50 protein-coding genes (2 of these 50 cut by a window edge) are annotated in these 55,707 nt (G+C 61.9%); 24 read left to right on the top strand and 26 right to left on the bottom strand.

Going from position 1 to position 55,707, the window contains the following annotated elements:
* The 4 genes from ILFOPFJJ_RS13295 to ILFOPFJJ_RS13280 form a co-directional block, all read right to left on the bottom strand.
* Positions 1 to 367 carry the 5' portion of a tellurite resistance TerB family protein gene (locus tag ILFOPFJJ_RS13295; protein WP_173511003.1) on the bottom strand. The gene continues 44 nt to the left of window position 1, outside the view, so the window shows 367 of its 411 coding nt (coding positions 1–367); its start codon is at positions 365 to 367; its stop codon lies off the left edge, out of view.
* Positions 368 to 519: 152 nt separating this feature from the next.
* Entirely contained in the window at positions 520 to 1,326 is an 807-nt protein-coding gene (locus tag ILFOPFJJ_RS13290; RefSeq protein ID WP_173511002.1) for a thermonuclease family protein, read from the bottom strand.
* Between the two features lie 13 nt (positions 1,327 to 1,339).
* Positions 1,340 to 2,002 carry a S24 family peptidase gene (locus tag ILFOPFJJ_RS13285; protein ID WP_173511001.1) on the bottom strand — a complete coding sequence of 221 codons (663 nt, stop codon included), beginning with the start codon at positions 2,000 to 2,002 and terminating at the stop codon, positions 1,340 to 1,342.
* Positions 2,003 to 2,119: 117 nt separating this feature from the next.
* Positions 2,120 to 2,635 carry a winged helix-turn-helix transcriptional regulator gene (locus ILFOPFJJ_RS13280; RefSeq protein WP_173511000.1) on the bottom strand — a complete coding sequence of 172 codons (516 nt, stop codon included), beginning with the start codon at positions 2,633 to 2,635 and terminating at the stop codon, positions 2,120 to 2,122.
* Between the two features lie 288 nt (positions 2,636 to 2,923).
* Here ILFOPFJJ_RS13280 and ILFOPFJJ_RS13275 point away from each other — a divergent pair, with 288 nt between their 5' ends.
* A complete protein-coding gene (locus tag ILFOPFJJ_RS13275) occupies positions 2,924 to 3,397 on the top strand; it encodes an SRPBCC family protein (RefSeq protein WP_173510999.1) in 474 nt (157 codons plus the stop codon).
* 24 nt (positions 3,398 to 3,421) lie between these two features.
* On the opposite strand, the gene ILFOPFJJ_RS13270 is transcribed toward ILFOPFJJ_RS13275, so the two are convergent.
* From ILFOPFJJ_RS13270 to ILFOPFJJ_RS13250, 5 genes are all read right to left on the bottom strand, one after another.
* On the bottom strand, positions 3,422 to 4,003 hold the full coding sequence (locus ILFOPFJJ_RS13270; protein ID WP_173510998.1) for a LysE family translocator: 582 nt from the start codon (positions 4,001 to 4,003) through the stop codon (positions 3,422 to 3,424).
* 135 nt (positions 4,004 to 4,138) lie between these two features.
* Positions 4,139 to 4,435: a DUF6958 family protein gene (locus ILFOPFJJ_RS13265; protein ID WP_173510997.1), complete on the bottom strand. Its 297-nt coding sequence runs from the start codon at positions 4,433 to 4,435 to the stop codon at positions 4,139 to 4,141.
* A 190-nt stretch (positions 4,436 to 4,625) separates the two neighbouring features.
* Entirely contained in the window at positions 4,626 to 6,839 is a 2,214-nt protein-coding gene (locus ILFOPFJJ_RS13260; protein WP_173510996.1) for an FAD-dependent oxidoreductase, read from the bottom strand.
* Positions 6,840 to 6,860: 21 nt separating this feature from the next.
* Positions 6,861 to 8,069: an acetyl-CoA C-acetyltransferase gene (locus ILFOPFJJ_RS13255; protein WP_173510995.1), complete on the bottom strand. Its 1,209-nt coding sequence runs from the start codon at positions 8,067 to 8,069 to the stop codon at positions 6,861 to 6,863.
* Between the two features lie 154 nt (positions 8,070 to 8,223).
* The gene (locus ILFOPFJJ_RS13250; RefSeq protein WP_173510994.1) at positions 8,224 to 10,020 is read right to left on the bottom strand and encodes an acyl-CoA dehydrogenase C-terminal domain-containing protein; all 1,797 of its coding nucleotides are present in this window, start codon (positions 10,018 to 10,020) and stop codon (positions 8,224 to 8,226) included.
* Between the two features lie 432 nt (positions 10,021 to 10,452).
* On the opposite strand from ILFOPFJJ_RS13250, the gene ILFOPFJJ_RS13245 reads away from it, so the two are divergent.
* The 5 genes from ILFOPFJJ_RS13245 to ILFOPFJJ_RS13225 all read left to right on the top strand — a co-directional run bounded on the left by ILFOPFJJ_RS13245 (position 10,453) and on the right by ILFOPFJJ_RS13225 (position 17,555).
* Positions 10,453 to 14,127: a peptidoglycan-binding protein gene (locus ILFOPFJJ_RS13245; protein ID WP_173510993.1), complete on the top strand. Its 3,675-nt coding sequence runs from the start codon at positions 10,453 to 10,455 to the stop codon at positions 14,125 to 14,127.
* 521 nt (positions 14,128 to 14,648) lie between these two features.
* Positions 14,649 to 15,575, top strand: a complete 927-nt coding sequence (locus tag ILFOPFJJ_RS13240) for a sulfite exporter TauE/SafE family protein (RefSeq protein ID WP_173510992.1) — start codon at positions 14,649 to 14,651, stop codon at positions 15,573 to 15,575.
* Positions 15,575 to 16,378, top strand: coding sequence for a TIGR02186 family protein (locus ILFOPFJJ_RS13235; protein ID WP_173510991.1), 804 nt, complete (start codon positions 15,575 to 15,577; stop codon positions 16,376 to 16,378). Before ILFOPFJJ_RS13240 ends, ILFOPFJJ_RS13235 begins: the two co-directional genes overlap by 1 nt.
* Before the next feature lie 223 nt (positions 16,379 to 16,601).
* On the top strand, positions 16,602 to 16,838 hold the full coding sequence (locus ILFOPFJJ_RS13230) for an Lrp/AsnC ligand binding domain-containing protein (protein ID WP_173510990.1): 237 nt from the start codon (positions 16,602 to 16,604) through the stop codon (positions 16,836 to 16,838).
* A 159-nt stretch (positions 16,839 to 16,997) separates the two neighbouring features.
* Entirely contained in the window at positions 16,998 to 17,555 is a 558-nt protein-coding gene (locus ILFOPFJJ_RS13225) for a dihydrofolate reductase family protein (RefSeq protein ID WP_173510989.1), read from the top strand.
* A gap of 139 nt (positions 17,556 to 17,694) precedes the next feature.
* On the opposite strand, the gene pdeM is transcribed toward ILFOPFJJ_RS13225, so the two are convergent.
* Both pdeM and ILFOPFJJ_RS13215 read right to left on the bottom strand, forming a co-directional pair.
* Entirely contained in the window at positions 17,695 to 18,420 is a 726-nt protein-coding gene (gene pdeM, locus ILFOPFJJ_RS13220) for a ligase-associated DNA damage response endonuclease PdeM (protein WP_173510988.1), read from the bottom strand.
* 15 nt (positions 18,421 to 18,435) lie between these two features.
* Positions 18,436 to 20,991 carry a ligase-associated DNA damage response DEXH box helicase gene (locus ILFOPFJJ_RS13215; RefSeq protein ID WP_173510987.1) on the bottom strand — a complete coding sequence of 852 codons (2,556 nt, stop codon included), beginning with the start codon at positions 20,989 to 20,991 and terminating at the stop codon, positions 18,436 to 18,438.
* A gap of 105 nt (positions 20,992 to 21,096) precedes the next feature.
* Between ILFOPFJJ_RS13215 and ILFOPFJJ_RS13210 the strand changes: the two genes are divergently transcribed.
* Together ILFOPFJJ_RS13210 and ILFOPFJJ_RS13205 are read left to right on the top strand one after the other, a co-directional pair.
* Positions 21,097 to 21,603, top strand: coding sequence for an Rrf2 family transcriptional regulator (locus ILFOPFJJ_RS13210; RefSeq protein WP_173510986.1), 507 nt, complete (start codon positions 21,097 to 21,099; stop codon positions 21,601 to 21,603).
* A 31-nt stretch (positions 21,604 to 21,634) separates the two neighbouring features.
* A complete protein-coding gene (locus tag ILFOPFJJ_RS13205; protein ID WP_173510985.1) occupies positions 21,635 to 22,096 on the top strand; it encodes a carboxymuconolactone decarboxylase family protein in 462 nt (153 codons plus the stop codon).
* A 6-nt stretch (positions 22,097 to 22,102) separates the two neighbouring features.
* Here the strand turns inward: ILFOPFJJ_RS13205 and ILFOPFJJ_RS13200 are convergent, their stop codons facing one another.
* Together ILFOPFJJ_RS13200 and ILFOPFJJ_RS13195 are read right to left on the bottom strand one after the other, a co-directional pair.
* Positions 22,103 to 22,738 carry a YitT family protein gene (locus ILFOPFJJ_RS13200; protein WP_173510984.1) on the bottom strand — a complete coding sequence of 212 codons (636 nt, stop codon included), beginning with the start codon at positions 22,736 to 22,738 and terminating at the stop codon, positions 22,103 to 22,105.
* Positions 22,739 to 22,918: 180 nt separating this feature from the next.
* A complete protein-coding gene (locus ILFOPFJJ_RS13195) occupies positions 22,919 to 23,857 on the bottom strand; it encodes a class I SAM-dependent methyltransferase (RefSeq protein WP_173511507.1) in 939 nt (312 codons plus the stop codon).
* A gap of 152 nt (positions 23,858 to 24,009) precedes the next feature.
* Here ILFOPFJJ_RS13195 and ILFOPFJJ_RS13190 point away from each other — a divergent pair, with 152 nt between their 5' ends.
* Genes ILFOPFJJ_RS13190 through ILFOPFJJ_RS13180 form a run of 3 tightly spaced genes read left to right on the top strand, consistent with a single transcriptional unit; the run spans position 24,010 to position 26,199 of the window.
* Entirely contained in the window at positions 24,010 to 24,276 is a 267-nt protein-coding gene (locus tag ILFOPFJJ_RS13190; RefSeq protein ID WP_173510983.1) for a DUF6460 domain-containing protein, read from the top strand.
* A gap of 2 nt (positions 24,277 to 24,278) precedes the next feature.
* Complete coding sequence (locus tag ILFOPFJJ_RS13185) at positions 24,279 to 24,782, top strand: CAP domain-containing protein (RefSeq protein ID WP_173510982.1); 504 nt, start codon at positions 24,279 to 24,281, stop codon at positions 24,780 to 24,782.
* Between the two features lie 49 nt (positions 24,783 to 24,831).
* Positions 24,832 to 26,199 (top strand): MATE family efflux transporter, encoded by a 1,368-nt coding sequence (locus tag ILFOPFJJ_RS13180; protein WP_173510981.1) that lies wholly within the window; start codon positions 24,832 to 24,834, stop codon positions 26,197 to 26,199.
* Here ILFOPFJJ_RS13180 and ILFOPFJJ_RS13175 read toward each other — a convergent pair.
* Together ILFOPFJJ_RS13175 and ILFOPFJJ_RS13170 are read right to left on the bottom strand one after the other, a co-directional pair.
* Positions 26,175 to 27,263, bottom strand: a complete 1,089-nt coding sequence (locus tag ILFOPFJJ_RS13175; RefSeq protein ID WP_173510980.1) for a quinone-dependent dihydroorotate dehydrogenase — start codon at positions 27,261 to 27,263, stop codon at positions 26,175 to 26,177. The two genes, ILFOPFJJ_RS13180 and ILFOPFJJ_RS13175, sit on opposite strands and share 25 nt — an antisense overlap.
* A complete protein-coding gene (locus ILFOPFJJ_RS13170) occupies positions 27,260 to 27,607 on the bottom strand; it encodes a DUF952 domain-containing protein (protein ID WP_173510979.1) in 348 nt (115 codons plus the stop codon). Before ILFOPFJJ_RS13170 ends, ILFOPFJJ_RS13175 begins: the two co-directional genes overlap by 4 nt.
* A gap of 105 nt (positions 27,608 to 27,712) precedes the next feature.
* Here ILFOPFJJ_RS13170 and ILFOPFJJ_RS13165 point away from each other — a divergent pair, with 105 nt between their 5' ends.
* Complete coding sequence (locus tag ILFOPFJJ_RS13165) at positions 27,713 to 28,147, top strand: hypothetical protein (protein ID WP_173510978.1); 435 nt, start codon at positions 27,713 to 27,715, stop codon at positions 28,145 to 28,147.
* A gap of 89 nt (positions 28,148 to 28,236) precedes the next feature.
* Positions 28,237 to 28,884 carry a response regulator gene (locus tag ILFOPFJJ_RS13160; RefSeq protein ID WP_173510977.1) on the top strand — a complete coding sequence of 216 codons (648 nt, stop codon included), beginning with the start codon at positions 28,237 to 28,239 and terminating at the stop codon, positions 28,882 to 28,884.
* A 21-nt stretch (positions 28,885 to 28,905) separates the two neighbouring features.
* Here the strand turns inward: ILFOPFJJ_RS13160 and ILFOPFJJ_RS13155 are convergent, their stop codons facing one another.
* Complete coding sequence (locus ILFOPFJJ_RS13155; RefSeq protein ID WP_173510976.1) at positions 28,906 to 32,412, bottom strand: PAS domain-containing hybrid sensor histidine kinase/response regulator; 3,507 nt, start codon at positions 32,410 to 32,412, stop codon at positions 28,906 to 28,908.
* Between the two features lie 286 nt (positions 32,413 to 32,698).
* Here ILFOPFJJ_RS13155 and mscL point away from each other — a divergent pair, with 286 nt between their 5' ends.
* Complete coding sequence (mscL, locus tag ILFOPFJJ_RS13150) at positions 32,699 to 33,127, top strand: large conductance mechanosensitive channel protein MscL (RefSeq protein WP_173510975.1); 429 nt, start codon at positions 32,699 to 32,701, stop codon at positions 33,125 to 33,127.
* 352 nt (positions 33,128 to 33,479) lie between these two features.
* Complete coding sequence (locus ILFOPFJJ_RS13145; protein WP_173510974.1) at positions 33,480 to 34,646, top strand: pyridoxal phosphate-dependent aminotransferase; 1,167 nt, start codon at positions 33,480 to 33,482, stop codon at positions 34,644 to 34,646.
* A 45-nt stretch (positions 34,647 to 34,691) separates the two neighbouring features.
* Here the strand turns inward: ILFOPFJJ_RS13145 and ILFOPFJJ_RS13140 are convergent, their stop codons facing one another.
* Positions 34,692 to 36,032: a TadE/TadG family type IV pilus assembly protein gene (locus tag ILFOPFJJ_RS13140; RefSeq protein ID WP_173510973.1), complete on the bottom strand. Its 1,341-nt coding sequence runs from the start codon at positions 36,030 to 36,032 to the stop codon at positions 34,692 to 34,694.
* 337 nt (positions 36,033 to 36,369) lie between these two features.
* Between ILFOPFJJ_RS13140 and galE the strand changes: the two genes are divergently transcribed.
* Positions 36,370 to 37,374, top strand: coding sequence for a UDP-glucose 4-epimerase GalE (gene galE, locus ILFOPFJJ_RS13135; RefSeq protein ID WP_173510972.1), 1,005 nt, complete (start codon positions 36,370 to 36,372; stop codon positions 37,372 to 37,374).
* A gap of 26 nt (positions 37,375 to 37,400) precedes the next feature.
* Here galE and ILFOPFJJ_RS13130 read toward each other — a convergent pair whose 3' ends face one another.
* From ILFOPFJJ_RS13130 to ILFOPFJJ_RS13095, 8 genes are all read right to left on the bottom strand, one after another.
* Entirely contained in the window at positions 37,401 to 37,703 is a 303-nt protein-coding gene (locus ILFOPFJJ_RS13130) for a chorismate mutase family protein (protein ID WP_173510971.1), read from the bottom strand.
* A gap of 477 nt (positions 37,704 to 38,180) precedes the next feature.
* Positions 38,181 to 39,185, bottom strand: a complete 1,005-nt coding sequence (gene cydB, locus ILFOPFJJ_RS13125) for a cytochrome d ubiquinol oxidase subunit II (protein ID WP_173510970.1) — start codon at positions 39,183 to 39,185, stop codon at positions 38,181 to 38,183.
* Entirely contained in the window at positions 39,175 to 40,590 is a 1,416-nt protein-coding gene (locus tag ILFOPFJJ_RS13120) for a cytochrome ubiquinol oxidase subunit I (RefSeq protein WP_173510969.1), read from the bottom strand. Before ILFOPFJJ_RS13120 ends, cydB begins: the two co-directional genes overlap by 11 nt.
* A 277-nt stretch (positions 40,591 to 40,867) precedes the next feature.
* A complete protein-coding gene (locus tag ILFOPFJJ_RS13115; protein ID WP_173510968.1) occupies positions 40,868 to 42,037 on the bottom strand; it encodes a M20 aminoacylase family protein in 1,170 nt (389 codons plus the stop codon).
* Between the two features lies 1 nt (position 42,038).
* Positions 42,039 to 42,863 (bottom strand): ABC transporter permease, encoded by an 825-nt coding sequence (locus tag ILFOPFJJ_RS13110; protein ID WP_173510967.1) that lies wholly within the window; start codon positions 42,861 to 42,863, stop codon positions 42,039 to 42,041.
* On the bottom strand, positions 42,860 to 43,585 hold the full coding sequence (locus tag ILFOPFJJ_RS13105) for an ABC transporter permease (RefSeq protein ID WP_173510966.1): 726 nt from the start codon (positions 43,583 to 43,585) through the stop codon (positions 42,860 to 42,862). The genes ILFOPFJJ_RS13110 and ILFOPFJJ_RS13105 overlap by 4 nt, the downstream gene beginning before the upstream one ends.
* 135 nt (positions 43,586 to 43,720) lie before the next feature.
* A complete protein-coding gene (locus ILFOPFJJ_RS13100; RefSeq protein ID WP_173510965.1) occupies positions 43,721 to 44,503 on the bottom strand; it encodes a transporter substrate-binding domain-containing protein in 783 nt (260 codons plus the stop codon).
* 36 nt (positions 44,504 to 44,539) lie between these two features.
* Positions 44,540 to 45,313 (bottom strand): ABC transporter ATP-binding protein, encoded by a 774-nt coding sequence (locus ILFOPFJJ_RS13095; RefSeq protein ID WP_173510964.1) that lies wholly within the window; start codon positions 45,311 to 45,313, stop codon positions 44,540 to 44,542.
* 273 nt (positions 45,314 to 45,586) lie between these two features.
* On the opposite strand from ILFOPFJJ_RS13095, the gene ILFOPFJJ_RS13090 reads away from it, so the two are divergent.
* From ILFOPFJJ_RS13090 to ILFOPFJJ_RS13055, 8 genes are all read left to right on the top strand, one after another.
* Complete coding sequence (locus tag ILFOPFJJ_RS13090) at positions 45,587 to 46,201, top strand: TetR family transcriptional regulator C-terminal domain-containing protein (RefSeq protein ID WP_173510963.1); 615 nt, start codon at positions 45,587 to 45,589, stop codon at positions 46,199 to 46,201.
* A 76-nt stretch (positions 46,202 to 46,277) separates the two neighbouring features.
* Positions 46,278 to 47,468: a pyridoxal phosphate-dependent aminotransferase gene (locus ILFOPFJJ_RS13085; RefSeq protein WP_173510962.1), complete on the top strand. Its 1,191-nt coding sequence runs from the start codon at positions 46,278 to 46,280 to the stop codon at positions 47,466 to 47,468.
* Positions 47,465 to 49,075, top strand: a complete 1,611-nt coding sequence (locus tag ILFOPFJJ_RS13080; RefSeq protein WP_173510961.1) for a 5-guanidino-2-oxopentanoate decarboxylase — start codon at positions 47,465 to 47,467, stop codon at positions 49,073 to 49,075. The genes ILFOPFJJ_RS13085 and ILFOPFJJ_RS13080 overlap by 4 nt, the downstream gene beginning before the upstream one ends.
* A gap of 154 nt (positions 49,076 to 49,229) precedes the next feature.
* Entirely contained in the window at positions 49,230 to 49,643 is a 414-nt protein-coding gene (locus ILFOPFJJ_RS13075) for a hypothetical protein (RefSeq protein ID WP_173510960.1), read from the top strand.
* 111 nt (positions 49,644 to 49,754) lie between these two features.
* Positions 49,755 to 52,289 carry a protein translocase subunit SecD gene (gene secD / locus ILFOPFJJ_RS13070; protein WP_173510959.1) on the top strand — a complete coding sequence of 845 codons (2,535 nt, stop codon included), beginning with the start codon at positions 49,755 to 49,757 and terminating at the stop codon, positions 52,287 to 52,289.
* Between the two features lie 508 nt (positions 52,290 to 52,797).
* Positions 52,798 to 53,007 (top strand): hypothetical protein, encoded by a 210-nt coding sequence (locus ILFOPFJJ_RS13065; RefSeq protein WP_173510958.1) that lies wholly within the window; start codon positions 52,798 to 52,800, stop codon positions 53,005 to 53,007.
* A 171-nt stretch (positions 53,008 to 53,178) separates the two neighbouring features.
* Entirely contained in the window at positions 53,179 to 53,634 is a 456-nt protein-coding gene (locus tag ILFOPFJJ_RS13060) for an RrF2 family transcriptional regulator (RefSeq protein ID WP_173510957.1), read from the top strand.
* A gap of 146 nt (positions 53,635 to 53,780) precedes the next feature.
* The gene (locus ILFOPFJJ_RS13055) at positions 53,781 to 54,791 is read left to right on the top strand and encodes a KpsF/GutQ family sugar-phosphate isomerase (RefSeq protein ID WP_173510956.1); all 1,011 of its coding nucleotides are present in this window, start codon (positions 53,781 to 53,783) and stop codon (positions 54,789 to 54,791) included.
* A 156-nt stretch (positions 54,792 to 54,947) separates the two neighbouring features.
* Here ILFOPFJJ_RS13055 and ILFOPFJJ_RS13050 read toward each other — a convergent pair whose 3' ends face one another.
* On the bottom strand, positions 54,948 to 55,707 hold the 3' portion of the coding sequence (locus ILFOPFJJ_RS13050) for a capsule polysaccharide biogenesis protein (protein ID WP_173510955.1). The gene runs 554 nt beyond the window's last position; 760 of the gene's 1,314 nt are visible here — the last part of the coding sequence; its start codon lies off the right edge, out of view; its stop codon occupies positions 54,948 to 54,950.

Genomic DNA, 55,707 nt, shown 5'->3' with positions numbered 1-55,707 from the left:
AGGTCAGCTTGTCGAGGCCCAGCCGGTCGCGCAGCAATTGCAACAGCCGGATTTCCTCGTTGCGTATGCGCTGATCGGCGGCCGCAAGCTCGACGGCGAGCGCATAGGCCGTGTCATAAAAACGCTGCGGTAAGGCTTCGCGGATCATTTCGAGAATGACGTCGAGGCCCTCCGGCGCGGAGAGCTGGTTCGCGCATTCGCGGCCGATCTCGATCAGTCGATGCTCGTCGAAACCGTCGAAGGCGGGCAGGAACTGGACGAGCCTGCCGATGCCGGCGAACTCATCGTCGGCCATGTTCCTGTCGACGGCCGACATCATCACCATGACATAAATGAAGGCTTCGTGCTGACTGAGGTTTGGCGGCATTGTCTTCCGGACTCCTGTGACCGAGTGCAGCTAGAGCAATTCCAGGAGAAGTGTGCGACGGTTTTCCGTCCGGAATTGCGTAGTTTCAAAGAGTTAGATCGTTTCACCGTTTCAATGAAACAGTGAAGTGATCTAGGAGTTTCGGGCCGGGCTTACAAGTCCGGTACCGCGTCGTCGGGGACCATGCCCGCCGTCGGGTCATCGATGACGAGCGGCGCACGGCCCAGGTCGCGCGGGTCATCTCCATAGAAGCCGCGCTTGGCGCTTCGGGCGGCTTCTGCCTTGGCTTCGAGGGGGGTGCCAGGCAGCGGCGTCGCCCAGCCATTGCTGACCAGCCATTCCGCCGGATTTTCGGTTCCGACCTTGCAGGCCGCGGTAACGGTTCCCTCGGAACGGTCCTCGGGCTGATCGCAGACGAGGGCGCGCGCTCTCAGGTAATTGCGAAAGGCCGTGCGTGCGACTATGCCGCAGGGCCAGCTTCGGCCGTTGCCTTCGCAGGTCTTTTCGGCGCTTTCCGGCTCGATATCCTTGAGCTGCACGGTCGTGTCGCCCGACCGGATCAATCCGGCCGCAAGCGCGACCGGGCGTTGGAAGACAACTGTGGCCGCCGCCGGCTTCTCTTTCGGTTCGGAGAGCGGCGGTCTCGGTGCAATGCGCTCGAGCGGCTGCGCGATACCGTCCTCCGGCAAGGCGAAAAGCTGCGGCTCGATTTTCCGTACCGGGAGCCGGCCGACCTTTCCGCTTTTGGCCTTCTGCTCGGGCAATGTCGGACTTACTTCGGCGGGCACATCTTCCGGCGGATCCGGGGCTTCGACTGCTGCCACATCCGGCGCTTCCAGGGGGAAATCCGCTATAGCGCGTTCCTGGCTGCGGATCGCGGCGGCACCGCCCCAGAGAATGCCGGCGTACAGCATGAGGGCGGCAAGCCCGCCGGCGAAGGTGAACAACTGCTGCCGCATCAGGAAGAATATCCTATTGGCTGGCCCAGATGATCCGGGCGATCCACTCCACGTCTGACATTTCGAAATTGCGGTTCGGGTGGTCCGGGTTGAGCGACAGGAGTTCGATGCCGCGCGGCGTCTGCCGAGACAGTACCTTCGCCATCACCTCGCCCTCGCAGGTCTTGACGACGACGCGATCGCCGCGCCGCACTTGCGCGGTCGGGTCGACAATCAGGACATCGCCGTCGCGATAGAGCGGCAGCATGCTGTCGCCCTGGATCTCCAGTGCGTAGATACCGGAGCGGCGGCCAAACGCGGTCGGAAATTCGACAACATCCCATCCGTGGCCGACCGGAAAGCCGCCGTCGTCGAAGAAACCTCCGGCGCCAGCCTGGGCGAAACCGATAAGCGGGATGTCCGCCGCCGATTGCCCCCGTTCGTCCGCCGGCACCCTGCTTTCCGTTGCAGGGCGCATGAGGGCCATGAACTGGTCGAGGGATGAGCCGGTCGCTTCCAGGATTTTCGAGATCGATTCCGTCGAGGGCCACCGGTCCCGACCATCGGCAGATTGGCGCTTCGACTTGTTGAAGGAAGTGGGATCGAGGCCGGCACGGCGCGCCAAGCCGGACGGCGACAGCCGATGACGTTCGGCCAGCGCGTCGATGGCGCGCCAGATGCTGTCGTGTGAAAGCATTCGATCCACTCCGGAAGGGCGAGGGACCGCCATTCCTTCTGCCGCCCCTACATTAGCGAAGCAGGTAATGGCCGTAAAGAATGCGAAGGAAAATAGTCCTTTTCGGGTCGGCCGCGGTCACACGAGCTCACGCTCCCGTGCCTTCCTGGCCACGACCTGCTCGTAGGCCGCCTGCAGCGTCTGTCGCACCGTAGGTCCCTCCGGAGCCGAAGGTGAGGCGCCGAGATGTTCGACCCGCAGTTCATCCATGAACCGCTCCCAGAGTTCCGGGCCGCCTTCCTCCATCAGTTGGGCGCGGATGCTCAATTCCTCGCTGACCGGCAGATAGCGCCGGCCCCAGGCTCCGAGATGCGCCATGATCGGCACCAGTGCGATCGTCATCTCGGTCAGGCTGTAGATCGCCTTCTGCTTGTGGCTGGGATCGTCGCTCTTCGTCAGCATGCCCATTTCCACCAGCGTCTTCAGCCGATCGGCGAGAATGTTGGAAGAGATGCCCTCCTGCGAGCGCAAGAGTTCGCGGAAATGCCGCTTACCGCCGAAAATCATGTCGCGGATGATCAGCAGGCTCCATTTGTCACCGAAGACTTCGAGCGAGAGATTGATCGGGCAAGCCGAGCGATGGTCGTCTGTCATGCTGGTCCCTATGGTTCACGATGATTTTGCGACTGACCCAAGATCATGAACGCGAACGATTCTGGCAAGTTGAGATGCGGGATGCTGGCAAAAACCGCTTGCAGCTTTCCACATCGGGCTAAACCGCTTGCATTATCGCACCAGTGAAGTTAAAGTGCAACTGCTTTCAAATTGAGAGCAGTTGCACGCCGGATGGCATAGTCACCAGGCGGCGAACAAAGACGTTAGTCCTGATAGAGTTTCCCGGTGGAGGAGCGCCGGGTATGACCACCGAAGAGGAGAAAAATCATGACCAGCCCATCCGCAGAGCATGCAAGCTTCACCATCGAACGCGTCTTCAAGGCACCGCCCGAGCGGGTCTTTCGCGCCTTTGCCGATCCTGCGGCGCACGACCGATGGTTCGTCAAGGCGGACAATTGGCCCGTGGCGGAATACCGGCACGACTTCCGGGTCGGCGGCCGTGAAAGCGGCCGTTTCAGTCAGGACGGCAAGACCTTCTATGTCAACGAGACAGTCTATCTCGACATCGTCGAAAACAGACGGATCATCTCGGCCTACACCATGGCGAAGGACGATCGCCGGATTTCCGCCTCCATCGCCACCGTCGACCTGCTGCCCGAGGGCAAGGGCACGCGCGTCGTGTTCACCGAACAGGCAGCCTTTCTCGACGGGCTGGACAAGGTCGAATATCGCCGGGAAGGCTGGGAGCAGTTGATCGGCTTTCTCGCCGCTGAACTCGGTGAGACGGCTGAAGCAGCCTGAGCCTGAGAAACGCAGCTTGCGCCATCAGGCCATGGACGCAAGCGCACTGCTCGCCATTCCGAACGAGAAGATCATCAGGCAGACAGCCGCCACTCGGCGCGGCAGTCCTGCCGCCGCCGGCGTCTTCGACAGCCGCCCGAGCGTGGCGCCGGCGAGCATCCAAGCCGAACCGGCGAAAACGACCAGCAGCGAGAATCCGGCTACCCGAGGCATCATCGCGCCAAGCTCCACCTGCGGCATCATCACCAGAGCGACGATCAGCGCTTTCGGGTTCAGCAGCGTGGTCACGAACACCTGCCTGAACGAGATCGCCTGGTCGTCCGTTTGAAGCCCGCGGGCTGCCCAGAGCGTGTGAGCCATGAACAGGATCCAACCGGCAGCGCTCAGTTTCAGGGCGAGGCTTATTTGCGGATGCGCAGCGAGCAGCGGCGCGGCGAAGCCGGCAACCGGCATGATGACGCAGAGATAACCGCTGAGCTCGGCAAGGAGCAGCGGTGCGGAGCGGCGCAACCCCGCCGCCGCGCCGGAAAGGCAAAGCAGCGTGTTTGTCGGCCCCGGCGTTGCGAGCAGGAGCAGGATGCCGAGTGTGAATTGAAGCGGCTGCATGAAGTTCCGTTCTGGCTTGCCTGGATATTGCTGCCTTTTAGCCGGAAGACAAGCCGCGCGGCTTGATCATGGTCAACAGCCGGCCAAATCGATCTCTGCCCGCGCACGGTTCTGATCGGGGCCCGGAAACTCTCGTCAGACCTTGTGCAGCCGGATCGGACTCGTCTTTTCGCGCGCGATCACACCCTTCGCCTCCATGTCAAGTTGCACGGTCTTCGACCACCAGCTTACCCCTTTGCCACCTGGAAATTTCTCCTCCGATAGATGCGCGAAAATTCGCTCACGGATTTCCGCAAGCGTGAGGCCGGGCACTTCGGCCGGGATGACCGTCAGCAGGGCGGCCTTCATTGCTGCGTATCTTTCCGCGTCAACCGAATTAGTCTTGCCGGGGCGGATGATGTTCTCGACGGTGATCCTGTTTGGTTTGGCCATGGGAGCTCCTCCTGTCATGGCAGAGGACGATTGGGCCAGGCACGAGCCGACAGAACATTGCCGGGTCGGCCGTTTGCCAAGATGATTTCCTCCATTCCGGGGTCAACCGACGAAGGGGCCTGCGCGCATCTCGCAAAAAAAGGGCCGCACCCTTCGGCACGGCCCCCGGATTCTTGCCTGGAAAGGCGGCCTACGCTGCCTTCTTTGACTCTCCATAAGGATCGAAGCGTCCGTAGAAGGTCTCGCCCTTATCCGCCATCTCCTTGAGCAGCGGCGTCGGCTTGAAGTGGTCGCCGTAATCCTTGGCAAGCTTCTCGCACAGCTTGACGAAAGCCTTCGCACCCATACCGTCGATATAGGAGAGCGTGCCGCCGGTATAAGGGGCGAAACCGAAGCCGAGGATGGAACCGACATCGGCCTCGCGCGGGTCCGTGACGATGCCTTCCTCGATGGTGCGGGCGGCTTCCAGCGCGATGGTCGCGAGGAAGCGCTGCTTCAGCACCTCGACGTTGATCCTGTCGGCGTCCTGCTGCGGATAGAGCGTCTTCAGTTCCGGCCACAGGTACTTCTTGGCGGGCTTCGCCGGATACTCGTAGAAACCCCTGCCGTTCTTGCGGCCGCGGCGATCGAGCTCATCGACCATCTTGTTGATCAGCGCCATGTGGCGCGGATCGACGGCCTTCTCGCCGAGATCGGCGACGGTCGCCTTCAGGATCTTCTGGCTGAGGTCGATCGCCACTTCGTCGTTGAGCGACAGCGGACCGACCGGCATGCCCGCCATCTTGGCCGCATTTTCGATCATCGCCGGCGGCACGCCTTCGATCAGCATGTCGTAGGCTTCGTGGATATAGCGGAAGACGCAGCGGTTGACGTAGAAGCCGCGCGTGTCGTTGACGACGATCGGCGTCTTCTTGATCGCGGCGACATAATCGAGTGCCGTGGCGAGTGCCCTGTCACCGGTTTCCTTGCCGAGGATCACCTCCGTCAGCATCATCTTCTCAACGGGCGAGAAGAAGTGGATGCCGATGAACTGGTCCGGTCGCTTCGAATTCTTGGCAAGGCCGGTGATCGGCAGCGTCGAGGTGTTGGAGGCGAAGATGGCATCCGGCGCGATCACCGCTTCCACCTTTTCGATCACGTCCTTCTTGACCTGCCGGTCCTCGAAGACCGCCTCGACGACGAGGCCGGCGTCCTTCAAATCGCCGTAGTCGGCCGAAGGCGTGATGCGGGCAAGCAGCGCTTCGCCCTCTTCCTTTGTCAGCCGGCCCTTGCCGATCGCATCCTTCACCAGCCCCTCGGAATGCGTTTTGCCCTTTTCGGCCGCTTCCATGTCGCGGTCGATGAGCGTCACCGGAATACCGGCGGCGGCGGTGACATAAGCAATCGAAGCACCCATGAAGCCGGCGCCGACGACGCCGACCTTTTTGAATTCCGATTTCGGGACGCCCGCGGGGCGACGCGCACCCTTGCCGAGCTCCTGCATCGAAATGAACAGCGACCGGATCATCGAGAAGGCTTCCGTCGTCTGCAGGATTTCGGTGAAGTAGCGCTGTTCGATCTTCAAGGCCGTGTCGAAGGGCACCTGCAGGCCTTCATAGACACATTTCAGGATGGCGATCGCACCGGGATAGTTGCCATAGGTCTCGCGGCGAAGAATCCCTGATGCGGCCGGCCAGAGCTGGGCCGAAGCCGGCGTCCAGATGCCGCCCCCTGGAACCTTGAAGCCCTTTTCGTCCCAGGGCTGAACCGGCTTCAGTCCGTTCCTGATCATCGCCTTGGCGGCGTCGATCAGCTTGTCCGGATCGACCACTTCGTGCACAAGCCCCATCGCCTTGGCACGTGCAGCCGTCAGCGACGAGCCGGTGGTCATCATCTGCAGCGCGTCCTGCGCATTGGTGAGGCGTGGCACGCGCTGGGTGCCGCCGGCGCCGGGGAAGATGCCGACCTTGACCTCGGGCAGCGCGATCTTGACCGCTTTCGAATTGGAGGCGACACGGCCGTGGCAGGCGAGCGACAGCTCGAAAGCGCCGCCCATGCAGGTGCCGTTGATCGCCGAGACCCATGGCTTGCCCGAAGTCTCGAGCTTGCGGAAGAGGCCCGTCATGCGGCCGACGAGGTCGAAGAGCTTCTGGGCGGCGTTGGCCGGGTCCTTTTTCTTTTCCTCCGCCTGAAAGGTGAACATCGACTTGATCATCGAGAGATCGGCGCCACCCGAGAAGGACGACTTTCCGGAGGTGAAGACGACGCCCTTGACGGCCGCATCCGCCGTCGTCTGGTCGACGATCGCGTTCAGTTCCTCCATCACCTCCTGGGTGAAGACGTTCATCGATTTCTCGGGCATGTCCCAGGTGACGAGGGCGATGCCGTCGGCGTCGGTTTCGATCTTGAAATTCGTGTAAGACATTTTCTCTCTCCCAGGATCGGATCAGACGCGTTCGATGATGGTGGCGGTGCCCATGCCGGCGCCGATGCAGAGCGTGACGAGCGCGGTGTTGAGATCGCGGCGCTCCAGTTCATCGAGCACCGTGCCGAGGATCATCGCGCCGGTGGCGCCTAGCGGATGGCCCATGGCAATCGCGCCGCCATTGACGTTGATCTGGTCGTGCGGAATGTCGAAGGCCTGCATATAGCGGAGCACGACGGCGGCAAAGGCCTCGTTGAGCTCGAAGAGGTCGATGTCCGAGAGCTTCATCTCGGCGCGCTTCAGGAGCTTTTCGGTCACATCGACCGGACCGGTCAGCATCAGCGCCGGGTCGGAGCCGATATTGGCGAAGGCGCGGATGCGCGCGCGAGGCTTCAGACCCATGGATTCGCCGCCGGCCTTGGAGCCGAGGAGAACGGCGGCCGCGCCGTCGACGATGCCGGAGGAGTTGCCGGCGTGGTGCACATAGTTGATCTTCTCGATCTCCGGATGCGCCTGGATGGCGACGGCTTCGAAGCCGCCCATCTCGCCGGGCATCTGGAAGGACGGGTTGAGCGAGGCGAGCGCCTGCATGTCGGTAGTGGGCCGCATGTGCTCGTCACGGCCGAGAATGGTGAGCCCGTTCTGATCCTTGACCGGTATGACCGAGTTCTTGAAGTAGCCCTTTTCCCAGGCATTGGCCGCGCGCTTCTGGCTTTCAACCGCATAGGCATCGACGTCGTCGCGCGAAAAACCGTATTTGGTAGCGATGAGATCGGCGGAAACGCCCTGGGGCATGAAATAGGCCGGCAGATTGACGGAAGGGTCCATGAACCAGGAGCCGCCCGACATGCCGAGACCGACGCGCGACATGGATTCGACGCCGCCGGCGATCACGATATCGTCCGCGCCCTGGGCAATTTTGGCCGCGCCGAAATTGACGGCATCAAGGCCGGAGGCGCAGAAGCGGGAGATCTGCATGCCCGGCGCGCGCGTGGAGTACCCTGCCTCGAAGGCGGCTGCCTTGGGGATGACCGAGCCCGCATCCATCACCGGATCGACGCAGCCCATGATGATGTCGTCGACGGTCGATGTATCAAGTCCGTTGCGGTCTCGCACCGCCTCCAGCGTCTTGGCCGCGAGGCGAACCGAGGGCACCTCGTGCAGCGATCCGTCCTTCTTGCCACGGCCGCGCGGCGTGCGCACGTGGTCGTAAACGAAGACTTTCGTCATCTCTTGATCTCCCATTTAGGCATCGTGGTGCCTTCTAACGTCATCAGAAGCGCAAGGCGCTTCGCAATCACTCGCAGCGGCCCGTCTGGAACATTGCGGCAGTCTCGGCGCAACCCTCCCCACAAGGGGGAGGAGGCCGCTTGCACAAGCTGCCTCAGAACGCAGCCGCGTCCAACGCCATCAGCGTATCGGCGCCGGTTTCTATGCGGGCTTTCCGGAGCGCCGTTTCTGGCATGATCCGCTCCATGAAGAACTTTGCTGTGATCAGCTTGTTGTTCAGATAGTCCGCGCGCGCGGTTTCGCCAGCGGCACGCTTCTCCTCAGCCGTTTTGGCCATCCTCGCCCACATGTAGCCGAGCACGACGAGCCCGAAGAGGTGCATGTAATCGGTCGAGCCGGCACCCGCATTGTCGGGTTTCGCCATGGCGTTCTGCATGAACCACATGGTCGCCGCCTGCAGGTCGTTCAGCCCTTTCTTCAGCGCTTTGGTATAGCCCGACAGCTTCTCGTCGTTGCGGTTCTCCTCGCAGAAGTCGCCGATCTCCTGGAAGAGCGCCATGACCGCGCGGCCGCCGTTCATCGCCAACTTCCGGCCGACGAGGTCGAGCGCCTGGATGCCGTTGGCCCCCTCGTAGATCATCGCGATGCGGGCGTCGCGGACATACTGGCTCATGCCGTGCTCTTCGATATAGCCATGGCCGCCAAAGACCTGCTGCGCCATGACCGCATGGTCGAAGCCCTTGTCGGTCATGACGCCCTTGAGGATCGGCGTCATCAGGCCAAGAATATCGTCTGCCGCCTGGCGTTCCTCTTCGCTGTCGGAGCGGTGCGCGATGTCGGATTTCAGCGCGGTCCAGAGCGTAAAGGCGCGGCCGGCCTCGTTGAAGGCCTTGATTGTCATCAGCGTGCGGCGCACATCCGGATGGACGATGATCGGATCGGCCTTCTTGTCCGGTGCCTTCGGGCCGGAAAGCGAACGGCCCTGGATGCGCTCGCGAGCGTAGTTGGCGGCATTCTGGTAGGCAATTTCGGCGATCGCGAGCCCCTGCATGCCGACGGCAAGGCGGGCCTCGTTCATCATCACGAACATGGCGCTGAGGCCCTTGTTCTCCGCGCCGATCAGGTAGCCGGTCGCCTCGTCATAGTTCATCACACAAGTCGAATTGCCGTGAATCCCCATCTTGTGTTCGATCGCGCCGCAGGAAACGCCGTTGCGCTCGCCGGGTTCGCCGCGTTCGTCGAGCTTGTACTTCGGCACGATGAAGAGCGAGATGCCCTTGACGCCTTCCGGGGCTCCCTCGATGCGGGCCAGCACCAGATGGATGATGTTCTCAGCCATGTCGTGTTCGCCGGCGGAAATGAAGATCTTCTGGCCGGAGATCCTGTAGGAGCCGTCGCCGTTCGGCACGGCCTTGGTGCGCAAGAGCCCGAGGTCGGTGCCGCAATGCGGCTCCGTCAGGTTCATCGTCCCGGTCCAGGTGCCGTCGACCATCTTCGGCAAATAGGTCCGCTTCTGTTCCTCGGAGCCATGCACGAGGATGGCGGCGATCGCCCCCTGCGTCAGGCCCGGATACATCATCAGCGACATGTTTGCGGCGGACATGAATTCGCCGACGGCCGTGTGCAGCGTATAGGGCAGGCCCTGGCCGCCGAATTCTTCCGGCGCCGCAAGGCCGAGCCAGCCACCTTCGCGATAGAGGCCGAAGGCCTGCTTGAAACCCTTCGGCACCGTGACCGAGCCGTCGTCATGGCGCTTGCAGCCTTCCTGGTCGCCGGAAAGATTGATCGGGAAGAGAACCTCTTCCGCGAGCTTCGCGGCCTCGCCGACGATCGCCGCCACGGTGTCCGGGCTCGCATCCGCAAAGCCCGGCAGGTTGTGGTAGCGCTCGATCCCGAGCACGTCGTTGAGGATAAACAGGGTGTCGTCGACCGGAGCCTTGTAGATGGGCATTCTTTCCTCGCCTTTATTCCCTTCGGGCCCGCGCCGGGTTGCCGCCGCCCGATTCCCATTGCTTTAGAGCGTACACCGCTGGCTGCGGCCACGCATCTTCGGCAGGATGCTACAAAACTTTGACGTTTGCGTAAACGTCAAAAATGGACGCGTATAAAAGTTTCGCGGCTCGGCTCCAGCGAGTGGAGAATCCGTGGAGCAACCCCCGGCGCAGCGGCCGCGATCCCGACAAATCGTTAAAAAACACAGGTCGATTAACGGCTTATTTACCACGTTTAATGAATTGTGGGCGGTGAGATGGTCAAAGCTGCAACGGGTCCGGTCCTCGCGTTGTTGTTGCTTTGATCGCATCGATCATGCCGCAGGCCCGGAAAGCCTGGCTCTTTTCGCTCGCGGCTTTCGATGGTGGTCAACGACAGGGGCGAAGAGACAATGAACGGATCGCGATCCAATCCTCAGCGCACGGGCAGCCCGTCCTATGGCGACAGGCCGTCGCTTGATGCCCTGAACCGTACGATCGAGGGGCTGGAGGCGCGCATCGAAGGCTTGATGAGCGGGGCGGGACGCGAGCCGCCGCATCGCCAAACCGAGCGCGCGGCGACCACCAGCGACGCCGTCTCCGAAATTCTGCAGCGCCAGCGCGCGTTGAGCGCAGGCCGCGAGCGGCCTTCGCTGCGCGAACGCATCGCCGCGCGGGAGGCTGACCGGTTTGCTCCCGGCCGCGTCCAGGAAGACACCCGGCCGCACGCCGCGCCGCCCAGGCCCGCGTCGGCTGCGGCCGACATAGCCGAAGCTCTGGTAGGACTGAGGCAGGAGTTGAAGCGCGACATAAGCGATGGACTAGGTCGTGAGCTGAACGCCCTCCGATCGGAAATCCGAGGCATCAAGACCGAGGCACAGGATCATCGCTTCGCCGAGGACATCCGGGCAGATCTGCAGCGGCTGGCAGACAGCATTCATCAGCTCGGCCTGCAGGCATCTCCCGCTCAGGCGGACGCACTGCGCGTCGAGTTCGACGACCTCAGGGCGATGATCGACGGCCTGGCACGGGACGACGGCATGCGCCGTCTGGAAAGCCGCTGGAACAGTGTCGAGGACCGCCTGAACGCATTCGACCAGAACCGCGATGACGAACTGGTGGCGCTCGCCTACAGGCTCGATGAAATCAAGTCGCAGATCGGCGCCCTGAACAAAGGGTCGGCTATCGAGGTATTGGAAGACAAGCTCGTCGCGGTCGCCCAGGCAATCGAGATGCTCGGGCGCCAGATACAGCCGGATGACAGGCGCCTCGTCTCGCAGTTTGCCGATCTTGATGCACGGCTCGACGAAATCAGCCGGGCGATTGCGGTCAACAGCCGCAGTGCCGCAGGGCTCGACAGCGCCTTCGTCGACCGTCTCGAAAGCCGGTTCGGCGAGCTCTCGCGTCAGATCGACGACATCGTCCATCCGGCCGATGTCGGCCTTGGCGCGCGGCTCGAAGCATTGACGGCGCGTGTCGAAGAAATGGCGGGCGAGAAGGCCGCTGCGCGGCTTGAGGAGCGCCTCGATGAACTCTCGATGCTGCTCGAACGCAGCCAGAAAAACGCACAGCCGGAACTGACCGGCTATCTCACCGACATTTCGCGGAAGATCGAGGCCCTCGACCAAGGCAGCGTCAACGACGCCTTGGCGGAGCGTCTCGACTATCTCGCCCGTCGGATCGACGATTTGGGCATGCAGGCTGATCGGCCAGCGGCGGACTCGCGCTTCGAGCGTCTGGAAGACCGCCTCGCGGGCATTGCGCAGCGCCTGGAAGAGACGCATGCCGCCCCCTTCGACGACCGCGATGCGCTGCGAAACCTCGAGGCTCAGATCGCAAACCTTTCGACCCTGGTCAGCCAGCCGCGCATCGAAGCCGGTGCGATTCCAGCGGATTTCGAAGGCCGCATGAACGCGCTTGAAGACTATCTGGCAACCAGCGACGAGTACATCATCGAAGCAGCGCGGCAAGCGGCAGAGGCCGTCATGGAGGCCTATGCCAAGAATGGCTCGGCCCAAATGCATGCCAGCGGCGACATGGCCGCAATCTCGGCACTTGCCGAGGATCTGAGGACGCTTGAGGACCTCAGCCGTTCGAGCGACGAACGCACGGCGCGGACTTTCGAAGCCCTGCATGAAACGCTCGTTCACATTGCCGAGAAGTTGGAGCGGCTCGAAGAACGCGCGCCCGTCGCTGCCGCCATGCGGTTGGAAGCAGCAATGCCGAAGGCTGCGCAACCGGAATTCGGTGATCCCTTCGGAAATGCCGATCTCGATGACCGCGACGGCGATCTTCAGCGGAAAGTTCGCGTGCTGCAGGCGGAAGACGAGGCGGCCGCGCCTGCGTCTGCCGCAGCCGGTGATCTGGTGGTCGCCGAGGCGGTTTCGACAGTCGAAAGCGGCGAAACGCGAGACCCGGCGCCAGCCGCCAGGACGGGATTGCTTGCCGGATTGACGCGTCGCTTCAGTGCGAAACGAACCGCGCCGTTGCCTGAACGGGTGCGGCAGGTCGTCGAACCCGCTCCGTCGATCGACCCGTCTGAAATGCTCGCCCCGGAAGACGCCAATCAATTGCTCGAACCCGGTTCCGGCGTGCCTGACGTCAAGAAGATCCTCGAGCGCGTTCGCGCAGGTCAGATGAGCCGCGGCGGTCAGCAAGCCTTCGAAGGCGACAAGGCCGATTTCATCGCTGCGGCGCGTCGCGCAGCGCAATTGGCAGTCGAGGAAGCCGATACGCTGAACGGCGCGAAGAATGGCAACGGCCCCTCCGGCGTTGGCGCCTTCGCCCGTCATCGCCGCCCGATCCTGATGGCGGTCGGCGCGGTGCTCCTCGCGATCATGTCCTATCCGCTCGTCAGCACTGTGCTCAAGGGCAAGGACATGCCCGATATCCAGCCGGCAGCGGTGATCGAGCAGAAGGCGGTTTCCGAGGCGGTTCAACTGAAAGCCGCCGACGACCGCCTCGAGGAAACGGCTCCCGCCGTTGTTGCCAAGGCGTCGCAGGCAGAACCGAAGGCGCCCGAAGCGTCGCCCGAGACGGTTGAGGCGCCTGCCATGGCAGAGACCGCTCCGGCGGAAGAGCCCAAGGCTGAGCCTGAGGCTGTAATCGTCGCCAGCGGCCAGGCGCCTTTGCTGCAGCCGGCACCGGCACAGGTGGGCGCTGCCTCGACGTTTCAGGTTCCTGCCGAGACTGCCAAAGCTGGAACGTTCGAGCCGGTCATCAAGCCGGGCGATATAATTCTTCCGGAGGGCTTTGGCCCCGCCGCTCTTGTTACGGCCGCCAAAGGCGGCGACCCCTTTGCCTTCTACGAGATCGGCGCACGCTTCACCGAAGGGCGCGGCGTCAAGGAAGATCTCGCGGAAGCCGTCAAATGGTATCAGCGCGCGGCTGACGCCGGTGTGATTCCCGCCGAATACCGACTTGCCAGTTCTTACGAGAAGGGGTCGGGCGTCGTGCGTGATGCGGTCAAGGCGAAGACGCTTTATCTCAAGGCGGCCGCCGCCGGCAATGCCAGCGCGATCCACAACCTTGCGGTGATGCTCGCCAGCGGCCGCGATGGGGCTCCGGATTTCGTCGAGGCCGCCAAATGGTTCGAGAAGGCGGCGAGCCTCGGCGTTCGCGACAGCCAATTCAATCTCGCGGTGCTTTATGCTCGCGGCAACGGCGTCAAGCAGGATCTGGAAGAATCCTACAAGTGGTTCGCGATCGCGGCTCGCGATGGCGACAAGGACGCCGGCGAAAAGCGCGACGAGATCGCCAAGGCGATGAAGCCCGAGCAACTGACCAGCGCCAAGGCCAAGGTCGACGCATGGAAGGCGCAGCCGGTCGACGCCAAGGCGAACAGCGTGGATATCCCCGACGCATGGGTCGGTCCGCCGACCAAGACGGCGACGGTCGATATGACCAAGGCCGTGCGCAATATCCAGGCCATTCTCAACAACAACGGCTTCGATGCCGGCAAACCGGATGGGCACTTGGGCAAGAAAACGATTGCCGCCATCAAGGCCTTTCAGAAATCCGTTGGCCAGGAACCGACCGGAGAGATCACCGACGAACTCGTCAAGGAACTGTTGAAGCGGAATTCCTAGAACAACTTCAGGAAAAGAGCTGGGTCAAATTTACTGGCCCAACGAAACAATGAAATGATCTCGGGCGTCACTTGAAGGACGCTCTGCTTTCAGCCATCCATACCGCCGCAATAAAGCCGCAGATCGGCGCGACAGGGTTCGGAGGCTGTGGGCCATGTGCCTGAAAAGGTTGACAGCTCCGGCCTGGGGGCGCATGAGGAAAATTCCGCTGTTCCTCGTTGTCGAGGGGCGGTCCGCCATACATCCCCTGCTCGTGGTGAATCACTTGCCACCTTGAAGCGTCGCGCCGCGCGTCTCTCCGGATATGCGCAGGGAAGCGAATAATTCTACAGCGCCGCGCGTCCAATCGGACGCGCTAAAGTCGCTGTAGCACTTTGAAATGCTGGATGATTCCTTAGATCGATTCCGATTTAAGGAATCATGCAGCAGGCATTGCACAATTCCTAAATCGATTCCGGTTAGGACTTGTGGAGTTGCAATTCCGCCCGCATCGCGGGCCTTTGTCGTATCGAGGTTCGGCCGTGACGGTCTATCTGCCCATTGCAGAGTTGTCGGTGAACATACTCATCATTCTCGGCATGGGCGCGGCCGTCGGTTTTCTGTCCGGCATGTTCGGCGTTGGCGGCGGTTTTCTGATCACGCCGCTCCTGATCTTCTACAATATTCCGCCTGTCGTGGCGGTGGCGACGGGCGCAAACCAGGTGGTCGCCTCCTCGATCTCCGGCGCCATCACGCATTTTCGCCGTGGCACGATCGATATCAAGCTCGGCACGGTGTTGCTCTGCGGCGGTCTCGTCGGCGCGACACTGGGTGTCTGGCTGTTCTCGCTGCTGCGCCGAGTGGGGCAGCTCGATCTCGTCATTTCGCTGCTTTACGTCGTTCTGCTCGGTTCGGTCGGCGGGCTGATGCTCTGGGAGAGCATCGGCGCCATGCGCAAGGCGGCGAAAAACCAGTCGACGCCGCTCCGCCGGCCCGGGCAGCACAACTGGATCCATGGCCTGCCGCTCAAGATGCGGTTCAAGAAATCGAAGATCTATCTGAGCGTCATCCCGGTTGCCACGCTCGGCTTCTGTATCGGCATCCTGACCTCGGTCATGGGCGTCGGCGGTGGTTTCATCATGGTGCCGGCCATGATCTATCTCTTGCGCATTCCGACGAGCGTCGTCGTCGGCACCTCGCTCTTCCAGATCGTCTTTGTCTCCGCCTATACCGTGATCGTCCAGGCGTCGACCAACTATACCGTGGATATCGTGCTCGCCTTCGTGCTGATGATCGCTGGCGTCATCGGGGCGCAATATGGCGTTCGCGTCGGCCAGCGGCTGCGCGGCGAGCAGTTGCGGGCGCTGCTCGCTCTTCTCGTTCTGGCCGTCGGTATCCGACTGGCGATCGAACTCATCATTCCGCCGAAGGACATCTATTCGGTTGTTTCAGCGGGGTTCGGCTTCTGATGTTCGATCTCGCTCGCATATGCCTGTTTTCCCTGGTCCTTGCCCTGGCTGCACCGGCCGCTGCGCAACTCCAGGATGAGGACGCCTCGGATTTCACCGAAAAACTCGAGATCGGCATCTCGACGGACGAGATCTCCATCACTTCCGACTTCCGCGGGGCGGACCTGACGATCTTCGGCGCCATCGACGGATTCGACGGGAACCTCCTTGCCCAGGGCAAGTACAACATCATCGTCACCCTCGAAGGACCGAAGGAAAATGCAACGGTGCGCAAGAAGCAGCGCGTCTTCGGCATCTGGGTGAACACCAGTTCGATGACCTTCGAGCTGGTGCCGGAATCCTATTCGCTGTCGAGCACGCGTGACATCGAAACGATCGCGCCGCCCGGCGAGATGGGCAACATGGGCATTGGCGTCGACCACATGCGCCTCGTACCTTTGGGTTTCGTCGGCGATGGCAGCAATCTCGGCGAGTTCCGCAACGCTTTCCGCCAGATCAGGGAGACGAGCGGTGTCTACCAGCGCGACCCGGGCGGCGTGCAGTTCATCAGTTCGAGTCTTTTCAAGGCATCCGTGCGCCTTCCGGCCAACGTACCGAATGGCGTCCATATCGTGCGGGCTTATCTTTTCCGGGACGGCGTCTTCGTCGCCGCGAAGGCGCTGCCGCTGAGAGTTGTCAAAACCGGCCTCGAGCAAGCGATCACCCGCGCGGCGCATGACCAGCCCGTGATCTACGGTCTCGTTGCCGTGCTTCTGGCCGTTATCACGGGTTGGGGAGCGAGCCTGCTCTTCCGCAAGGAATAGCTTTTCTTGTCGACTGCAGCGCCGCGAGTGCCATCGGGCGTGCAAGGACGCTGTAGCACTTTGAATTGCCGCATGTTTTTATCCGTAAATCGGCTACGATTGAAGGAAACATGCAGCAGGCCTTCTCACATTCCCTTTTGCGCGGTGGCGGTCTAAGGAGGGAAAGGTATTTTACGTCGGAGCGCTCCTTGACGACGGTGCTCCGGGAAGTAGAGGAAGTTCCATGAAACCGATTTTTGTCCAGCTGCAATGCGCTCCCGGCAAGACCTATGAGGTGGCCGACGAGATCTACCGAAAGGAGATCGTCTCGGAGATGTATTCGACGAGCGGCGACTACGATCTGCTTCTGAAGATCTACATTCAGGAGGGCGAGGATATCGGCAAGTTCATCAACGACAATATCGCTTCGGTGTCGGGTATTTCGCGCTCGTTGACGACCCTGACCTTCAACGCTTTCTGAGGTCGCTTCAGGCGCCGCTTGTTTCGTCCTGGCGGACGCCTCCCTTCTTCGGGGAGGCGGTCTCTGCGCACTTCTCGAATGTACTGGTTGCAATTTGAAAGTGGTTCGCTATGATGAAACTGCTTCACTTATGCAAGCAGTTTTATGGAGGATGGAGTCATGGGCAAGGTCATCGTCTGGAATTTGGTCACGCTCGACGGGTACTTCGAAGGCACCAAGAAATGGGACCTCGACTTTCATAACCGCGCCTGGGGGCCGGAACTTGAAGCGCTCAGCCTGGAATTCGGAGCCAAGGCGCAGGCGCTTGTCTTCGGTAGGGTCACCTACGAGGGCATGGCGGCCTACTGGCCGACGGCGGAAGGGGAGGGCCGGGTGAAGACCTATATGAATGCTCTTCCGAAAATCGTTGCCTCGCGCACGATGGAAAAGGCGGATTGGAACAACAGCCGCGTCGTTCGCGACGCCGCCGCCGAATTGCGGCGACTGAAGGGCGAGAGCGAGAAGAACCTCTACATCTTCGGGAGCGCCGACCTCGTCGCGTCGCTGCTACCGGAGAACGTCGTCGACGAGATCATGCTTTGCCTCGTTCCCGTGCAACTCGGTGACGGCACGCCGTTCTTCAAGAAGGCGGAGGACGCGAGGCCGTTCAGTCTGCTGGAAGCACGTTCGCTATCCAACGGCAGCGTCATTCTGCGGTACGCCCCGGAAGCGGCCTGAACCGCCTGCCGACGACTGCATGTTTCCCTAAATCGCAGCCGATTTAAGGATAAATATATGCAGCAGTTCAAAGTGCTGCAGCGTGCTTTGCGCGTCTGGCAAGACGCGCGACGCTGTAGGTGCGGGCCGTTGAGCCGCCTCAGCGGATGAGATTGTCGTAACGAACCGAGTAGATGCGATCGCGGCCAAGCATATGAGCAACCAGCTTGCCGCGATCGAAGAGGCCGCTCATCGCCCGGTGGCGCAGATCGAGCCCGCCGGTGGTAACGCCGAAGGCCGGCATCACGAGGCGCTTTCCATCCGTCGCGAAGCACGCGCGCCGGACCGATTTTTCCCGACGCCTGACCGTGGCCGCCGGATGCAGGTGTCCGGCGATTTCGCCGATGCCGTCGCCTTTCGACGGTTCGTGGCGGAAGGTGAGACCGGCGTGGCGAAGCTCGTCCATGGAGGCTCCCGGCAACCCCGAGGTGCCGTCAGGGTCGTGATTGCCGTTGATCCAGATCCACTCGCGTCCGCGTGCCATGGTCGCGACCATGCGGCGGAACGTCTCGGGCATTGCTCCCGATCCGACACGGTCGTGGAAATTGTCTCCCAGACTGATCACGGTATTTGGATTGTGGCGAGCGATGACCGCTTCGAGCACGCGCAGCGTCGCAAGCGTGTCGTAGGGCGGCAGCATCATGCCGCGTCGCGCGAAGGCGGAACCTTTCTCCAGATGAAGATCGGAAACGACGAGCGTTCCGGTTTCCGGCAAATAGAGCCCGCCCAAGGGATCGCAGATCCCGGCGACGCCATTGATCGCCGTGCGGGCCTGCAGGAGCGCCGTCCCGGATGAGGGAGATATCGCATGAACGAGGCGATGCATTCTTTCCGTGTCTCTTCACCGGATCATAATATCGGGCTCGCCGCCCATCGCTTCGTTGATCAAATCGTCGGCGGCTTCCGAAAGCAGGAAGTCGTGCGCCTCTCCCTGGACCGCTTCGCGTCCGATCTCCAGCATGACCGGGACCGCAAGCGGCGAGATATGATCGAGTCGGCGGTGGGTGATGTGCCCCTTGATTCGCTTCAGCATAGACCCGAGCCGACCGATGTCCAAAAGTCCAGTCGCGGCGTCGCTGCGTGTTGCCTCCAGCAGAATGTGGTCCGGCTCGTGCGCTCGCAATACGTCGTAAATGAGATCGGCGGAAACGGTAATCTGCCGCCCGGTCTTCTCCTTGCCCGGGTGGCGCTGATCGATAAGCCCGGCGATGACAGCGCAGTTGCGGAAGGTACGTTTCAGGAGGAAGGACTCGTTCAGCCAGGCTTCGAGGTCGTCGCCGAGCATGTCTTCATCGAAGAGTTGCGCCAGTGATGGCCGGCGGGCACGAAAAGCGTTGCCCAGGTCATCGAGCCCCCAGACCGCGAGAGAATAGTCGGTGGCGACGAAGCCGAGCGGTTTCAGTCCGGAGCGGTCGAGACGGCGGGTCAAAAGCATGCCGAGCGTCTGGTGCGCAAGCCGTCCCTCGAAAGCGTAGATCACCATATAATGGCGGCTGCCGCGCGGGAAGGTCTCGATCAGCAGCTCGTCCTCGCGCGGCAGCATGGAGATGTCTTTCTGCAGCGCCAGCCAGTCGCGCACCTGGTCCGGCAATGAAGCGCGGCGCGCCGGATCGGCAAGCATCTTGCGCACCTGCGCGGCAAGATAGGTGGAAAGCGGAAACTTGCCGCCGGCATAGGTCGGCACCTTGGGGTCGAAAGAGAAGGCCTGGGAGACGAGGCATTCATTCTCGCGGATGCCTTCGAAGCGCACGACCTTGCCGGAAAAGACAAAGGTGTCGCCCGGCGACAGCATTTCCAGGAAATATTCCTCCACCTTGCCGAGCGTCATGCCGCCGCGGCCGAGCGAGCCGCGCGCGTTACGCTTGACCATGCGCACGTTCAGCATCGGCAATTCGACGATGGTGCCGACGTTGAGGCGGTATTGCTGAGCCACCATCGGGTTCGACACCCGCCAGAGCCCCTCCTTCGTCTTGCGGATGCGGGCATAGCGCTCGTAGGTGCGAAGCGCATAGCCGCCGGTGGCGACGAAATCGACGATTCGCTCGAAAGTCTCCCAGGAAAGATGCGCATAGGGAGCGGCGCTGGTGATTTCCCGATGAAGATCAACGGCGTCGAATGGCTGGGCGCAAGCGATCCCGAGCACATGCTGGGCGAGCACGTCGAGTGCGCCCTGGCCGACCGGAGGCGTATCCTGCGCGCCGATGTAGTTGGCGTCGAGTGCTGCCTGGCATTCCATCACTTCGAAGCGGTTGGCGGGCACGAGGATCGCGCGGCTCGGCTCGTCCATGCGATGGTTTGCGCGACCGATGCGTTGGGCAAGGCGGCTCGCCCCTTTCGGCGCGCCGACATGGACGACAAGATCGACATCGCCCCAGTCGATGCCGAGATCGAGCGTCGACGTGGCGACGACGGCGCGCAGCCGGTTTTCCGACATGGCCGCCTCGACCTTGCGGCGCTGCGCGACATCGAGTGAACCGTGATGGAGCGCGATCGGCAGGTTGTCGTCGTTGATCGTCCAGAGTTCCTGGAACAGCATTTCCGCCTGGCTGCGGGTGTTGACGAAGAGCAGCGTCGTGCCGTGATCCTTGATCGCGGCATAGACGTCGGCGATCGCATAGCGTGCCGAATGCCCTGCCCAGGGCACGTGCTCCTCGGTCCGCAGGATCGAAATTACCGACTTCGCACCGCCGGAAACGGTGATCAGCCCGGCGTGGTTTTCTTGTTCCTCGGTCTGGGCCACGAGCCAGCGTTGCAACTCCATCGGCTCGGCGACCGTCGCCGAAAGACCGATCGTCTGGAGGTCGGGCGCGAGCCGGCGCAGGCGCGCAAGACCGAGCGACAGCAGGTGTCCGCGCTTCGAGGTGACCAGCGAGTGCAACTCGTCTAGCACGACGTAGCGCAGGCCCTTGAAGAAGCGCTCCGCCTCCCCGTTGGCGATGAGCAGGGCCAGTTGTTCGGGCGTGGTCAGCAGGATGTCGGGTGGATTGAACCTCTGGCGCTGGCGCTTGGCCTGCGGCGTGTCGCCCGTGCGGTTCTCGATCCGGACCGGCAGGCCCATCTCCGCGACGGGCTTCATCAGGTTGCGCTCGATATCGACCGCAAGTGCCTTCAGCGGCGATATGTAGAGCGTGTGGATGCCTGTAAAGGGCGAGCCGGGCGGAATTTTGCCGCGCCGGGTGATATCGATGAGCGACGGCAGAAATCCGGCAAGAGTCTTGCCCGCGCCGGTCGGCGCGATCAGAAGCGTGCTTTCTCCCGCTTCTGCGCGCGACAGCAGTTCGAGCTGATGGGCGCGGGGTCGCCAGCCCTTCTCGGCGAACCACCGGAGAAACGGCGTCGGCAACGTCAAAGCGTCGCTATCCGGCAATGGGGAATCGATCCTGTTCACGGGGAACAAAAGTAGATCATGTTCGGCAAAAGAGAAGCCTGAGTGTGGCATCGGCGGCAACAACTTGACTCCGGGATAATCATGGATAAGAAATATCCATGATAGGAGAGCGCGATGAAACTTGGAGACGGCGTCGAACAGGCCATTCACAGCGTGACGATGCTGAGCTGTCTTCAGCCAGGCAGCACGCTTTCGGCTGCGGCACTCGCCGAGTTTCACGGTGTATCGACCAGCTATCTCCTGAAACATCTCCAGGCAATGTCGGGAGCGGGCCTGCTCGAGGCGGTGCCGGGCCCGAAAGGCGGCTACAGACTTGCTCGCGCCCCGGAAAAGATAACGCTGCTCGATATCGTGCTCGCCGTCGAGGGCCCGGACCCGGCCTTCCGCTGCAACGAAATCCGGTTGCGCGGTCCCGATCCCTATCAGTGCAAACCGACTGCGCCCTGCACGATCAATGTGGCGATGCTCAGGGCCGAGCAGGCCTATCGCGCCGAACTGCGCCGGGTGACGATCGCCGACATAATGGCGGACCTAAATTCGATCGACCGCGATGGCGCGATCGCGGCCCGGACGAACCGTTTTCTTGCCACGAACGAGCGAAAATCAGGCGTGAGTGCCTGACGGATCAGCCTCGCAAACCAAGGAGAAGAGCATGCAGCCACGTTTCAATTTTGCTAAAGCCGCGCCGGACGCCTACAAAGCCGTCGCGGCGCTCGACAGCTATGTCAAAGGTTCGGGGATAGAGCTTCGCCTGATCCACCTGATCAAGCTGCGTGCGTCGCAGATCAACGGTTGCGCCTTCTGCGTCGACATGCATACCAAGGAGGCCCGTAACAGCGGTCTTGGCGAGCAATGGATCGATCTCGTCTGCGTCTGGCGCGAATCGCCGCACTTCGACGAGCGGGAGCGCGCCGTGCTCGGCTGGACCGAAGCGCTGACGAACGTGGCCGCGACCCGCGCACCCGACGACGCCTATGAAGCTTTGAAGGCGCATTTCACGGAGGAGGAAATGACCAAAATCACCGTTGCGATCGGCACCATCAACGTGTGGAATCGGCTCTGCGTCGGCTTCCGCGCACTTCCTCCGGTCGATGCGCCGGCGGAGGCCGCATAAGCATCATCAAAGTGCGATGTAACGATCGGCGCGGTGGTTGATTGCCACGAACAGGTTGAGGACGACCGCGCCGAGCACCGACCAGACGACGACCGATGGCGTTGTCACGGCAAAGGCGACAGCGAGAACGACCATGTCGATCGCAAGCTGCACGAGTCCGGCACGAACGCCGAAACGCTCCTGCAGGTAGATGCCCAATATGCCGACGCCGCCAAGGCTGGCGCGGTGGCGGTAGAGCGCCAGCAGCCCGTATCCGAGCAGCAGACCGCCGAGAAGGGCGGCCCATGCGGGATCGATCCCGCCGATCTGAAACAGGCGCGACTGCATGTCGGTCAGGAACGAGGTGAGCGCGATCGCAATGAAGGTCTTGATTGTGAAAGCCGGGCCGAGCCGCTTCAGCGAGAGATAGAAGAACGGCAGATTGAGAAGAAAGAAGGCAAGGCCGAAGTTCACCCCGGTTGCGTAGTGCAGCAGGAAGGCGATGCCAGCGGTGCTGCCGGTCAGCAACCCGGCACTCGCGAGGAAATAGAGCCCGAGCGCGGCGACGAGGCTGCCGGAAAAGATGCCTTGCAAGTCCTCGACAGGCGTGTGCCGGGTAGGGCTGGTGTTCCAGAGACCGAAGACGCTGCTGATCTGTGCCATGTCGAAACCTCGATTGCTACTGCAGGCTAAAATCATGCAGCATTTCAGAGTGCTACAGTGACCTTAGCGCGTACGATTGACGCGCGGCGCTGCAGGTCATCAGCATTGCTGCAACGCACAAAACAATCAAGAAAAATATGTAAGCAATGCTGACCTATTTTTGCGCGGCAGCATTGCGTCCTATGCAGGCTTCCGCGCGAGAAACAGAACTCCCGCGACCGGCCTGCCCGCATCCATGCGAATGACCGTGCGCTCCGATCCGATCAGCGAAAATCCGCGTCCGGCGCAAGCATCGGCGATGTAGGCTTCGGAATGCGCGTAGCGGAGCGATGGCCGGAGGATGAACCCCTCGTTCGTTGCCGCGTCCTCGACCGAGAAAGCAAAGAGGCCGCCGGGTGCGAGCAGCCGGTCCGCGATCACGAAGACGCTTTCGAGATTGCCGAGATACATCAGCACGTCCGCCGCGCTGACGAGATCTGCCCTTGCGGTCGGCAATTCGCCGAACGCTCCCGAGTTTTCGGGCGCAAGCGACAGGTCCGCCAGTGCCAGACGATCGTAGATGGCCTTTGCCTCCGCCTTGGCCAGCATGTTGGCGGAGAGGTCGAAGCCTTCGAGATAGTCGCAGCGATGTCGGATGCGCTCGCCGAAGAGGCCGGTGCCGCAGCCGAGATCGGCGACGTAATGGAAATGGCGCCCGTCGGTCGCCCTGTCGATCAGCGCTGCGAGCTTTTCGGGCACGCTGTAGTCGAGTTTTTCGACGAGGGCCTTGTCGAAGCGTTCCGCATAGTCGTCGAAAAGGCGTTCGACGTAAACGCTCGGCGGCTGTTCGGGCGTCTCGGTCGCCCCAAGAAGCGCGAGCTTGAGGCTGGCGCCGAAAACGTCATCGGGATTGAGGCGGAGCGTGTTGAGCAGCGCGTCGATCGCCGCCTCTTTTCGGCCAGATTTTTCTTCATAGTCCGCCAACCGAAACCAGCCTGCGGCCCAGTCGGGCGCGCGTTCGAGAGCCTGGGCCATCAGTTCCGCCGCGCTTTGCGGTTCACCGGCCTCGGCGAGCATTTTTGCGTAGTCGGCGCGGCGATCGGCGATCAGATCGCCGGAGGAGAGCTGGTTGAGGGTCATCGACATGACGGCGTGGTTGCGATGGACGCTTCTGACGCCGGACACGGCAAAATACAAGCGGAATCTGAAAGACGGCGCAGCTCGCTTTCTCTTGCGCCTTGCGGCCCCGATGACGGCGGCTTATGTGAAGGGAAACAGGAGAATATTCGCCGATGTCGGACGGAATTAACAAGTTTCTGGGTGACACGCCGCTGCGCGTGCTGGTCAAGCTCGTCGTCGTGTCGATCCTTGTCGGTTTCGTCATGACCGTGTTCGATTGGTATCCGGTCGACATCTTTTTCGGCATTCGCAATTTCCTGCTCGACCTCTGGCGCACGGGTTTCGCAGCACTCGGAAGAGTTGGTGACTACCTGTTGCTCGGAGCGGCAATCGTCATTCCCGCCTTTCTCATCCTTCGTGTTTTGAGCTATCGACGGTAAGCATGCAGCATCAGCAGTTCTTCATCCGCAGGCGCGTCCTGTTGCGGGCTGGCGGTTTCCTCTCACTCGGCGTGCTTGCCGGCTGCACGACATCAAACCTCCTATCTACTGGCGAAGGCAGCGGAAGCGACCAGACGACAGCGACACTTGGCTATGTCAATACGCTACGGAAGGATCGCGGGATGACGTCGCTTGTTCACGACCCCGTCGCGTCGGTTGCCGCGTTGAGCCAGGCAGCGCGCATGGCGCGTGTCGGCAAGATGCAGCACAACATCGGCTGGCGCGACAGTTTCTACGACCGGATGAAACAGCAGGGCGTCACGCTTCCGGCCGCGGAAAACATCGCGATGGGCCAAGACGATGCGGAGAGTGCGTATAACGCCTGGTATCGTTCTCCGCAGCATCTCGAAAACATGCTCGGTAGCTACCGTGGCCTCGGCGTTGCCGTGGCGCAGAATTCCGCTTCCGGAAACCGCCCCTATTGGGCCATGGTGCTTTCCGGCTGACCTGATTCCCTTATGGGCGGTTCGGAAGCCGCCCATAAGGAATTTGGAGGTGGCTGCGACCGAAACCCTCGAACGCGACGCGCATGCTGGCGAAGCCGGCCCGTTTTACGTTACCAATCGGCTGATTTTCTCGATCGCCCTGCCGATGACGTTGGGGTTTTTGACGACACCGCTGCTTGGGCTTGTCGACACCGCCGTGGTCGGCCGCCTCGGGCGGGCGGACCTGCTCGCCGGGCTCGCGGTCGGCGCCGTGATGTTCGATCTGATCTTCACGACCTTCAACTTCCTCCGGGCTGCGACCACGGGCCTCGTCGCGCAGGCCTATGGCCGAGGGGACCGGCGGGAGCAACAGGCGGTCTTCTGGCGTTCGCTGGTAATCGCGCTTTTCTCCGGCGTCGCCGTCGTCGTGCTCTCGCCTTTGCTGTTTTCCGCCGGTCTGTGGCTGATGGCGCCGGGCGCCGAGGTCGAAGCCGTCACGCGCACCTATTTCTTCTATCGGATCCTGTCCGGGCCGGCGGCGCTCGCCAATTATGCAATCCTTGGCTTCGTGCTCGGGCGCGGCGAGGGCTCCATCGGTCTCCTGCTGCAGACGCTTATCAACGGCATCAACATCGTGCTTTCCATCCTGCTCGGTCTCATCCTCGGCTGGGGGGTGGCGGGCGTGGCGTTGGCGACCGTGACCGGCGAAGTCATCGGCGCACTCGCGGGCTTCGCGATTGTCTATGGGCGATTTGACCGGCGCGATGCACCGGACTGGGCTGCGATTTTCGCCCGCGAGCGGCTGAAGCCGATGTTCGGTCTGAACCGCGACATCATGATCCGCTCCTTCGTATTGCTCGCCGCCTTCACGCTGATGACCCGGATCGGCACGTCGTTCGGGCCTGTGACGCTTGCCGCCAACGCCGTGCTGATGACGATCTTCCTGGTTGCCGGATACTACCTCGACGGCCTCGCCAATGCCGCCGAGCAGCTTACCGGGCGATCGATTGGCGCCGCATACCGTCCGGCCTTCGACCGCGCCTTGCGGATGACCGCGCTTTGGTCGCTGGGGCTCGCCGCACTGACGACGCTTGCCTTCCTGCTCTTCGGCGATGACCTGGTCGACGTGCTGACGACGGCGCCGGATGTGCGTGCCGTGGCTTACGAGTACATGCCGTGGGCGGCGCTGACGGCGCTGACTGGCGCGCTCGCCTTTCTGATGGATGGCGTCTTTATCGGCGCCACCTGGTCGCGCGACATGCGCAACATGATGCTGGCGGCCTTCATCGCTTATGCAATCGCGCTTGCCGTTCTGATCCCGGTCTTCGGCAATCATGGGCTCTGGGCCGGACTCAACCTTTTCCTGCTGATGCGGGGCGTGTTCCTGCTGATCCTGGTGCCGCGCCGGGCCGCTCAGGCGTTTCGCGCGGCCCAGTAGTCCAGTCGGCTGTCGCGGATTTCGCGGATCGATGCAAGCTTCTCGCGCTCGCAGAGCTCGGATAGGCCTCGCACGATCCGTCCCGGCAGCCCCGGTCCCTCATAGACCATGCAGGAATAGAGTTGGACGAGATCGGCGCCGGCGCGGATTTTCTCCGCTGCGGTTTCCGCCGAGTGGACCCCGCCGACGCCGATGATCGGCAAGGCCGGGCCGACGCGCTTGCGCATCCGCGCGAGCACCGCCGTCGATTTCTCGAAGAGCGGCCTGCCGGAAAGCCCGCCCGCTTCTTGAGCCTGTCGCCGATCCTTCAGGCCATCGCGGGCCAGCGTGGTGTTGGAAACGATCAGGCCGTCGAGACCGTGCGCCAGCACCTCCGCCGCGATGTCGTCCATCCCTCCTTCGGTGAGGTCGGGCGCGATTTTCAGGAACACGGGGATCCGTTTCGCGCTCTTCTTCGCTTCCTCGTCGCGGGCCGCAAGCACGGCCGAAAGCAGTGCTGCCAGGCTTTCGCGCGCCTGGAGGTCGCGAAGACCGGGCGTGTTCGGCGAGGAGATGTTGGCGGTGAAGTAGCGCGCGACCGGGTAAAAGGTGCGGATCCCCGTCACATAGTCGGCGATGCGATCTGCACTATCCTTGTTGGCGCCGATGTTGACGCCGATCAGTGCCTGACGCGAACAGCCTTGAAGGCGCGCAAGCGCGGCACCATGACCTTCATTGTTGAACCCGAGCCGGTTGATGACCGCGTTATCTTCGACGAGCCGGAAGATGCGAGGCTTGTCGTTGCCGCGCTGTGGTCGCGGCGTGACCGTGCCGATCTCGGTGAAGCCGAAGCCAATCTTCAGGAGAGCCTCCGGCACCTCGGCATTCTTGTCGTATCCGGCCGCCATGCCGATCGGGTTCGGGAAGGTGAGGCCGGCGATTTCTTGGCTGAGGCGCGGATCGGCCGGCGCCGCGCAACTTGGAACGAGCCCGCTCTTGAGTGCGTTGACCGACACAGCATGCGCGGTTTCCGGATCGAGAAGAAACAGGCCGCTGCGCGAGAGGAATTTCAGGGCGTCGATCATGGTGCGAGCTCGGGAAAGACGTGGAGGCCGTCGGCACCCAACGGCAAGGGCTTCTCCCAGATCACCGCATCGAGCGGGAGCGGCCCGTAGAGATGCGGAAACAGCGCGCCGCCGCGCGAAGGTTCATAGACGAGCTTGTCGCCAAGGGCGGCGCCGTCGACGGCGATGAGCAGTAGGCCGTACTGACCTTCGAAGTGCCTTGCGGCCGTTTCGGCGACCTGGTCCCCGGTCGAGAAATGGATGAAGCCATCGGCGAGGTCGACGGGCGCCCCCGTGAACTGTCCTGCCCGCCGCGCCTCCTGCCATAGAAGTGCCGGAACGATCTTGTATATAATGGCGTTCATGTGCCCGCTTGTCCGTCGTGAAACCCAATCGTGGCCTTGCCGCAAATATTGGCGCTTGTCCACCACGGAAGGCGGATTTCCGCAGCATCCAATGGAGTGGCTGTCATGAGGAAGGTAGTTGTGGCACTGGCGATGGGCTTGACGCTCGGCTGGGGCGCGTCGGCCTACACGCAGGAGGTATCCCCGGGACGCTACAGCATGCAGAAATCGGACACCGGCATCGCGCGCCTCGACACTGAGACAGGCGAGGTTACGCTGTGCCGGGAAAAGGACGGCGAGCTCGTCTGCCGGATGGCGGCCGATGAGCGGGCGGCCTTCGAGCGGGAGATCGATCTTTTGACCAAGCGCGTCGAAGCACTGGAAAAGGCCGTCAAAAGCGGTGAAACTGCGATGAAACCGGCTCTTCCGAGCGACGAAGAGATTGACCGGACGATGAGCATCATGGAAAGAATGATGCGCAAGTTCATGGAGATCGTGAAGGATCTCGAAGGGAGCGGAGACGGTTCCAGCGATGGTACCGAGGTGCCGCAAAAGACCTGACGGGCACCGGCACGAGCCATTGAGACGCGATCCGGCGCGTTGGAGGATGCGCGGGGTCCGGGGCTGAGGCTCTTGGGAGGGAGCATCCAATGCCGGAAATGACCATCATCATCGCCGATGACCACCCGCTTTTTCGTGGTGCAATGCGCCAGGCGCTGAGCGGCATGGCCGATGCTCCGGGCATCGTCGAAGCCGGTGACTTCGCGGCCGCTCGCAAAGCCGCGGCCGAGTATCCGGATGCCGACCTGATGCTGTTGGACCTCACCATGCCCGGGGTCAGCGGTCTTTCGGGCCTCATTGCGTTGCGGGCGGAGTTTCCGAGTCTCCCGGTGATGATCGTCTCGGCCCACGACGATCACGCCACTGTTCATCGTGCGATCGATCTTGGTGCGGCCGGTTTCCTCTCGAAGTCTGCTGGTATCGACGAAATTCGCGAGGGCATCACGAAAGTGATCGCCGGCGAAGTTTTCGTGCCGGCGGGCTACGACCAGAACCAGGAGTACGAGCCCGAAGTGGCCGATCTCCTGCATCGCCTGCAGACGCTGACGCCGCAGCAGTCGCGGGTGCTCAGCATGCTTGCCGAGGGCCTGCTCAACAAGCAGATTGCCTACGAGCTCGGCGTCTCGGAGGCGACGATCAAGGCCCATGTTTCAGCGATTTTGCTGAAGCTGAACGTCGACAGCCGTACGCAGGCAGTCATCCAGCTTTCCAAGATTGGCACGGTCGCAGCGGCCTGAGCCGGCGATCCGTGCCCCTGACTATTCCGCAGCCGCCTTTCCCGCAATCGAGAGCTGGGTCAACCACGCGCGCATGGCCGCCGGCCGCACGGGCTTGTTTTGCAGAGCGACGCCATCGCGTTCGGCGGCCCCGCGCACCTCCGGCGAACGGTCGGCCGTCACCAGCAAGGCCGGAATGCTGTCCCCCCAAAGCGCGCGAATGCGGGCGATCGCTTCGATGCCGGTGCCGTCACCGAGATGATAATCGGCGATGATCGCATCGGGCCTCTTCGCCTGACTGTCGGGTCCCATAGCCGGACAGCCGGAAAGCGATTCCACCGTGGTGACCGTGCAGCCCCAGCCGCCAAGCAGCAGCGCCATTCCGTCGAGAATCTTCGGCTCGTTATCGATGCAGATGATGCTCAGGCCGGCCAGGGCGTCACTCGTCTTCGCGGTCGCAACATCTTTGGGTTTCGCGCGTTCGCCGACGCCTGCCTCGAGCGGCACCGTGACCTTGAAGCCGGTGCCCTTGCCGTGCTTCGACTGAAGGTTGACGGGATGGTTGAGGACGCGCGAGATGCGGTCGACGATCGAGAGCCCGAGCCCGAGCCCTGACGCCGTACGCGCGCCCTCGTCGAGGCGTGCGAACTCCTTGAAGACCGTGCGGAATTTCGAGGGTGGAATACCGATGCCGGAATCGAGCACCTCGATCGTGGCGGCCCGGCCGCGCCGGCGCACCCCGACGAGCACCTTGCCCTTCAGGGTGTATTTGATGGCGTTCGACACAAGATTCTGGACCACCCGCCGCAGCAGGTTCGGATCGCTGCGCACGACGAGTGATGTCGGCATGACGATGAGTTCGAGACCGTTTGCCCGCGCCATCGGAGCGAAATCCGTCTCGATACGCCGGAGCAATTCGTTGAGCGGCACGGATTGCAGACGCGGCTTCATCGCACCGGTGTCGAGCCGGGAAATATCAAGCACCGCGCCGAGAATGGCTTCCACCGATTCCAGTGAGGAATCGATGTTCTGGACGAGCGTGCTGTTGTCGGAATCGCCGAGGCGCTCGACGAGCGACGACGAATAAAGTCGCGCCGCATTCAATGGCTGCAGGATGTCATGTCCGGCGGCGGCGAAGAAGCGGGTCTTGCCGATATTGGCTTCTTCCGCCGCCGCCCTCGCTTCGGCGAGCTCGCGGTTGACCCGTGTCAGCTCTCCCGTCCGTTCGGTTACGCGCAGTTCCAGCGTCTCGTTGGCTTGTTTCAACGCCATGTCGGCTGCCACGCGCTGCGTGATGTCGGTATAGGTCGTGACGATGCCCTTGTCCGGCATGGCATTGGTTCTGACTTCGATGATGCGTTCGCCGTTGGCGAGTTCGAGCAGGAAGGGCTTGTCGAGCGTCAGGAAGTTGGCGACCAGTGCCTTCTCCTGATCCTTGCGGATTTCGCCACGCCTCGTAAGGATCTCGACGATATCGGCGAGCGGAAAGCCGACCTGGCCTGCGGCTTCGGGTAGGTCGAGCAATTGTCTGAAGCGGCGATTCCAGATGATCAGGTTGTTGGCATTGTCGAAGACGGCGATGCCCTGATCCATCTGCGAGAGTGCCGTTTGCAACATATCCTGATTGTATTGCAGGGCCTCGCTCGCCTGGTCGAGCAGCCAGGCGGTGTCAGAGGAGGCGTCGTCCATCCGCTGCAGCACGAGCGAAAGCACGAGACGGGCCGAGGATGAACCGATGGCGCTGCCGAGCAATTGTTCCGAGAAATGAACGAGCGCCATGTCGGCGGACGCATTTTCGTCGAGCCAGCGGCCGGATTGCTGCTCGTAGGTATGGAAAGAGCGCTGCATCCGCTCTTCGCCCATGTAGCGGGCGATCGTGGTCTTTAGGTCGCGTACGGTCACCTTGGTCTTGCGCCCACGGAACGTTCCTTCCGTGCGCGAACGGCGGGTGATGAACACGCCGGCCTGGAAGCGTTCCAGGGGTTTCGGCGTCCGGGTCAGCGACGCGAGCACGTAGGCCGTCGTGTTGACGAAAAGGCTCAATGCCGTGGCATTGACCAGAGGATCGGCGTTCGGCCCCGAAAAGAGATCCGTGAACGGCAGAAGGAAACTCAGTACCGTCGTCGCGACATGGGAGTTGTCGGGGCCGCCTAGGCTCGGCAGGAACAGCAGATATGCCCAAACGAGAAAGCCGCAGACCATCCCGGTGATTGCCCCGCGGGCGTTGGCCTGACGCCAGACGAGGCCACCGAGAAGCGCGGGTGCCATCTGCGATACGGCGACAAAGGAGAGCAACCCCAGCGATGCAAGGCCCGCACTGATATCGGCCGCGCGATAGTAGCCGTAGCCGAGCAGCAGGACGACGAAGATCGCGGTGCGGCGGATATTGAGCAGCGTGCCTGCGACATTCTCCTGCATGCCGCCGCGCTGGCTGAGATTGCGCCGCAGGAAGATCGGCATCACGATATCGTTGGAAATCATGATCGACAGCGCCACCGATGCGACGATGACCATGGCTGTTGCGGCGGAAAAGCCGCCGATGAACGTCGTCAGGGACAGCAAGGGGACTTCACCGGCGAGCGGCAGCTTCAGCAAGTAGAGGTCTGCGTCGCCGGAGCCCGAGAAAGTCAGAATACCAGCGATAGCGATCGGCAGCACGAAGAGGTTGATCGCGATGAGATACAGTGGAAAGAGAACCCCGGCGGTGCGCAACTCGCTTTCGGTGCGGTTTTCGACCACGGTCACATGGAATTGCCGCGGCAGCATGATGATCGCAAAGGCCGAGAGCACGATCAGCAGGATCCATCGCGCAGGCGGCGTGCGGTATTCGAGGGCGGAGAGAACCGCGGGACTTTGCTGGGCTTGCGCCCATAGGTTCGCGGGCCCGTCGAACAGGACGAAGACGACGTAGACGCCGATCGTGAGCATCGCCACGAGCTTCACGACCGATTCCATGGAGATCGCGAGGATCAGGCCGTCCTGATGCTCGGTCGCGTCCGTGTGGCGCGTGCCGAAGACGATCGCGAAACAGGCGAGGAAGAGCGTCACGAGCAGGGGCAGGTCGATGAAGGTCTGCCCGGCGCCAATGCCGTAGTCGCTCGTGTCGATCATCGCGGCGACCGAACTCGAAACGGCCTTGAGCTGCAGGGCGATGTAGGGAATGGCCCCGACCAGCGAAATCAGCGCCACGATTGCCGCCACGGCCGGGTTCTTGCCGTAGCGCGCCGCCATGAAATCGGCGACGGATGTCAGCTTCTCGGTCTTGGCGAGCTGGATAATGCGGCGGACCAGCGGCATGCCGAGCGTGAACATCAGGATCGGACCGATATAGATGCCCGTGAACTCGAGCCCGCGTTCGGCCGCCAGCCCCACACCGCCGAAATACGTCCAGGAAGTGCAGTAAATCGCGAGACTGAGCGCATAGACCAGCGGTCTGCCCTTACTGGCAGCGCTGTTTCTTCTGGCTCGCCGGTCGCCATAGCTTGCGACTGCGAACAGCAGCAGCAGATAGGCGAAGGCCGAGGCAAAAATGACAGAACCTGAAAGCATGCCTCACTCCTCCGAAAGCAGCATAGGGCAAGTCCAGCGGGTTGAGAATTGCCCGTCTATGCGTCTTAAGTCCAAGAAAGCGGCCAGCGTTTTCTTGAGCAGAAAGCACGCTCCTTTCGGGCTGGCCGGGACAAAAGCCCTGCAAGACACGCCTGGTGGTATGCGAATTGCTCAAACGCAAAGAACAGTTCCCACAGCGCGAGCTTTGGTCTAGATTCCGAACCGACGGTTGCCGCGCGGGACGGATGCGGTGCCTGTCTTGAACGGGGACTTTACGGAGAGACGCATGCTGAACGAATTCAAGGAGTTTATCGCCCGCGGCAACGTAATGGATCTTGCGGTCGGTGTGATCATTGGCGCCGCCTTCAGTAAGATCGTCGACTCGGTCGTCAACGACCTCGTGATGCCGATTGTCGGCGCCATTACTGGCGGCGGTTTCGACTTCTCCAATTATTTCATTCCGCTTTCCGCAAACGTCACCGCACCCTCCCTTGCAGCCGCTCGCGAGCAGGGCGCCGTCTTTGCGTACGGTAACTTCATTACCGTGTTCATCAATTTCCTGATCCTCGCCTGGATCATCTTCCTGATGATCAAGGCCGTGAACCGGATGCGTGCTTCGATCGAAACGAAAAAGGAAGCGGAGCCTGCCGCCCCGCCGCCGCAGGATATCCTGCTTCTTTCCGAGATTCGCGATCTGTTGAAACAGCGCGCCTGATTGCCTGGAAGGGCATTGCGGCTTCCGATTTCGCTCCTGCATGTTTCCGTAAATCGTAGCCGATTTAAGGAAACATGCATGCAGCAAATCAAAGTGCTGCAGCGTCCTTTGTGCGTCTGAAAAGACTGCACGGCGCTGTAGGAGCCGCGAAACATCACAAAAATCAATAAACCGGTCAGATAATGTCGCGTGATCGTCCGCGCAAAAGCGTCTAGAAGCGTGCGCAGTCTGGAGCGGGACGAGGAAACCTACGGTTTTCCGCGCGTATGTCGCTCTAACCTATTAGAATTGTTCATTGTTTATGATTTTGGGTCGATTGGACCCAAGATCATCGTGATCCCAGGAGCCGCCCGTGACGATCATGAACAGCCTCAGCCCCCGTTCTCTTTCGGCCCCCGAAAGCGGCATCGTTGAGGTTGTGAACTACGCGCGTGGGCGGGAAGGCGTGATCCCGCTCTGGGTGGGCGAGGGAGACCTTGCGACGCCGGACTTCATCAGCCGGGCCGCCGCCGAGGCGCTCGTGGCCGGCGAGACCTTCTACACCTGGCAGCGCGGCATCCCGCCGCTTCGCGAAGCGCTGGCGCGTTATTATCAACGCCGGTTCCAGAAGGCGCTGTCCCCGGACAATTTTTACGTCACGGGATCGGGGATGCAGGCGATCAAGCTTGCAATCGAGGCGGTGACGTCGCCCGGCGACGAGATGGTGCTCCTTACGCCCGCCTGGCCGAATTTCGCTGCTGCCGCCGAGATCTCCGGGGCGCGGCCGGTTTCGGTGCCGCTGCGTTTCGAGCATGGCAAATGGCAGCTTGACATGAACCGGCTCGAGGCCGCGGTCGGCGAGAAGACGCGGGCGCTGTTCATCAACACGCCTTCCAATCCGACGGGCTGGACCGCGACGCCGGATGATCTCAGAGCCATTCTGGCGCTTGCGCGCAAGCACGGTCTCTGGATCATCGCCGATGAGATCTATGCGCTTTACTACTATGCCGGCACACGGGCGCCATCGTTCCTGGACATCATGGACGATGACGACCGGATCCTGTTCGTCAATTCCTTCTCCAAGAACTGGTCGATGACCGGTTGGCGCGTCGGCTGGATCGTTGCGCCGGCGGCCATGGGGCAGGTGCTGGAAAACCTGATCCAGTATTCGACATCCGGCGTCGCGCAATTCATGCAACGCGGCGCGGTCGCGGCCCTCGATCAGGGAGACGCCTTTGTCGACGAGAACATCGCCAAGGCGGCACGCAGCCGAGATCTGCTTTGCGATGCACTGATCGCGACCAATCGCGTCGAAACCCTTAAGCCGGATGGCGCGCTTTATGCCTTCCTGAAGATCGACGGTGTCACCGACTCACGGCAAGCGGCGATCGACATTGTCGACAGGACCGGCGTCGGACTGGCGCCCGGAACCGCCTTCGGCGAGGGCGGGTCGCTTTTCATGCGCGCCTGCTTTCTGCGCGATCCGGCTCAGGTGGCGGAGGCGGCGGAGCGCCTGCGCCGCCACATATTGAGCCGGTAGAGCTCCGCTCCGCGGCCAAGGGACCGCGGCCGGATAGAGGAAGCGCTAGCGCACCAGCCGGATTGCGCCAGGGTAGTAGATGCCCTTGTCGGCAAGCTCCGTCGTGCAATCCATCTTGAATGTGCTGTTACCGGTCAGGGTGATTTCCTGGGCGATCAGCCGGATGCATTCGCCGCTCGTTGCGCCATTGCCCGCATATTGCAGTTCCGCGACGTCGGGGAGATAGACGATGCCGGTCAAGGACGACTGACTGTTTCCGTTGATGATCGCGGTCTCCACATTTCCATGCTCGGCGACGATCGAGAACCCGGCCCAATCGCCTTCGAGTGATGGCGAAATGTTGAACGTGGCACCGCCATTGATGCTGATCTCGGCGCCATTGACGAGAAAGAAAGTCACGCGCTCGCCGGTCACGGTGGCTTGGGCGCCGAATTCCAGACGCCCGCCGTCAATGATGTAATTGCCGGGCAAGAGATTCACGGCGCGCTTGACGTCCAGGTTTTGGTAGGTTCCAGGCTTCAGCGTGACGACGTAGCCTTCGTTGTTCGTCTTGGGCGTCTTGCCGGTGCCGTTGCAATCACCATTGCCACCGCCGCCGCTGATGAAATCCTGCCCGCAGCCGGAGAGATCGACCCATGCCGCTGCCTTTGGCAGTACCTTGTTCTTGAACGGGTCGGGCACGCGCGAAGCGCCTTCCACCGCCTTGTCACAAGCAAGCTCGACCGATAGCGGGGCGCTGTAAATAGCGCCGGCGGCGTAAAGACACTCCGCCTTGAGCTTGCCGCTGCCGCCGACGTAGATCGATTGATCGTCGTTGGAATTGGAGATGACCGTGCATCCGGTCAGATCGACCGCTGCGCTGCCGCTGACGTCAAAGGCACGGTCGGAGGTTTGATGCAATGCCAGAATGCAGGCTTCCGCGTTGGCTGCCCGCGCCGCGACGCTTTGGCGTCGGATTGCCAACGGCAGGCGTTCCAGGAAGATCGGTTTATAGTCGAAGCTGAATTCCGCTGCCGCGACGTCTTCAATGGTGTTCCGCGTGAACGCAACGGACAAAGCACCCTGCGTCGGCGTATCCGCGAGATTGCCTCCCTCGACGAGGACGCTTTCTTGCGGCATCGCGTAGTTGCTCCAGAAGAACTTCTTTGCCGCCTCGGAGGCTTCGGTCTCATCCGCGCCTTCGCCATAGGCTCGCACGGAACCGAGCGCGGCGGCATCCAGCGCGGCTTGAATTTTCTCGGCTTCCAGATAGGCGCCGACGAAGTCGAGCGTCACGCCGACCGCGGCGATGATGGGGACGATGGCGATTGCTCCAAGAATGGCAAAATTTCCATCCTTGTCGCGGGCCAATCGTCTCAATTGGGCATGGAGCTTCGCACGTCTCATTCGTGGTTTCCCCCTGGAAAAGCCAGTATTTCGAAAGGCTAATGCATGCCCGCTTCAAAAACCGTTATTAGGTGTCTGTGCATTTTAGTAAAATTGAAGATCTTGCGGATCTCAGGCGACAAAAGCGAACGTGAACGCTCGTCACGCCGATGCTGCGGCGGGCGGAGGTATGCATTTGGTACAGATGCATAAAATTCTTGATAAGCTACAGATTGGGGCTTAACCACAGCCACGAGAATATCGTGGCGATGGCCGCTGGCGCGCCCCGAGTTTACCAATTCAGAAAGCTCATCTCGTCTTTCCTGTGTCCATCTTTGAGCGGATGGGAAATCGGGCGATGGCGATATTGGTGACGGGTGGAGCGGGTTATATCGGCAGCCACATGGTATGGTCGCTGCTCGATGCCGGCGAATCCGTCGTCGTGCTCGACAGGTTGTCGACGGGCTTCCGCTGGGCGATCGCCCCGGAGGCAAAGTTCTATTTCGGGGACGTCGCCAACAGAACGCTGCTTGCCAGGATCTTTGCCGAAAACGAGATCGACTCGGTCATCCATTTTGCGGGATCGGCGGTCGTTCCGGAATCCGTCGCCGATCCGCTTGCCTACTACGAGAACAACACGGCGAGCACATGCACGTTGATCGCCGCGACGATAGAGGCCGGTGTTCGCCACTTCGTCTTTTCCTCGACAGCGGCTGTTTATGGCACACAGGATACCGTGGATCCGGTCAAGGAAACGGCCACGTTGCGTCCCGAGAGCCCCTATGGTCGCTCCAAACTGATGTCTGAAATGATGCTGCAGGATGCTGCCGCCGCTCATGATTTCCGCTATGTGGTGCTGCGCTATTTCAACGTCGCAGGAGCCGATCCGCTCGGCCGCTCCGGGCAATCGACAGCTGGCGCCACCCATCTCATCAAGGTTGCATGCGAGGCCGCGCTCGGCAGACGCCGCAAGGTCGACGTTTACGGAAAAGATTATCCGACCGCTGACGGCACCGGCATTCGGGACTATATCCACGTTGCCGATCTGGTTGCGGCACACAAGGACGCGCTCCGCTATCTGAGGGCCGGCGGTGAGCCGCTGACGACCAATTGCGGCTACGGCAAAGGCTTCTCGGTGCTGCAGGTTCTCGATGCGGTGCGGCGGATCTCGGGACGTGATTTCCGCATAGACTATGCACCACGGCGTCCCGGCGATGCCGCGCAGGTCGTCGCGGACTCCTCGCTTGCCCGGCTGAAGCTCGACTGGGTGCCAACCCATGCAAGCCTTGAAAACATCGTCCAGAGCGCCTTCGACTGGGAGGGCTATCTCAGCCGCAAGAACAGCTACGACAAGGCGAGTTAAGGAACAAACCGGGGCTGGTGTTCGTCCTACTCGTCCTCTCCGAGCAGCTTGCGCTCGTGCGCGATGGCATGATCGATCAGCTGGGCCCAGATGCCCTCGTAGAAATCGGGATCGAGGCCGAGTTCGCTCGCTTGCCTGCGCGCGTTTTCCCGCACTTCGGCCACGCGCGCAGGGATATCGGCTTTCAGCTTCAGCGGGCGCTTTATTTCGGCCGCACGATCAATGTAGCCCCAGCGCTCCGCAAGCAACCTCATCAGGGCGTTGTCGAGCCGATCGATTTCGGCACGCACATCCGACATTGTCGTGCATTCTGCGGGTGTCTTCTGCATCGCTTGTCCAGATCGCTTGTCCAGTTCCGGGGAGGCGAAACGCGGGGGTTCGTTGCGCCGAACTGCTAGCAAACGGGAGCGTGGCTGAGAAGGGGTAAAACCGCCGCAGCGATCTCGGTCGCAGCTTTCCGGAGTGGTCACCTCGGCAGGCGATCGCCGGGGAGGAGGGTGCGGTCCTGTCTCCGTCGGCGATCGCCTGCCGATGTGTGCGAGGACGTTAGCCCTTAAGACTTGAGCGAGGCTTTTATCGACACGTTGCGCCTGGATCACTTCACTGTTTCGTCGAAAACAGTGAAATGATCTAACCCTTTGAAATGACGCAATTCCGGACGGAAAACCGTTAAGTACTCTTCCCGGAATTGCTCTACGTGCCGAGCACAAGCTTGATCGCGAGACCGACAATGCTGACGGCGGCAACCCCTGCGAGCCAGAGCGCGACAAACCAAAGGAGCTTCCGGCCCGTACCATCCGCGCTCATCAATGGTAGCCCTCCTCCGGATCGACCTTGCCGCGGAAAACCCAATAGGCGTAGCCGGTGTAGGCAAGAATGATCGGTACGAGCACGAGCGCGCCGGCAAGCAGGAAGGCAAGGCTTTCCTCCGGCGCGGCCGCTTCCCAGATGGTGAGCGACGGCGGCACCATGTAGGGATAGAAACTGATGCCGATGCCGATGTAGCCGAGGAAGAAAAGGCCGAGCGCCGCAATGAACGGCTGCACATCATGCCGGTCGCGAATGCCTTTGATGAGCAGATAAAGGCAACCGAGGACGAGCAGGGGCACGATCACGCTGAAGATCGCCGTCGGCCAGCCGAACCAGCGTTGCAGATAGACCGGCTCGAGAAACGGCGTCCAGAGGCTGACGACAGCCATTGCTCCGATGGTCGCAAAGCAGCATTTGAGCGCGATTGCGCGTGCCCGGTCGGCGAGATCGCCGTGCGTCTTCATGACGAGCCAGGTGGCGCCGAGCAAGGCGTAGCCGACGACGATCGCAATGCCCGTCATGATGGAAAAGGGCGTCAGCCAGTCCCACCAGCTGCCCGCATAGGCGCGGTTTTCGACCGGTATCCCCTGGACCAGCGCACCAAGCGCGATTCCTTGCGCGAAGGCCGCCAGCATCGAGCCGCCGGCAAATGCCCAGTTCCACAGGTATTCGGCGCGCTTCGTGCGCCAGCGGTATTCGAACGCGACGCCCCGGAAGATGAGGCCGATCAGCATTGCGATGATCGGCGCATAGAGCGCCGGCATGACCGTCGCATAGGCAAGCGGAAAGACGGCCATCAGACCACCGCCGCCGAGCACGAGCCAGGTCTCGTTGCCGTCCCAGACGGGGGCAACCGAGTTCATCATCACGTCGCGATCGTTCTTTTCGGGGAAGAGCGGGAAAAGGATACCGACGCCGAGATCGAAGCCGTCGAGAACGACATAGGCCAGAACGGCAAAGGCAATGATGGCCGCCCAGATCAGTGGCAGATCAAAGTCCATGATGCGCTCCATGGGATTTGGGGCTTGCCGGGCCTGGCGCGACACCGGCTGTCCGGATCGGTCCCTCGTCGAGTTCCGGCATGGTATCGCGCGGCAACCGCGCCATTAGCCGCAGGATGTAGAAGGTTCCCGCGCCGAAAACGAAGAAGTAGACGATGATGAATGCCAGAAGCGAGGCGGAAACGGCGGGAGCTTCGATCGGCGCGACCGAGTTGGCCGTCAACAGGTGGCCGTAGACGGTGTATGGCTGGCGGCCGACTTCCGTGGTTATCCATCCGGCCAAAACCGCGACGAAGCCGGCAGGGCCCATCAGCACGGCGGCACGGTGGAGCCAGGGATCACTGTCGAGCGTGCCGCGGTACCGACACCAGAGCGACCACAGCCCGATGCCGAGCATGGCCAGGCCGATGCCGACCATGACGCGGAACGACCAGAAGATCACAGCGACCGGCGGATGCAGTTCCTCCGGGATCGTGTCCAGGCCGGCAAGCGGCGCATCGAGATGGTGCTTCAGGATGAGGCTCCCCAGTTTTGGCACCTCGATCGCGTAGTCGATGCGCTTCTCGGCCGGATTGGGGATGCCGAAGAGCACCAGCGGAGCACCGTCGGGATGGCTTTCGAAGTGGCCCTCCATCGCCATCACCTTCGCCGGCTGGTGCTCAAGTGTATTCAGCCCGTGCTGATCGCCGGCGAAGATCTGGATCGGGGCGACGATGGCCGCCATCCACATCGCCATCGAGAACATGGTACGGGCGCGGCGTGGCGCCGTCTTTCGCAAGAGATGCCAGGCGCCGCAGGCGCCGACGACGAGCGCCGTCGTCAGATAGGCGGCAAGCACCATGTGGACCAGACGATAGGGGAACGAGGGATTGAAGATGATCGCCCACCAGTCGACCGGAATGAACTGTCCGGCTTCGTTCACGGCAAAACCTGCCGGGGTCTGCATCCAGGAGTTGGCGGACAGGATCCAGGTGGCCGAAATCAGCGTGCCGATGGCGACCATTGCCGTTGCGAGAAAATGCAATCTTGGACCCACACGGTTCAGGCCGAAAAGCATCACGCCGAGAAAGCCGGCTTCCAGGAAGAAAGCCGTCAGCACCTCATAGCCCATCAACGGACCGATGATCGGCCCGGCCTTGTCGGAGAACACGCTCCAGTTGGTGCCGAACTGATAGGACATCACGATCCCGGAAACGACGCCCATGCCGAAGGCGACCGCAAAAATCGTCTTCCAGAAGTTGAAGAGCTCCAGGTAGACCTCATCCTTCTTCCAGAGCCAGAGGGCTTCGAGGACGGCGAGATAGCTGGCGAGGCCGATAGAGAAGGCCGGAAAGATGATGTGGAACGAGACGGTAAAGGCAAACTGCATGCGGGCAAGCATGGTTGCGTCGAAGGATTCAAACAAGACGTGATCCTCTTGGGCACTACAGCGCCGTGCGTCGTTTCAGCTGCACACGGGACGCAGTAACACTTTGAGTTGCTGCATGTCCTTCTCCTCAAATCGCCTCGATTTAGGAAAACATACAGTAGCGAGAGCCAGGCGCCCGCCTGTCAGCCGGAGCCGTCATTTCATCGTGTGATTGAATCTGACGCAAAATTGGCAAAGGTCAATGACAGGCGGATCGCCACGTTGTCACACTGCGGCAATGTTTCGCCTGCGGCATTTTGCAGGTCCGCTGCTCTCAGCTTCGCGCGAGATAAGCCTCTGCCAGTTCAGTCCAGAAGGCAGCGCCGATCGGCAGCAGATCGTCGTTGAAGTTATAGCCCGGATGGTGGAGCGGCTTTTCGTCGCCTGTCGCCCTCGATCCGAGGAAGAAATAGCTGCCCGGTCGCTCTTTCAGCATGTAGGCAAAATCTTCACTGCCCATGAACGGACGGGCAAGATCGACGACCTTGTCGGCACCGGCGAAGCGGATCGCAAGGTCGCGCACGAAATCGGTCTCGGCCTGGTGGTTGATCGTCGCGTCGTAGCTTCGCTCGTAGTCGACCGTGACACGCATGCCGAAGCTTGCTGCCTGCGCTTCCGCGATCATGCGGATGCGGCGCTCCAACGCGTCACGAACGGCGGAATCGAAGGAGCGGATGCCGACGACGATCTCGGCCCGCTCCGGGATGATGCTGCTCGCGGAGCCGGCGTGGAAGGCGCCGACCGTGACGACGGCCGGGTCCATGGGATGGATGTTGCGCGAGACGATCGTCTGCAGCGCCATGACGATGCTGGCGCCACAGACGATCGGGTCGGCGGTCTCCTGCGGTTCGGCGCCATGGCCGCCACGGCCGTGGACGGTGATCCGTGCTTCGTCGACGGCCGCCATGATCGGGCCTTCGCGCAAGGCGAACTGGCCGAAGGGGAGGTTCGGCTCATTGTGGAGTGCGAACACCGCGTCGCATGGAAATCTGTCGAACAGGCCCTCATCCACCATGATCTTCGCGCCGCCGAAATTCTCTTCCGCCGGCTGGAATATGAGGTGGATGGTACCGTCGAAGTTCCTCCGTTCGGCAAGTGCGCGGGCGGCACCAAGCAGCATCGCCGTGTGGCCGTCATGCCCGCAGGCATGCATCAGGCCGGGCGTCCTGCTGGCATAGTCGAGACCGGTCTCTTCGTGGATCGGCAAGGCATCGATGTCGGCGCGGATGCCGATCGAGCGCGAACCGGTGCCATTCCTCAGCGTGCCGACAACACCGGTCTTCGCAAGTCCGGTTGTCACCGCATAGCCAAGCGCCTCCAGATGGCGCGCGATGAAGGCGGACGTTCGCGTTTCCGCGAGACCGAGTTCCGGGTGTGCATGCAGGTCACGGCGGATAGCCACCAGTTCCGGCATGGCGTTGTCGATCGATGCGGGGAGCTTCATGTCAGGCACCACGTGTCGGTATGCGGTTTTCGAAATAGCGGAAAGCGACGACCAGTATGCCCGTGAGGCACAAGTAGATCAGCGCAAGCAGCAGGAGCGGTTCGTAGGTGAGAAAGGTTTCCTGCCGCACCTTCGAGATGACCGCATAGACGTCGACGACGGTGATCGTTGCGACCAGCGGCGTCGACTTGAGCTGCAATACGGTCTCGCCGTTGAGCGTCGGGAGCGCGCGGTGGATCGCGCGCGGCAGCCAGATGCGCCGGAACATCGTCCAGCGGCTCATGCCATAGGCTCGGGCGGCCTCCAACTCGCCGGCGGGAACACCCGCAAAGGCGCCGCGCATCACCTCGCCCTCGTAGGCCGCAAAGGAGATCGTGAGCGCCGCCACGCCATAGGGCCAGGCCTCGCGCAGATAGGGCCAGAGAAACGACTGGCGGATTGCCGGAAATTGCGGAAACAGCGAGCCGAGCCCGTAATATAGCAGCCAGAGCTGCAGGAGCAGCGGCGTCCCGCGAATGATCGTGCAGAAGATCCGGGCAAGACCCTTCAGGTACCACGGGCCGGTGACCTGGACGAGGCCCAGCGGCACGGCAAACAGGAATCCGAGGATCGAGGTGCTGAACAGCATCACCATGCTGACAAGAATGCCCCAGCCGAGCCTCGGCAGGTAGCGCGGCAGCCAGTCCCAACGCATCAGGACGGCGACGGCGACGATGACTGCGACGGCGATGAGGATGAGAGCGACGCGGTGAGGCTTGAGGAAACTCTTGCCATTCGGCAGGTCCTCGGGGGTGAACGCGAGAGCATGGGTCGTTTCGTCGGTCATCGCTGCTCCACGAAACCGCGTCTGGCATGCTTTTCCAAGGCACCGATGAAGATGTTGGAAACGAGCGTCAGCGCAAGGTAGAGCGCGCCGGCCGCACAGAAGAAAAGCAAATAGGCCTTGGTCGCGCCGGCCGCCTGGCGGGTCATCAGGGTCAGTTCGCTGAAGCCGACGACGGCGAGCAGGGCAGTATCCTTCGTTGCGATCAGCCAGAGATTGGCAAGACCCGGAATGGCATAGGGCAGCATCGCCGGGAGGGTGACACGTCGCAGCACTTTCCCCGGCGACATGCCATAGGCACGCGCCGCTTCGATCTGTCCGGCGGGTACCGCCTTGATCGCGCCGCGCAACACCTCCGTCGAATAGGCACCCTGGACCACTCCAATGACGAAGATGCCTGCTATCAGGCCGCTGATATCGACAGTGCCGAAGCCGACGGCGCCCAGAAGCTGGTTCAAGAGGTCGGTCCCGGCATAGTAGAGGAGAAGGATGAGGACGAGTTCGGGCACAGCCCGAACGATGGTGGTGTAGCATTCGAGAAGATCGCGCGTTACCGGCCCGCCATAGAGCTTGCCGAAGGCGCCGCCGACGCCGAGCAGCAGGCCAAGCGCGTACCCTCCGACCGCGATCTGGATCGAATTGAAAAAGCCTTGCAACAATACGCCGCCCCAGCCGGGCGCCGAGAGCGAGAGCAGGCTCCAGTTGATGATGGAATCCGCAGCCATGGCGACTTCATGCTCCTTCTGCATATTCCCCAGCTCGGAATCGAGCTGAGGAAATGCAGCAATTCAAAGTGCTACGGCGTCCTTTGCGCGTCTGGTAAGACGCGAGGCGCTGTAGGACTGCCGGCCGGAGGCGCTTCAGCCGCCGTAGATGTCGAAGTCGAAATACTTCTTCGAGAAGGCATCGTAAGTGCCGTTCTCGCGGATCGCCTTGATCGCCGCGTTGATCTTGTCCTTGAGCTCCGTTTCGCCCTTGCGCAGGCCGACACCGACGCCCGGGCCGAGGATGGCGAGGTCCTGGGCAACGTCGCCCTTGTAATCGCAGCACTCCTTGCCCTGGTCGCTCTTCAGGAAGGCATCGAGAGCGATCGCATCGGCCTGCACCGCGTCGACGCGGCCCGCGGCCAGATCCTGGTTCGCCTCGTCCTGCGTCTGATACTCCTTGACCTCCACGCCCGCCGGGGCGAAGTGCTTGGTTGCATAGGCCTGGTGCACGGTCGAGACCTGCACGCCAAGCGTCTTGCCGGAGAGGCCTTCCGGCGTCGGCTTCATGTCCACGCCCTTGGTGCCGATGATACCGGTCGGCGTGTTGTAGTATTTGTCCGAAAAATCGATCGTCTTCAGGCGCTCTTCCGTGATCGACATCGAGCCGATGATCATGTCGATCTTCTTGGAAGTCAGCGCCGGGATGATGCCGTCCCAGGCGACCGGGGTGATCACGCAGTCGAGTTTCGCCTCGGCGCAGATCGCCTTCATGAATTCCACTTCCCAGCCTTCCCAATTGCCGCTGGCGTCAGGCGAGGTGAAGGGCGGGTAAGGCTCGGCGGCAAAACCGACCTTGACCGTTTCCGCCTGTGCGGCGACGGCGCCGGTGATCGACAAAGCGGCCGCGACCGCCAGGAGTTTCAATGTCTTCTTCATGCTGTTCCCTTTTTTGGTTGTTGAGCATTGCGGAATTCAGTGAATGGAGCTGATGAACTTCTTGAGCCTCTCGGATCTCGGCGCGCCGAAGATCGCCGCAGGCGGCCCCTGTTCTTCGATGACGCCGTTGTGCAGGAAGACGATGTGGTTGGCGACGTCACGGGCGAATTTCATCTCGTGGGTGACGAGGATCATCGTGCGCTTCTCGCGCGCAAGATCGCCGATGACGGAGAGCACTTCGCCGACGAGCTCCGGATCAAGCGCCGAGGTCGGTTCGTCGAAGAGCATCACCAGCGGCTGGATCGCCAACGCCCGGGCGATCGCCGCCCGCTGCTGCTGGCCGCCGGAAAGGAAGGCCGGATAGGCGTCGCGTTTCTCGTAGAGGCCGACCCGGCGCAGCAGCGTCTCGGCCGTTTCGATCGCTTCGCCCTTGGATTTGCCGAGCACATGCACCGGCACTTCGATGACGTTTTGAAGAATGGTCATGTGCTGCCAGAGATTGAAACTCTGGAAGACCATGCCGAGCTGGGTGCGGATTCGTTGCACTTGCTTGCGGTCGGCGGGCATCAGCCCGCCATGCCCGTCGGACTTCATGCGGATCTCCTCGCCGTGAACGCTGACGCGTCCGGCCGACGGCAATTCCAGCATGTTGATGCAGCGAAGAAGGGTGGACTTGCCGGAGCCGCTGCCGCCGATGATCGCGATCACGTCGCCCTGTCGAGCCGTAAGCGACACACCTTTCAGCACTTCCAATGGCCCGAAACGCTTGTGCAGGTCAGTGACCGCGATTGCCTGGGCCGCATCCGTCATCGACGCGCCGCTCCGATGGCTCGACGAGCTTTCTTTGAAGCCATGAAAACAGTTCCCCTGTTTGTTCTCTCGTGCAGCATCTTCGGCTTGTCACGCTGTTTCATGAGGGGGAATGTTGCACTTGTGTCGCTATTATTCAAGCGTATAATAGCTCCATCTCGGTTTTTTGGCCGCGTGGCATCACCGAAAATCCCTGCAGGAGTAGCGCATGAGCCCATCCGGTTCGCTGGCACTGACGATCTGGTCCCGCCGCCCTGCATGCCGGAGGCTGCCGTGAACCGTCGCACGTTTCACCGCGCTCCCGAGGGGGAGCGCCGCCAGGAGTTGATCGAGGCCACGCTCGATTGCATCTCGGAATTCGGTCTGAAGGGCGCGACGGTCCGGCAGATAGCTATCCGGGCTGGCGTCACGGCGGGGCTCGTCCGCCACTATTTCGACTCGAAGGACCAGATGGTCGCCGAAGCCTACCGCGCCGTCATCGCGTCGCTTACGGAGAAGGCGAAGAATGTCGAAGGCGATCCTGCGACACGGCTCAAGGAATTCATCGCCGTCAACTTCACCGAACCTGTTGCCGATAGCCGCAGCGTCTCGCTCTGGGCGGCCTTCATCAGCCAGGTGCGGGTCGATCCGGTGCTCGCCGAGATTCACCGCGAAGGCTATCTCGCCTTCCGCAACACGTTGCAGGAATTGCTGAGCGAATTTCTCGCCGCGAAGGGCAGAACCGCAAGCGCCGACGAATGTCGCCGGCATGCGATTGCGATCAACGGTTTGGTGGACGGGCTTTGGGTCGAAGGCTGCCTTGCCGGCGACCTCTTTCGCGACGGCGAGTTGGTCAGCATCGCCATGGCCTCTGTCGAGGCGCTGATCGGCCTGCCGATAGAAAACTAAATATGTCGCCCAAAAGTGTGCAGCGGTTTTGGGATAACGACATGCATAAAACAAAGAACCAAAAGGGAGCAAACATTTGCGCTACGCGTCGATCACCTCACGCCTCGCCGATCTCGGTTCCGGGAAATGGACACTGCACATCCGCGCGCGCCAATTGAAGGCAAGCGGAGCCGATATCATCGAGCTGACGATCGGGGAGCCGGACCTGCCGCCGGACCGCTCGCTGCTGGACGAATGCCAGCGTGCCCTGAATGCGGGGCGGTACCGCTACTCGAATGGTCGCGGTGAACCGGCCGTCGTTGCTGCTCTTGCGGAAAAATACCGGCGTCGCCGGGCCGATGTGACTGCGGAAAACGTCCTGTGTTTTCCGGGCACTCAGACGGCACTCTTTGCCGCCATGCTGGGCCTTGTAGAGGCCGGCGATGCAGTGCTCGTCGGGGACCCGCTCTATGCCACCTACGAAGGCGTCATTCGTTCCACCGGCGCCCACCAAGTCCTCGTTCCGCTGAAACCCGAATTCGGCTTTCACATGCGGGCGGAGGACTTGGAAAAGGCAATCACGCCGGAATGCCGCGTGCTGCTTTTGAACACACCGCACAATCCGACGGGCGCCGTGCTGACCGCCGCGGAGATTGCCGCCATCGGCGAAGTTGCCCGTCGTCACGACCTCTGGATCGTCTGCGACGAAGTCTATGAAGAACTCGTCTTCGATGCCGAATTCGCGTCGCCCTTCGATAATCCCGATCTCGCAGAGCGCACGGTCGTCGTCTCGTCCATTTCCAAGTCGCATGCGGCCCCCGGTTTTCGCAGCGGCTGGGCGGTCGGTCCTGTCGAATTCACGAATCGTCTGCTGCCGATCTCGGAAACCATGCTCTTCGGCGTGCAGCCCTTCATCGCCGACATGACGGCCTATGCGCTGACGCACGAAATCGAGACGGCGAAGCGGATGCGCGAAACCTACAAGCGGCGCGCTGGTCGGATCGCCGACCGCCTTGCCTATGCACCGGGTGTTCTTGTTCTGCCGCCGGAAGCGGGGATGTTCACGCTGATCGACGTCTTCGGTACCGGCCTTTCCGGCGAGGCCTTCGCCTGGGCTCTTCTCGAAGAGGAGGGCGTGGCAGTGATGCCGGGTTCTTCCTTCGGCCAGCAAGCGCAGAATTTCCTGCGCGTGAGCCTCACGGTCCCAGATGCAGATATCGATGAAGCATGCCGCCGCATCAGTTCTCTTGCCGAACGCCTGATCGCCCGTAAGGAGCGCCGCGCATGACCGAAATGAAAACCGTGGGCGAGGTCCTCGTCGATCTCCTTGAGGCAAACGGTGTCGAAGTCGTGTTCGGCATTCCCGGCGTGCATACGGTCGAGCTCTATCGCGGGCTGGCGACATCGAAGATTCGCCATGTCACGCCACGGCACGAGCAAGGCGCCGGGTTCATGGCCGACGGGTACGCCCGCGTCAGCGGCAAGCCTGGCGTTGCGCTCGTCATCACCGGCCCGGGCCTGACAAATACGATCACGGCGATGGCGCAGGCTCGCCAGGATTCGATCCCTATGCTGGTCATTTCCGGTGTCAACCGCCGCGATTCGCTCGGCCATGGCCGCGGTCTGCTGCATGAACTGCCGGATCAGCACGGCATGATGAAGACATTGGCGCTCTATTCCCACACGCTGCTCAACCCCATCGATTTGCCGCTTGTGGTAGATCGCGCTTTCGCAGTCCTGCTTTCCGGCCGACCCGGACCGGTTCACATCGAGATTCCAACCGATGTCATGGCTTTGCCGATAGAGAGCCGCCCCGGCAGGCCCGCTGCGGCGACCCGCCCGCGCTCCGACAGCGAAACCTTGCAGAAGGCGGCGATCCTGTGCGCCGATGCCGCCCGGCCGGTGATCATATGCGGGGGCGGCGCATTGACGGCGGAGGTGGAAATATGGCAGCTCGCCGAACAGATCGGCGCACCGGTCGTCACGACCGTCAACGCCCGGGGCATGCTCGCGGGCCACCCTCTCAGAGTGCCGGCAAGCCCGAGTCTCAAGGCAGTGCGCGCCTTGCTGCGCGACGCGGATCTCGTGCTGGCGCTTGGCACCGAAATGGGTCAGACGGACTACGACCTCTATGCCGACGGTGGTTTTCCGGCGCTCTGCAATCTCATCCGCACCGACATCGATGCGGCGCAGCTCGCCCGCGGACCGCAGGCGGCACTGTCTATCCTGTCCAGCGCGAAGACGGCGACGGCGGGCATGCTGGCTTTCCTGCCCGGCCATGCGGCTGCAAAGGGCGGAGCAGAGCGCGCGGAAGCAGCCCGCAAAGCGGCGCTGAAGGGACTGTCGGCGAAGATGCAGGCCGAAATCGCCGTGATCGACATGATCTACAAGGCGCTGCCGAATTGTACCATCGTCGGAGACTCTACGCAGGCCGTCTATGCCGGCAATCTCTATTGCGACGCGCCTCGGCAACGGAGCTGGTTCAATTCCGCGACCGGTTACGGTGCGCTGGGCTACGCGCCGCCGGCGGCGGTTGGCGCCGCCGTGGCTGATGGCGGCAAGCCCGTCGTCTGCGTCGTCGGTGATGGCGGTTTCCAGTTTTCGTTGGCCGAGATCGGCTCGGCGGCCGATGCCGGGGCCCAGGTGATCTTCCTCGTCTGGAACAACGACGGTTACCAGGAAATCGAAACCTACATGGTCGATTCCGGCATCACACCCGAAGGCGTGAAGCCCTCGGCGCCGGACTTCCCGATGACCGCCAGAGCCTATGGCGTGCCGGCGGAGCGGCTGGCGGACGTGCGGGAGCTGCCGGGCGCGTTGGCGCAAGCCGCTGGGCGATCGGGGCCTTCGCTGATTGAAATCCATCAGGCAAAAACCGCCGGCGTCTCCGCCTGACAAAGCGGGCCGGATTTGACTTTTCCGGCTCGGAATGGTGTTAAGAGCGCCGCAAGCTCGAATCCGGCCATGTTCTTTCGCTAGGCTCAGGCAATCGGGCTGAATTTCGTCTCGCCGGCGCGTCCCGCGTCGAGAGAAAGGGATAGTGTCCTCAATGGACCTGTTGGGTGGTGGCAGCAAGAGCATGCAGGCCGGTCGGCTCTTGGCCGCGGTATGGCTGCTCTGTGCGTCCTTTGCCATGCAGATCGTCGCGGTCGGGCAAGGTGTCTCGGCGCGTGCGTCGGCGGGAACGCAGGCTGGCGATGCGTCGACGCGCGACAACGGCTCTGCCGATCATTCGATCGCCCGTCAGATCTCCAGGGCCGTTCCACACCCCGACCTCCGCTTTACCGGCGAGCGCAAGGATGCGAAGTCGACGAGTGGGCAAGACCTTTCACCGGCTCTTCTCGTTGCGGAGGTCCGCTTTTTCGACCTGGGAAGCCATAAACGGGGCGCGATTTCGCGGCTCGCTCATGTGCATGGCCCGATAGCACAAGGGCAACGAATCCGCGCGCCTCCCACGGCGTGATCGGCTTTGAGAATACGAGTGGTCGGCGCTCTACGTTCCGCCGTTCCCATTGATGAAACCTAGCCCGGATGATGCCAGACAGGCGTGTTCAGGCGTTCATGGAATTTCCACATGCGTACATCCAAATGGGCGGTTCTCGCCTATGTCGCGATCATTATCTTCGGATGCCTCGCGGCGCTTCCCAGCGTTCTGACGCCGGCCATGCGCGAACAGTTTGCGGCTGTTCTGCCGTTCAAGCCCGTCACGCTCGGCCTCGACCTCAAGGGCGGCTCGCATCTCGTGCTCGAGGTCGACGGTGCCGGCCTTCAGAAGGCGCGGCTCAACACGCTGCTCGACGATACCCGCCGCGTTCTGCGCGGCGAACGCGTTTCGGCTTCTTCGGCGCGCATCAGCGGCAACGCCGTGATGGTGGACATCGAGGATGCTGCCGACCGGGAGAAGGTCCTGCCGAAGCTTCAGGAGCTGGCGGCACCCGTCAGCACGATCGGCTTTGGCGGTGCCGCTCCGGAAGTCGATGTCACGAGCGATGGCAATGTCGTCACGCTCGCGATGACCGAGGCGGGTCTTGCCGATCGCATGACAAAGGCGGTCGAGCAGAGCCTGGAGATCATCCGCAACCGCGTCGATCAGGTCGGCGTCGCGGAGCCTCTCATCCAGCGCATCGGCTCGAACCGCATCCTCGTCCAGCTCCCAGGTCTCCAGGACCCGACGCGTCTTCGCGAACTTCTCGGCTCGACCGCGCAGATGAGCTTCCATATGCTCGACCAGACCGCGGATGTGACTCAGCCACCGCCGCGCGGCGTGGATATTCTTCCGGGCGCCAATGATGGCAACCGGTATCCCGTCGAAAGTCGTGTCGCAATTTCAGGCGAGCGGCTCGACGATGCGAAGGTTGGCTTCGATCAGCGGACCAACCAGCCGGTCGTCGACTTCACCTTCGATTCGCTCGGTGCCCGCCAGTTTGCGGAAATCACCCGCGAAAACGTCGGCCGTCCGTTTGCGATCGTTCTCGACGGCAAGGTGCTGACGGCACCGGTGATCAACGAACCGATCCTGGGTGGTCGCGGTCAGATCAGCGGCAATTTCACCGCTCAGGAGGCGACGGTCCTCTCGGCGCTCTTGCGCTCCGGCGCCTTGCCGGCACCGCTGACGATCATCGAAGAGCGCTCGGTTGGCCCCAACCTCGGCAGCGACTCGATCCGCATCGGTCTCTACACCGGCCTTGCCGGCTTCGGCCTCGTCGTGGCCCTCATGATCGTCCTTTACGGCGCCTGGGGCATCATCGCCAACGTCGGACTGCTGTTGCACACCATCATGACGATCGGTGTGCTCGGCATGATCGGCTCGACGCTGACGCTACCTGGTATTGCCGGTATCATTCTCGGCATCGGTATGGCCGTTGACGCCAACATCCTCATCAATGCGCGTATCCGCGAAGAAACGGAGGCGGGCGCCGGCGCGATGAAGGCGCTGGATGTCGGCTTCAACAAGGCCTACGCGACTATCATCGACTCCAACGTCACGACGCTCGCCGGGACGATTCTCCTGTTCTGGTTCGGCAGCGGCCCGGTCAAGGGTTTCGCCGTCACGATGATGCTCGGCATTATCATCTCGATGTTCACCTCGGTGACGGTCGTGCGTCTGCTGATGCGCGAAGTCGTCGTTCGCCGCAAGATGAAGAAGCTCGAGATCCCGTCGCTCTTCGGCCGCGTGCCTCATCTGCCGACCTTCTCCTTCATGAAGCGTCGCTTCCAGGCGATCGGCATGTCCGCCTTCCTGTCGATAAGCTCGGTCATCCTGTTCTTCACGCCGGGCCTGAACTACGGCATCGATTTCGTCGGCGGCATCCAGGTCGAAGCGGCGTCCAAGGAAAGGATAGACCTGCCGACGCTGCGCCATGGGCTCGAATCGCTTAATCTCGGTGAGGTGGCAATCCAGGATTTCGGTGGCGGGCAATCGGTCTTGATCCGCGTCCAGCGCCAGCCGGGTGGCGAGCAGGAGCAGACGGCGGCGCTGAACCGCATCAAGGATGCGGTGACGACTTCTGTTCCGGGGGCGAGCCTGGAGCGCACCGAGGTCGTCGGGCCGACCATCAGTAGCGAACTGGCACGGTCGGGCTTCCTGGCCGTAGGCCTCGCGATGATGGCGATCCTGCTTTACATCTGGTTCCGCTTCGAATGGCATTTCGCCGTCGGCGCGATCGCGGTGCTCCTGCTCGACATCACCAAGACGATCGGCTTCTTTGCCTTGACCGGGATCGATTTCAACCTGACGGCGATCGCCGCGTTGCTGACGATGATCGGCTACTCGGTGAACGACAAGGTGGTGGTCTACGACCGCATGCGCGAAAACCTGCGCAAGTACAAGTCGATGCCCTTCTCGGATCTGATCGACATGAGCATCAACCAGGTGATCGCACGATGCATCTTCACCTCGATGGCAACGGCTCTCTCGCTGGTGCCGATGGCGATCTGGGGTGGTGACGCGGTACGCAGCTTCGCCTGGCCGATGATCTTCGGCGTCATCGTCGCGACAACCTCGTCGATCTATATCGGCGGCCCGATCCTTCTGTTCCTGAGCCGCTGGTGGAAGGACCGCGAAGCCAGCCGTTCCGGCGCAACGCAGGCAGGCACCCCGACGGCCTGATCGGGGCCACCAGTGAGGAAACCAAAAGGGGCAGTCCGGCGGGCTGCCCCTTTTTCGTCTGAAAGTGCCGTCTTTTATGTGAACTGTCCCTTGCAGGTTGATTCGCCGCTACCTAGATGGGTGGGGGAGTCCTCACCGGGACGACCAAACAGAATTGTCGCCATGGGCGGTTCAAGACGGAAATATGGAGAATTATTTTTCTCCTGATCGCTTTTGGAATTGACTAATTTGGTAGATTATTCTAGTTTGCAACTCGCGAGGCGGAGGGAATCCGTCTCGTATTGTTCATGACCGCCGCGGCGCGCGATGCGCCGGGCCAGCCAAAGGAGAGTGACATGTCCGGAATCGTCTCGACCGCCGCTTTCTGCGGCTCGCGTTCCTATTGTCGTGCAACTGTGAAACGTCACCTTCGCGCGCTTCGCCGAATGTGACCGTCCAAACTTACCGAATTCACCTTTTGCCGAGAATCGAATGATCCGCGCCGCGAGGCGTGGAGGAGCGTTATTACATGAGCAAGCAAGTTATCGAATATGACGGCGAAGCCGTCGGCGTCGTTGTCCCTGACGAAGACCGGTTGAAGTTTTTGGCCGTGAAGTATCATGTCTGGGATCTGGACGCTCAGCGTTTCCGCTCGGCCGATGAGGCGCGTGCAGCCATCCGCAACCTGCTCGCCGGCCAAGGCGCCCGAAACCATCAGATTGGCATTGCGGCGGCGTGACCTCGCGTCCGCCGCAACGTCAGCAATAGATCGATCAAATCCGAAGTTCGTCCTCCCCGATTGTCGACCATAATTGTGTATTGGCGACACGTTTCTTGTGCTATGCCAAGACAGGTTGTGTCGTTGCGAACGGTCCCCAGCATCCGGGGACCGGGAGGAGAATTTCTCGGAATGCTGACGAAGAAGGGAAAATACGGCCTCAAGGCCCTCGTCGATCTGGCGCGCCTCGAACCCGGCGAAACCGCCTTCATCAATGAAATCGCTCTGCGCAACAACATCCCCAAAAAATTTCTCGACACGATTCTGCTCGAATTGCGCAACGCGGGAATGCTCCGTTCCAAGAAGGGGCCTGGTGGCGGCTATTCGCTTTCCCGCCCCGCGTCGGAGATTCGCATCGGCCATGTCATTCGCACGCTTGACGGCCCCCTTGCGCCGATCCGTTGCGCCAGTCGCACCGCCTATGAGGTCTGCGAGGATTGCAGCGACCCCGAGACCTGTCGTGTGCGCATATCGATGACGACGGTTCGCGATGCGATGGCATCGATTCTCGATTCGATGACGCTTGCAGAGTTTGCCGGCGATGGTGTTCTGCCGCAGGAAGCTCTTGAGGAAAAACGCGCCGGCTGACGGATCGAACAAGTCTGTTTTGGTGCAAACAGGCGCAAATAGACTTGGTTTGCCAAGAAAAAGCGCTTATCTGGCTTCTACGTGCTTCGTTTACCGCTGAAACGGCGGGGTGTCGGGCAATTTCGTCGCGGGAACTAGGATCGACAATGGGCTTGAGACAGGTAAAAGCGGATGGGCAGTCCCGTTCCGCCATGCTGGATTCGATCGGCAGAACGCTGACGAAGGCAACCAATGGGATCAAGGCTCTTGCCGATCACCTGACGACGGATGAAGCCTTTGCGCGCAGCCTTGTCGATGCGGTCGAATTGATCGGCGACAGCGAGGGCCGGGTCGTCGTTTCCGGGGTCGGCAAGAGCGGCCATATCGGCCGCAAGATCGCGGCGACCATGGCGTCCACCGGCACCTCCGCCTATTTCGTTCATCCGACGGAGGCGAGCCACGGCGATCTCGGCATGGTTACCTCGCAGGATGTCCTGATTCTGCTGTCCTGGTCGGGAGAGACGGCCGAACTTGGCAACATGCTCACCTACGCCAAGCGCTTCAAGGTGCCGATCATCTCGATCTGCGCCAACCGCGACAGCATTCTTGCCCGCAACTCCGAGGTTGCCCTGGTGCTGCCGAAGGTGCAGGAAGCCTGCCCGCATGGACTCGCCCCCACGACGTCGGCCATGCTGCAGCTCGCTATCGGAGACGCCTTAGCGATTGCGCTCCTGGAGCGGCGCGGCTTCTCGGCTGAAGATTTCAAGACATTCCATCCCGGCGGCAAGCTCGGCGCGCAGCTGCGCCTGGTGCATGAGCTGGCGCATGTGGCGGAGCAAGTGCCGCTGCTCGCCGTCGGTCGGCCGATGAGCGAAGCGGTTATCGAGATGTCGTCGAAGGGATTTGGCGTCGTCGGTATCGTCGACGACGGCGGCACGCTGGTCGGCGTGATTACCGACGGCGACCTGCGCCGCCACATGACGGGCGACCTGCTCCTTCAGCCGGTCGAGGCGGTGATGTCGCACAATCCGAGGGTCATCAAAGGCGATGTGCTTGCCAGTGCCGCCATGGAGTTCATGCAGGAACACAAGGTTACGGTCCTGTTCCTCATAGACGACGCCGGACTTCCGGCCGGCATCCTGCACATCCACGACCTTTTGCGCGCCGGCGTGGCGTGATCGATCGCAGCAATTCAAAGTGCCATGGCGTCCTTTGTGCGTCTGAAAAGACGCACGGCGCTGTAGGACTTCAGGGATTGCTACGGCGCGCGTGTCTATAAGACGCGCAAAGGAAGCGTCGCCCAGGAAACGTGTGTTTCCGCCGGATCCGCGCAGTTACGCAAGGTCAGCGCCAGCCGGTGTGATCTTCGCCGGCTTTCGACGAGGCGGAGGGTTTACGAAAGCCCCGGGTTCATTGACGACGCGCCGATGCAAACGCTCCGCGATCGCCTTCGCGCCGGCGCTCGTGCCTGCGCTTGAATAGAAATTTCCACGAACCTGGATGGCGGCAGCCATCAACCTGAACAAGGCCGCGCTTAAGGCCGGATCCGGCGCTTGCGGCCCTTGCCAGAACAAGTCCAACGGCTGCTGGTCGGTGAGGCCCGCAACGTCGAATACGGCACTGCCGAGTACTTTTACCGGCTTGCCCTGTCTCAAGGCATGCAGCCCGGCGGTCGAGTTGACCGTAACCACACCGGCACTTCCCTGTACCAGGACATCCAGATTGCCGCCGTCGAGATAGGCGACGCGGTCTGCAACTCCAGCCTTGGCTGCTTCTTCGAAGATGATCTTGCGCCAGCGGATGAGGCCGTTGTCGAGGGGGTGGGTCTTGATCGCCAGTGTGCTGTCCGCGGGGGCGTGGCGCGCGAAGGAGGCAAGGATCGCGCGGATCGCTTCCTTCTGGCTGTTGAACGGCGAGTGCGCACGCAGTTGATAGTCGGTCTCCAACTGCAGCGGATAGACGAAGTAGCCGGTCCCTTCCGAGGTCAGCGAGCGGATAAGGGCGTCGGCCGCGCGTTGCCGCCGCCCTTGCGTGGTCAAGCGCAACAGCCACCCCGCATATTCCGCTAGCGGATGAAAGATCCCGTGCCGGCGG

It is taken from the genome of Sinorhizobium psoraleae, from assembly GCF_013283645.1.
In the GTDB taxonomy this organism is placed as follows: Bacteria; Pseudomonadota; Alphaproteobacteria; order Rhizobiales; family Rhizobiaceae; genus Sinorhizobium; species Sinorhizobium psoraleae.
This window is presented reverse-complemented; position numbering and strand designations above follow the sequence as displayed.

Excerpts from the sequence above, each read along its gene's own strand:
- ILFOPFJJ_RS13290 (WP_173511002.1), bottom strand. The coding sequence starts at position 1,326 with ATGCGGCAGCAGTTGTTCACCTTCGCCGGCGGGCTTGCCGCCCTCATG.
- ILFOPFJJ_RS13285 (WP_173511001.1), bottom strand. The coding sequence starts at position 2,002 with ATGCTTTCACACGACAGCATCTGGCGCGCCATCGACGCGCTGGCCGAA.
- ILFOPFJJ_RS13280 (WP_173511000.1), bottom strand. The coding sequence starts at position 2,635 with ATGACAGACGACCATCGCTCGGCTTGCCCGATCAATCTCTCGCTCGAA.
- ILFOPFJJ_RS13275 (WP_173510999.1), top strand. The coding sequence starts at position 2,924 with ATGACCAGCCCATCCGCAGAGCATGCAAGCTTCACCATCGAACGCGTC.
- ILFOPFJJ_RS13270 (WP_173510998.1), bottom strand. The coding sequence starts at position 4,003 with ATGCAGCCGCTTCAATTCACACTCGGCATCCTGCTCCTGCTCGCAACG.
- ILFOPFJJ_RS13265 (WP_173510997.1), bottom strand. The coding sequence starts at position 4,435 with ATGGCCAAACCAAACAGGATCACCGTCGAGAACATCATCCGCCCCGGC.
- ILFOPFJJ_RS13260 (WP_173510996.1), bottom strand. The coding sequence starts at position 6,839 with ATGTCTTACACGAATTTCAAGATCGAAACCGACGCCGACGGCATCGCC.
- ILFOPFJJ_RS13255 (WP_173510995.1), bottom strand. The coding sequence starts at position 8,069 with ATGACGAAAGTCTTCGTTTACGACCACGTGCGCACGCCGCGCGGCCGT.
- ILFOPFJJ_RS13250 (WP_173510994.1), bottom strand. The coding sequence starts at position 10,020 with ATGCCCATCTACAAGGCTCCGGTCGACGACACCCTGTTTATCCTCAAC.
- ILFOPFJJ_RS13245 (WP_173510993.1), top strand. The coding sequence starts at position 10,453 with ATGAACGGATCGCGATCCAATCCTCAGCGCACGGGCAGCCCGTCCTAT.
- ILFOPFJJ_RS13235 (WP_173510991.1), top strand. The coding sequence starts at position 15,575 with ATGTTCGATCTCGCTCGCATATGCCTGTTTTCCCTGGTCCTTGCCCTG.
- ILFOPFJJ_RS13230 (WP_173510990.1), top strand. The coding sequence starts at position 16,602 with ATGAAACCGATTTTTGTCCAGCTGCAATGCGCTCCCGGCAAGACCTAT.
- ILFOPFJJ_RS13225 (WP_173510989.1), top strand. The coding sequence starts at position 16,998 with ATGGGCAAGGTCATCGTCTGGAATTTGGTCACGCTCGACGGGTACTTC.
- pdeM (WP_173510988.1), bottom strand. The coding sequence starts at position 18,420 with ATGCATCGCCTCGTTCATGCGATATCTCCCTCATCCGGGACGGCGCTC.
- ILFOPFJJ_RS13210 (WP_173510986.1), top strand. The coding sequence starts at position 21,097 with ATGAAACTTGGAGACGGCGTCGAACAGGCCATTCACAGCGTGACGATG.
- ILFOPFJJ_RS13205 (WP_173510985.1), top strand. The coding sequence starts at position 21,635 with ATGCAGCCACGTTTCAATTTTGCTAAAGCCGCGCCGGACGCCTACAAA.
- ILFOPFJJ_RS13200 (WP_173510984.1), bottom strand. The coding sequence starts at position 22,738 with ATGGCACAGATCAGCAGCGTCTTCGGTCTCTGGAACACCAGCCCTACC.
- ILFOPFJJ_RS13195 (WP_173511507.1), bottom strand. The coding sequence starts at position 23,857 with ATGACCCTCAACCAGCTCTCCTCCGGCGATCTGATCGCCGATCGCCGC.
- ILFOPFJJ_RS13190 (WP_173510983.1), top strand. The coding sequence starts at position 24,010 with ATGTCGGACGGAATTAACAAGTTTCTGGGTGACACGCCGCTGCGCGTG.
- ILFOPFJJ_RS13185 (WP_173510982.1), top strand. The coding sequence starts at position 24,279 with ATGCAGCATCAGCAGTTCTTCATCCGCAGGCGCGTCCTGTTGCGGGCT.
- ILFOPFJJ_RS13175 (WP_173510980.1), bottom strand. The coding sequence starts at position 27,263 with ATGATCGACGCCCTGAAATTCCTCTCGCGCAGCGGCCTGTTTCTTCTC.
- ILFOPFJJ_RS13170 (WP_173510979.1), bottom strand. The coding sequence starts at position 27,607 with ATGAACGCCATTATATACAAGATCGTTCCGGCACTTCTATGGCAGGAG.
- ILFOPFJJ_RS13165 (WP_173510978.1), top strand. The coding sequence starts at position 27,713 with ATGAGGAAGGTAGTTGTGGCACTGGCGATGGGCTTGACGCTCGGCTGG.
- ILFOPFJJ_RS13160 (WP_173510977.1), top strand. The coding sequence starts at position 28,237 with ATGCCGGAAATGACCATCATCATCGCCGATGACCACCCGCTTTTTCGT.
- ILFOPFJJ_RS13155 (WP_173510976.1), bottom strand. The coding sequence starts at position 32,412 with ATGCTTTCAGGTTCTGTCATTTTTGCCTCGGCCTTCGCCTATCTGCTG.
- mscL (WP_173510975.1), top strand. The coding sequence starts at position 32,699 with ATGCTGAACGAATTCAAGGAGTTTATCGCCCGCGGCAACGTAATGGAT.
- ILFOPFJJ_RS13140 (WP_173510973.1), bottom strand. The coding sequence starts at position 36,032 with ATGAGACGTGCGAAGCTCCATGCCCAATTGAGACGATTGGCCCGCGAC.
- galE (WP_173510972.1), top strand. The coding sequence starts at position 36,370 with ATGGCGATATTGGTGACGGGTGGAGCGGGTTATATCGGCAGCCACATG.
- ILFOPFJJ_RS13130 (WP_173510971.1), bottom strand. The coding sequence starts at position 37,703 with ATGCAGAAGACACCCGCAGAATGCACGACAATGTCGGATGTGCGTGCC.
- cydB (WP_173510970.1), bottom strand. The coding sequence starts at position 39,185 with ATGGACTTTGATCTGCCACTGATCTGGGCGGCCATCATTGCCTTTGCC.
- ILFOPFJJ_RS13115 (WP_173510968.1), bottom strand. The coding sequence starts at position 42,037 with ATGAAGCTCCCCGCATCGATCGACAACGCCATGCCGGAACTGGTGGCT.
- ILFOPFJJ_RS13110 (WP_173510967.1), bottom strand. The coding sequence starts at position 42,863 with ATGACCGACGAAACGACCCATGCTCTCGCGTTCACCCCCGAGGACCTG.
- ILFOPFJJ_RS13105 (WP_173510966.1), bottom strand. The coding sequence starts at position 43,585 with ATGGCTGCGGATTCCATCATCAACTGGAGCCTGCTCTCGCTCTCGGCG.
- ILFOPFJJ_RS13100 (WP_173510965.1), bottom strand. The coding sequence starts at position 44,503 with ATGAAGAAGACATTGAAACTCCTGGCGGTCGCGGCCGCTTTGTCGATC.
- ILFOPFJJ_RS13095 (WP_173510964.1), bottom strand. The coding sequence starts at position 45,313 with ATGACGGATGCGGCCCAGGCAATCGCGGTCACTGACCTGCACAAGCGT.
- ILFOPFJJ_RS13080 (WP_173510961.1), top strand. The coding sequence starts at position 47,465 with ATGACCGAAATGAAAACCGTGGGCGAGGTCCTCGTCGATCTCCTTGAG.
- ILFOPFJJ_RS13075 (WP_173510960.1), top strand. The coding sequence starts at position 49,230 with ATGGACCTGTTGGGTGGTGGCAGCAAGAGCATGCAGGCCGGTCGGCTC.
- secD (WP_173510959.1), top strand. The coding sequence starts at position 49,755 with ATGCGTACATCCAAATGGGCGGTTCTCGCCTATGTCGCGATCATTATC.
- ILFOPFJJ_RS13065 (WP_173510958.1), top strand. The coding sequence starts at position 52,798 with ATGAGCAAGCAAGTTATCGAATATGACGGCGAAGCCGTCGGCGTCGTT.
- ILFOPFJJ_RS13060 (WP_173510957.1), top strand. The coding sequence starts at position 53,179 with ATGCTGACGAAGAAGGGAAAATACGGCCTCAAGGCCCTCGTCGATCTG.
- ILFOPFJJ_RS13055 (WP_173510956.1), top strand. The coding sequence starts at position 53,781 with ATGGGCTTGAGACAGGTAAAAGCGGATGGGCAGTCCCGTTCCGCCATG.